The sequence below is a fragment of the Vibrio sinus genome (genome assembly GCF_023634645.1).
Taxonomy (GTDB): domain Bacteria; phylum Pseudomonadota; class Gammaproteobacteria; order Enterobacterales; family Vibrionaceae; genus Vibrio; species Vibrio sinus.
In genome coordinates, this window is sequence record NZ_JAMKMR010000003.1 from 230686 (window position 1) to 288356 (window position 57671).

At 43.1% G+C, this 57671-nt stretch carries 57 protein-coding genes (2 of these 57 only partly in view); 28 read left to right on the top strand and 29 right to left on the bottom strand.

Features of this window, described 5'->3' with window-relative positions:
* Together M9194_RS04940 and M9194_RS04945 are read right to left on the bottom strand one after the other, a co-directional pair.
* Positions 1-164 carry the beginning of a hypothetical protein gene (locus M9194_RS04940; protein ID WP_250611525.1) on the bottom strand. The gene continues 1165 nt to the left of window position 1, outside the view, so the window shows 164 of its 1329 coding nt (coding positions 1-164); the start codon lies at positions 162-164; its stop codon lies off the left edge, out of view.
* A gap of 418 nt (positions 165-582) precedes the next feature.
* Positions 583-1509 carry a ketopantoate reductase family protein gene (locus M9194_RS04945; RefSeq protein ID WP_250611526.1) on the bottom strand — a complete coding sequence of 309 codons (927 nt, stop codon included), beginning with the start codon at positions 1507-1509 and terminating at the stop codon, positions 583-585.
* An 837-nt stretch (positions 1510-2346) separates the two neighbouring features.
* Between M9194_RS04945 and M9194_RS04950 the strand changes: the two genes are divergently transcribed.
* From M9194_RS04950 to fabA, 16 genes are all read left to right on the top strand, one after another.
* A complete protein-coding gene (locus M9194_RS04950; protein ID WP_250611527.1) occupies positions 2347-2721 on the top strand; it encodes an NADH-quinone oxidoreductase subunit A in 375 nt (124 codons plus the stop codon).
* Positions 2718-3269 (top strand): NADH-quinone oxidoreductase subunit B, encoded by a 552-nt coding sequence (locus M9194_RS04955; RefSeq protein WP_250611528.1) that lies wholly within the window; start codon positions 2718-2720, stop codon positions 3267-3269. The genes M9194_RS04950 and M9194_RS04955 overlap by 4 nt, the downstream gene beginning before the upstream one ends.
* On the top strand, positions 3270-4967 hold the full coding sequence (nuoD, locus tag M9194_RS04960; RefSeq protein ID WP_250611529.1) for an NADH dehydrogenase (quinone) subunit D: 1698 nt from the start codon (positions 3270-3272) through the stop codon (positions 4965-4967).
* Positions 4968-5086: 119 nt separating this feature from the next.
* Positions 5087-5653 (top strand): NADH-quinone oxidoreductase subunit NuoE, encoded by a 567-nt coding sequence (gene nuoE / locus M9194_RS04965; protein ID WP_250611530.1) that lies wholly within the window; start codon positions 5087-5089, stop codon positions 5651-5653.
* Entirely contained in the window at positions 5653-6942 is a 1290-nt protein-coding gene (gene nuoF / locus M9194_RS04970; protein WP_250611531.1) for an NADH-quinone oxidoreductase subunit NuoF, read from the top strand. The genes nuoE and nuoF overlap by 1 nt, the downstream gene beginning before the upstream one ends.
* A gap of 2 nt (positions 6943-6944) precedes the next feature.
* Positions 6945-9305, top strand: coding sequence for an NADH-quinone oxidoreductase subunit NuoG (nuoG, locus tag M9194_RS04975; protein ID WP_250611532.1), 2361 nt, complete (start codon positions 6945-6947; stop codon positions 9303-9305).
* A complete protein-coding gene (nuoH, locus tag M9194_RS04980; RefSeq protein ID WP_250611533.1) occupies positions 9305-10282 on the top strand; it encodes an NADH-quinone oxidoreductase subunit NuoH in 978 nt (325 codons plus the stop codon). Before nuoG ends, nuoH begins: the two co-directional genes overlap by 1 nt.
* A gap of 27 nt (positions 10283-10309) precedes the next feature.
* A complete protein-coding gene (nuoI, locus tag M9194_RS04985; protein ID WP_250611534.1) occupies positions 10310-10843 on the top strand; it encodes an NADH-quinone oxidoreductase subunit NuoI in 534 nt (177 codons plus the stop codon).
* A gap of 16 nt (positions 10844-10859) precedes the next feature.
* On the top strand, positions 10860-11390 hold the full coding sequence (locus M9194_RS04990) for an NADH-quinone oxidoreductase subunit J family protein (protein WP_250611535.1): 531 nt from the start codon (positions 10860-10862) through the stop codon (positions 11388-11390).
* The gene (gene nuoK, locus M9194_RS04995) at positions 11387-11710 is read left to right on the top strand and encodes an NADH-quinone oxidoreductase subunit NuoK (protein WP_250611536.1); all 324 of its coding nucleotides are present in this window, start codon (positions 11387-11389) and stop codon (positions 11708-11710) included. The genes M9194_RS04990 and nuoK overlap by 4 nt, the downstream gene beginning before the upstream one ends.
* Positions 11710-13590: an NADH-quinone oxidoreductase subunit L gene (nuoL, locus tag M9194_RS05000; RefSeq protein ID WP_250611537.1), complete on the top strand. Its 1881-nt coding sequence runs from the start codon at positions 11710-11712 to the stop codon at positions 13588-13590. The genes nuoK and nuoL overlap by 1 nt, the downstream gene beginning before the upstream one ends.
* 17 nt (positions 13591-13607) lie before the next feature.
* On the top strand, positions 13608-15116 hold the full coding sequence (locus M9194_RS05005) for a complex I subunit 4 family protein (RefSeq protein WP_250611538.1): 1509 nt from the start codon (positions 13608-13610) through the stop codon (positions 15114-15116).
* Positions 15103-16569, top strand: coding sequence for an NADH-quinone oxidoreductase subunit N (locus M9194_RS05010; protein WP_250611539.1), 1467 nt, complete (start codon positions 15103-15105; stop codon positions 16567-16569). Before M9194_RS05005 ends, M9194_RS05010 begins: the two co-directional genes overlap by 14 nt.
* 238 nt (positions 16570-16807) lie before the next feature.
* Positions 16808-17116, top strand: coding sequence for a hypothetical protein (locus tag M9194_RS05015; protein ID WP_250611540.1), 309 nt, complete (start codon positions 16808-16810; stop codon positions 17114-17116).
* Positions 17117-17294: 178 nt separating this feature from the next.
* On the top strand, positions 17295-18113 hold the full coding sequence (locus M9194_RS05020) for a helix-turn-helix domain-containing protein (RefSeq protein ID WP_250611541.1): 819 nt from the start codon (positions 17295-17297) through the stop codon (positions 18111-18113).
* A gap of 26 nt (positions 18114-18139) precedes the next feature.
* Entirely contained in the window at positions 18140-18643 is a 504-nt protein-coding gene (gene fabA / locus M9194_RS05025) for a bifunctional 3-hydroxydecanoyl-ACP dehydratase/trans-2-decenoyl-ACP isomerase (RefSeq protein ID WP_348772032.1), read from the top strand.
* 131 nt (positions 18644-18774) lie between these two features.
* Here the strand turns inward: fabA and M9194_RS05030 are convergent, their stop codons facing one another.
* Positions 18775-19296: a hypothetical protein gene (locus tag M9194_RS05030; protein WP_250611542.1), complete on the bottom strand. Its 522-nt coding sequence runs from the start codon at positions 19294-19296 to the stop codon at positions 18775-18777.
* Positions 19297-19442: 146 nt separating this feature from the next.
* Here M9194_RS05030 and M9194_RS05035 point away from each other — a divergent pair, with 146 nt between their 5' ends.
* The gene (locus M9194_RS05035; RefSeq protein WP_250611543.1) at positions 19443-20195 is read left to right on the top strand and encodes an SDR family oxidoreductase; all 753 of its coding nucleotides are present in this window, start codon (positions 19443-19445) and stop codon (positions 20193-20195) included.
* Positions 20196-20648: 453 nt separating this feature from the next.
* On the opposite strand, the gene M9194_RS05040 is transcribed toward M9194_RS05035, so the two are convergent.
* The 15 genes from M9194_RS05040 to M9194_RS05110 all read right to left on the bottom strand — a co-directional run bounded on the left by M9194_RS05040 (position 20649) and on the right by M9194_RS05110 (position 33184).
* Positions 20649-21629, bottom strand: coding sequence for a phosphatase PAP2 family protein (locus M9194_RS05040; RefSeq protein ID WP_250611544.1), 981 nt, complete (start codon positions 21627-21629; stop codon positions 20649-20651).
* Positions 21630-21694: 65 nt separating this feature from the next.
* A complete protein-coding gene (locus M9194_RS05045; RefSeq protein WP_250611545.1) occupies positions 21695-22366 on the bottom strand; it encodes an OmpA family protein in 672 nt (223 codons plus the stop codon).
* 68 nt (positions 22367-22434) lie between these two features.
* The gene (locus M9194_RS05050) at positions 22435-23682 is read right to left on the bottom strand and encodes a pilus assembly protein TadG-related protein (protein ID WP_250611546.1); all 1248 of its coding nucleotides are present in this window, start codon (positions 23680-23682) and stop codon (positions 22435-22437) included.
* A gap of 3 nt (positions 23683-23685) precedes the next feature.
* Positions 23686-24237: a tight adherence pilus pseudopilin TadF gene (tadF, locus tag M9194_RS05055; RefSeq protein WP_250611547.1), complete on the bottom strand. Its 552-nt coding sequence runs from the start codon at positions 24235-24237 to the stop codon at positions 23686-23688.
* The gene (locus M9194_RS05060) at positions 24218-24718 is read right to left on the bottom strand and encodes a TadE/TadG family type IV pilus assembly protein (RefSeq protein WP_250611548.1); all 501 of its coding nucleotides are present in this window, start codon (positions 24716-24718) and stop codon (positions 24218-24220) included. The genes tadF and M9194_RS05060 overlap by 20 nt, the downstream gene beginning before the upstream one ends.
* Before the next feature lie 3 nt (positions 24719-24721).
* Entirely contained in the window at positions 24722-25516 is a 795-nt protein-coding gene (locus M9194_RS05065) for a tetratricopeptide repeat protein (RefSeq protein ID WP_250611549.1), read from the bottom strand.
* Positions 25517-25540: 24 nt separating this feature from the next.
* Positions 25541-26419: a type II secretion system F family protein gene (locus tag M9194_RS05070; protein ID WP_250611550.1), complete on the bottom strand. Its 879-nt coding sequence runs from the start codon at positions 26417-26419 to the stop codon at positions 25541-25543.
* Between the two features lie 3 nt (positions 26420-26422).
* Positions 26423-27340, bottom strand: a complete 918-nt coding sequence (locus tag M9194_RS05075) for a type II secretion system F family protein (protein WP_250611612.1) — start codon at positions 27338-27340, stop codon at positions 26423-26425.
* Positions 27340-28620 (bottom strand): TadA family conjugal transfer-associated ATPase, encoded by a 1281-nt coding sequence (locus M9194_RS05080; protein WP_250611551.1) that lies wholly within the window; start codon positions 28618-28620, stop codon positions 27340-27342. The genes M9194_RS05075 and M9194_RS05080 overlap by 1 nt, the downstream gene beginning before the upstream one ends.
* 2 nt (positions 28621-28622) lie before the next feature.
* Positions 28623-29855, bottom strand: a complete 1233-nt coding sequence (locus M9194_RS05085) for a CpaE/TadZ family protein (RefSeq protein WP_250611552.1) — start codon at positions 29853-29855, stop codon at positions 28623-28625.
* 5 nt (positions 29856-29860) lie between these two features.
* Complete coding sequence (locus M9194_RS05090; RefSeq protein WP_250611553.1) at positions 29861-30358, bottom strand: hypothetical protein; 498 nt, start codon at positions 30356-30358, stop codon at positions 29861-29863.
* A complete protein-coding gene (locus M9194_RS05095) occupies positions 30355-31698 on the bottom strand; it encodes a type II and III secretion system protein family protein (RefSeq protein WP_250611554.1) in 1344 nt (447 codons plus the stop codon). The genes M9194_RS05090 and M9194_RS05095 overlap by 4 nt, the downstream gene beginning before the upstream one ends.
* A 9-nt stretch (positions 31699-31707) precedes the next feature.
* Positions 31708-32499, bottom strand: a complete 792-nt coding sequence (cpaB, locus tag M9194_RS05100) for a Flp pilus assembly protein CpaB (RefSeq protein WP_250611555.1) — start codon at positions 32497-32499, stop codon at positions 31708-31710.
* A 14-nt stretch (positions 32500-32513) separates the two neighbouring features.
* Positions 32514-32957: an A24 family peptidase gene (locus tag M9194_RS05105; protein WP_250611556.1), complete on the bottom strand. Its 444-nt coding sequence runs from the start codon at positions 32955-32957 to the stop codon at positions 32514-32516.
* Positions 32957-33184 carry a Flp family type IVb pilin gene (locus M9194_RS05110; RefSeq protein WP_250611557.1) on the bottom strand — a complete coding sequence of 76 codons (228 nt, stop codon included), beginning with the start codon at positions 33182-33184 and terminating at the stop codon, positions 32957-32959. The genes M9194_RS05105 and M9194_RS05110 overlap by 1 nt, the downstream gene beginning before the upstream one ends.
* 1505 nt (positions 33185-34689) lie before the next feature.
* Between M9194_RS05110 and M9194_RS05115 the strand changes: the two genes are divergently transcribed.
* A complete protein-coding gene (locus tag M9194_RS05115; protein ID WP_250611558.1) occupies positions 34690-36405 on the top strand; it encodes an NAD-dependent malic enzyme in 1716 nt (571 codons plus the stop codon).
* A gap of 56 nt (positions 36406-36461) precedes the next feature.
* On the opposite strand, the gene M9194_RS05120 is transcribed toward M9194_RS05115, so the two are convergent.
* The 3 genes from M9194_RS05120 to M9194_RS05130 form a co-directional block, all read right to left on the bottom strand.
* Positions 36462-37340, bottom strand: coding sequence for a hypothetical protein (locus tag M9194_RS05120; protein ID WP_250611559.1), 879 nt, complete (start codon positions 37338-37340; stop codon positions 36462-36464).
* A 103-nt stretch (positions 37341-37443) separates the two neighbouring features.
* Positions 37444-37944 (bottom strand): hypothetical protein, encoded by a 501-nt coding sequence (locus M9194_RS05125; RefSeq protein ID WP_250611560.1) that lies wholly within the window; start codon positions 37942-37944, stop codon positions 37444-37446.
* 966 nt (positions 37945-38910) lie between these two features.
* Positions 38911-39462 (bottom strand): cytochrome b/b6 domain-containing protein, encoded by a 552-nt coding sequence (locus M9194_RS05130; RefSeq protein ID WP_250611561.1) that lies wholly within the window; start codon positions 39460-39462, stop codon positions 38911-38913.
* A gap of 227 nt (positions 39463-39689) precedes the next feature.
* Between M9194_RS05130 and M9194_RS05135 the strand changes: the two genes are divergently transcribed.
* Entirely contained in the window at positions 39690-40076 is a 387-nt protein-coding gene (locus M9194_RS05135) for a cytochrome b562 (RefSeq protein ID WP_250611562.1), read from the top strand.
* Positions 40077-40113: 37 nt separating this feature from the next.
* On the opposite strand, the gene M9194_RS05140 is transcribed toward M9194_RS05135, so the two are convergent.
* Complete coding sequence (locus M9194_RS05140; protein ID WP_250611563.1) at positions 40114-41031, bottom strand: LysR family transcriptional regulator; 918 nt, start codon at positions 41029-41031, stop codon at positions 40114-40116.
* A gap of 338 nt (positions 41032-41369) precedes the next feature.
* On the opposite strand from M9194_RS05140, the gene M9194_RS05145 reads away from it, so the two are divergent.
* Both M9194_RS05145 and tdh read left to right on the top strand, forming a co-directional pair.
* Positions 41370-42566: a glycine C-acetyltransferase gene (locus M9194_RS05145; RefSeq protein WP_250611564.1), complete on the top strand. Its 1197-nt coding sequence runs from the start codon at positions 41370-41372 to the stop codon at positions 42564-42566.
* Positions 42566-43597, top strand: a complete 1032-nt coding sequence (gene tdh, locus M9194_RS05150; RefSeq protein WP_250611565.1) for an L-threonine 3-dehydrogenase — start codon at positions 42566-42568, stop codon at positions 43595-43597. Before M9194_RS05145 ends, tdh begins: the two co-directional genes overlap by 1 nt.
* A 39-nt stretch (positions 43598-43636) precedes the next feature.
* On the opposite strand, the gene phrB is transcribed toward tdh, so the two are convergent.
* The 4 genes from phrB to M9194_RS05170 form a co-directional block, all read right to left on the bottom strand.
* Positions 43637-45034 carry a deoxyribodipyrimidine photo-lyase gene (gene phrB / locus M9194_RS05155; RefSeq protein WP_250611566.1) on the bottom strand — a complete coding sequence of 466 codons (1398 nt, stop codon included), beginning with the start codon at positions 45032-45034 and terminating at the stop codon, positions 43637-43639.
* Positions 45031-45975 (bottom strand): YbgA family protein, encoded by a 945-nt coding sequence (locus tag M9194_RS05160; RefSeq protein ID WP_250611567.1) that lies wholly within the window; start codon positions 45973-45975, stop codon positions 45031-45033. Before M9194_RS05160 ends, phrB begins: the two co-directional genes overlap by 4 nt.
* 200 nt (positions 45976-46175) lie before the next feature.
* Entirely contained in the window at positions 46176-47069 is an 894-nt protein-coding gene (locus tag M9194_RS05165; protein ID WP_250611568.1) for a cation diffusion facilitator family transporter, read from the bottom strand.
* A 219-nt stretch (positions 47070-47288) separates the two neighbouring features.
* Entirely contained in the window at positions 47289-48167 is an 879-nt protein-coding gene (locus M9194_RS05170) for a LysR family transcriptional regulator (RefSeq protein ID WP_250611569.1), read from the bottom strand.
* A 125-nt stretch (positions 48168-48292) separates the two neighbouring features.
* Between M9194_RS05170 and M9194_RS05175 the strand changes: the two genes are divergently transcribed.
* Positions 48293-48877, top strand: coding sequence for a class I SAM-dependent DNA methyltransferase (locus tag M9194_RS05175; RefSeq protein ID WP_250611570.1), 585 nt, complete (start codon positions 48293-48295; stop codon positions 48875-48877).
* A 76-nt stretch (positions 48878-48953) separates the two neighbouring features.
* Here M9194_RS05175 and M9194_RS05180 read toward each other — a convergent pair whose 3' ends face one another.
* The gene (locus tag M9194_RS05180; protein ID WP_250611571.1) at positions 48954-50936 is read right to left on the bottom strand and encodes an acetoacetate--CoA ligase; all 1983 of its coding nucleotides are present in this window, start codon (positions 50934-50936) and stop codon (positions 48954-48956) included.
* A gap of 220 nt (positions 50937-51156) precedes the next feature.
* On the opposite strand from M9194_RS05180, the gene phhA reads away from it, so the two are divergent.
* Complete coding sequence (gene phhA, locus M9194_RS05185) at positions 51157-51951, top strand: phenylalanine 4-monooxygenase (protein WP_250611572.1); 795 nt, start codon at positions 51157-51159, stop codon at positions 51949-51951.
* Complete coding sequence (locus M9194_RS05190) at positions 51941-52276, top strand: 4a-hydroxytetrahydrobiopterin dehydratase (RefSeq protein WP_250611573.1); 336 nt, start codon at positions 51941-51943, stop codon at positions 52274-52276. Before phhA ends, M9194_RS05190 begins: the two co-directional genes overlap by 11 nt.
* 168 nt (positions 52277-52444) lie before the next feature.
* On the opposite strand, the gene M9194_RS05195 is transcribed toward M9194_RS05190, so the two are convergent.
* Positions 52445-53005, bottom strand: coding sequence for a hypothetical protein (locus M9194_RS05195; RefSeq protein ID WP_250611574.1), 561 nt, complete (start codon positions 53003-53005; stop codon positions 52445-52447).
* Between the two features lie 91 nt (positions 53006-53096).
* Here M9194_RS05195 and M9194_RS05200 point away from each other — a divergent pair, with 91 nt between their 5' ends.
* The 4 genes from M9194_RS05200 to secF all read left to right on the top strand — a co-directional run bounded on the left by M9194_RS05200 (position 53097) and on the right by secF (position 57267).
* Positions 53097-53759 (top strand): hypothetical protein, encoded by a 663-nt coding sequence (locus tag M9194_RS05200; RefSeq protein ID WP_250611575.1) that lies wholly within the window; start codon positions 53097-53099, stop codon positions 53757-53759.
* A gap of 136 nt (positions 53760-53895) precedes the next feature.
* On the top strand, positions 53896-54354 hold the full coding sequence (locus M9194_RS05205; RefSeq protein WP_250611576.1) for a hypothetical protein: 459 nt from the start codon (positions 53896-53898) through the stop codon (positions 54352-54354).
* Between the two features lie 186 nt (positions 54355-54540).
* Positions 54541-56361, top strand: coding sequence for a protein translocase subunit SecD (gene secD / locus M9194_RS05210; protein WP_250611577.1), 1821 nt, complete (start codon positions 54541-54543; stop codon positions 56359-56361).
* Between the two features lie 3 nt (positions 56362-56364).
* Positions 56365-57267 carry a protein translocase subunit SecF gene (gene secF / locus M9194_RS05215; protein ID WP_250611578.1) on the top strand — a complete coding sequence of 301 codons (903 nt, stop codon included), beginning with the start codon at positions 56365-56367 and terminating at the stop codon, positions 57265-57267.
* Positions 57268-57403: 136 nt separating this feature from the next.
* Here the strand turns inward: secF and M9194_RS05220 are convergent, their stop codons facing one another.
* Positions 57404-57671, bottom strand: the end of a protein-coding gene (locus M9194_RS05220; protein WP_250611579.1) for a dienelactone hydrolase family protein. Its footprint extends 467 nt past the window's final position; only the last 268 of its 735 coding nucleotides appear in the window; its start codon lies off the right edge, out of view; it ends in the stop codon at positions 57404-57406.

The following is a 57671-nucleotide window of genomic DNA, read 5'->3' on the forward strand; positions in this document are numbered from 1 at the left end:
GTAGGCGCTTTATTACTACTAACGAGCTGTTGAAAATAATGTTCCAGGCCGAGAGGGGTAAAATGGCCGGAAAATAACTGCAACAAAAACGCTTGAAGTGTTGCGGCGCCTAATAACATCCCTATTATGTTTATCCAATTAATCCGATTGAAATAAGTGGTCATTGTTAATTCCAAGTATCCTACAAATGAACGTGACAGTTAACGGAGCAAACTCGATGAGAGCTCTGTACCTTGTTGGTGTTTGAGCGTAAGTGCCTAACATGTTATTGATGAAATTGTTACATCTATAAATGATAAAACTGTCATAAGGATAGTTGATCTATGAAATCAATGGATTCATTTTTATTTATCTAAATCTTTATTAATAAAAACAGATAGATAAAACTTATTATCTTGATTGAATTAAAGCAGGGTTCAAAAAAATGGGGATGAAAGGAGTGTGCTAAGAAGCGTTTTTAGAAGAAACGTTATTTTTGAGTCAAATTGTTAAAGTGTGTTTTGTCACTACCTTGATGATTTGAACAAACTCACTTCACTGAAACGAGCTTGTTCAGCCAGCAGGGGCCATAAGGTGAGCTGGTTACACTTTGGACAGTTGGCGTTCTTCAAGCTTTATGTAGAGCTGATTAAGCGCTGAGCGAGTAACTGGGGTGGCGATAGCTGCCTGATCAGCCAGGGTAATAAAGTTATCGAACACAGTTTCTGTTTCTAGTGGCCGACCTGCATCGAAATCTTCCTTCATGCTGAAATACACACCCTTAAATCCCGGCTCTGCAAGTTTATTTAGTAGCAGATCGATTCGGGAAGGAGCGATGTCTACCTGATAAGCCTGGGCCACTTGTATCACCTCTTTTCCGATTTGTTCAATAAGGTGTCGTGGCTCTTTGGAGGTGGACAAGGTCTGCATACAAGCGTCGTACAATATGGACGCGAGATTACACGATAAATTGACCAACAGTTTTGGAAAGCGAGCTTGGTAGATGTCTTCTGTATGGGTAACCGAAGTAAATATTTGGTTGAAGAGGGCGCCAAGTTCAGCAGTAACCGCTCCTTGCTGAAATAACGCATAGTTAAACTGACAGAGAGGGTTGTGCAACGTGACCTTGTTGTCAGTATGCTTCTTGGTGACTTTGATATTTGTCGTTGCACCTATAATGGTATTGCTTTGATGAAGATATTTGGCCAAATGCTGCTCGTTGCCGATGCCATTTTGTATCACGATGAAGGTTTTGTTTTTTAGACTCGATAAGCGTGGAAAAACGGTTGAGTTTTGAGTGGTTTTTGTGGTGATGAATATTATATCGCCATCGATTTGAGCGTAATCTGATGCGATTTGCTTAATAGGATAGGTAAGAGACTGATTATCTGAGCTAAGTTGGATGGATTGTTGCTTAAGTAGAGCGGATGTTGGGCTTGTTACGCATTGTATGTCATGTTCGCCCGCTTCGGACAACTTAGCGAAGACATATCCACCTATTGCACCCACACCAATGATAGTAATTTTCATCCTGCACCCACTATTATGGAAAAGAGTGAATATACACCTAAGTCATAGCGAAAAGCGAGCAATAGTGTAGAGAACAAGGCAGATATTGCTTCGATTAAGACGTAACCAGTTACCACCATGACGCACATCATGAAAACTTCGTAATTAGTCGAAAATTGGTTACAGATTTACCGAACATAATGCAATATTAAAGTTCATTTTTGATAATTTAGCTGAATTTTTTCGTTACTTTTCTACATTCGCATTTCAAAAAGTGGTGGTTTTCTTGCTTATTTAATCAAGATTTAGCAGCCAATTTACTCTAAATTTGCCTTAAATGAACACAAGCTTTACCACTAAAGTCGAATAAAAAATTGATCGCCCTTATTTAATAAACTCTTGATTTGTTATTAAGAGTTGTTAGAGTGACGCCCACTATCTGGTACATTGGTCTGACAATCTAATAAGACATTTAACGGTTAGATCGAAAATTGAGCAGTCGATAACAATTTTTATTCAAAGTGATTGATGAAAATGATTGGATCGCTCTCAAGCTTTCATGATATTTATGGTTGTGGAAGTCTAGCATGTCAGGGTAGTATAAAAATTGTACGATTATGGAAAGGAAGAAAGTGAACAGGCTAGTCATCGAAGACTGGCAGTTTGCTTTTGTGCAATTTGACTATACATGTGTGGCAGTTGTTCATAGTAACTAATTGAGCGAAATGCCAATTTTAAAGTAATGTTAGTAATTTAAAGGAACGCTAGGCATATCTTTCGTTAAGATATGCTGATAAATCAGCACATAAATCGGGCTGATCGCGCACTCAATGGACGAGGTTTTACGAGGAGTTCAAAATGAGTGGCTTTAGTCCAGCCTTAATGATCGGCATTTTTACGGTGCTTGTCATAGCGGTAATCGCTGCAATTCTGTTTGCAAGCAAACTAGTCGGCGGGTTTGGTCGTCGATATGAAGATGAACAACCTTTCGAATGTGGCCTTCTCCCTTCTGGCACGACAAAACACAACTTTTCTATTAGCTACTATCTCATCGCTGTCGCTTTCCTCATTTTTGAACTAGAAGCAGCCATCTTACTAGCGTGGGGCGTGGACTACTGGAAACTAGGTATTCCAGGCGTTATCGCCGCGGTGCTTTTCATTGTCATCCTCCTTTTGGGACTTGTATATATGCTGCGTAAAGGCGCTTTTAAGATCGGAGTATACGAATCATGAGCGATATCATTCCTATTGTTGACGCCGGAAAAGAGCAATCTGAAAAAGGCAATAATTTTATCTCCAATGTTGTAGGCAAAGTTGATGATCTCATCTCTTACAGCCGCAAACATTCACTTTGGCCGTATAACTTTGGTACGTCCTGCTGTTTCGTTGAAATGATGACAGCAGCGACACCACGTTACGATATGGCACGTTTTGGATCTGAGGTTCTACGCGGTTCACCTCGCCAAAGTGATGTGTTAATCACTGCGGGTACTTGCTTTGTCAAAATGGCCCCTCTAATGAAGCATATCTACGATCAGATGCTTGAGCCTAAATGGGTTATCTCCATGGGTTCATGTTCTAACTCTGGTGGTATGTATGACATTTACAGTGTGGTTCAAGGTGTAGACACAATTCTTCCGGTAGACGTTTATGTACCAGGTTGCCCTCCACGTCCAGATGCGTTGTTAGAAGGTTTGGTCATGCTACAAGATTACGTAAAAGCGAATCCTGTTTCTGTTCTTAAGAAAAATCGTAAACCTCTTGGCCTAAGGGTTGAATAAATGAACGCAGAATTGACGCAAGTATTAACTGAGCGTTTCGGTGCCAAAGCGTTACCAGGTTCAGTCATTGGTACAGTAAGCTACCAAGTTGATTGTGAGCAGTTGATTGACATGCTCACTTACTTGAAAAAAGAATCAACACCTAAATTTGAAATGCTGTTTGACCTATCCGCAATCGATGAAGCTGAGCGCGGTGGTGGTTTAACAGTTTTTTACCATTTATTAAGCATATCAACCAGTCAGTTTATCTCTGTTCGTACTCACATCGCGAACGACACGATTAAAGTACCGACCGCTACGGTTGTATGGCCTAACGCCGACTGGTACGAGCGTGAAGTGTACGACATGTTCGGCATCAAGTTTAAAGATCACCCAGACTTACGTCGTATCCTGACGTTTGATTTCTGGAAAGGTCACCCTCTTCGTAAAACTTACCCATGCCGTGCCACTTTGATGGATGAACCTTTTGATTTAGAAGGTCCTGATTTCCAACGAGTGATGGAATCTTACGAAATCAAAGGTAAGCAAGAAGACGGCTCTATGGTTCTTAACATCGGTCCAAACCACCCTGGTACGGACGGTGTTATTCGCCTGAAAGTAAAAATGAAGGGCGAGCGTATTGAAGAACTCGATCAAGAAATCGGTTTCCACCACCGTGGTGCTGAAAAGATCGCAGAGCGTCATACTTTCCATAACTACATTCCTTATACCGACCGTATCGATTATCTAGGTGGTGTTGCAGGTGAACTGCCTTACCTACTAGGTCTAGAAGCGATGACAGGTATTGAAGTGCCTGAGCGCGCTAAAACAATGCGTATCATGCTTTGTGAGTTTTTCCGACTTTCGAGCCACTTGGTATGGTTCGGTAGTATTACTCACAACTTGGGTGGTATGGCACCGGCTTTCTACGCGTTTACAGAGCGTGAAAAGATATTCGATGTGATCGAACTTATCTGCGGCGGTCGTATGCACCCTGCGTTTTTCCGTATCGGTGGTGTGTCACAAGACCTACCAGATGGTTGGAGAAAAGCGGTTGATGAAGCATGTGATGCGGTAGAAAAGCTCGTCCCAGACCTAGAAAAATTAATGACCAAGTCAATGATTTTCAAAGCTCGTACTCAAGGTGTCGCCGTGTACAGCCAAGAAATGGCGCTTGACTGGGGTCTAACAGGTCCAAACCTACGTGCTACGGGCATTAATTTTGATGCACGTAAGCAGATGCCATACATGGGCTATGAAGACTACGACTTTGACGTACCAGTGGGTACTGACGGTGATGCGTACACTCGTACCGTACTACGTGTTCAAGAGTTGACAGAAAGTCTGAAGATCATTCGCCAAGCGGCAGATCGTATGCCTGAAGGTCCATACCTAGCGGATAACGCACCAAAATTTGGTTTCCCTCGTAAGCAAAACGCACTGAAAGACATCGAAACCTTGATTCACAGTTTCGTGGATACTGGTCGAGGCTTTGACTTCCCAGTAGCAGAGACGTTCTTTGCCACAGAAACCTCGAAGGGCCTGACTGGTTATCACACCGTAAGTAATGGTACAGGGTGCCCATATCGTGTACGTATTCGTACACCATCTTTCACCCACTTCCAGTCTGTTAAAGCAGTTTCTAAAGGCGATTTGCTCGGGAACATCATCTGCTTGATAGGCTCAATAGATTATGTTTTGGCGGACATTGACCGTTAAATATCAAAAACAGCACCGTTTAAAAGATGCTGAAGTTTATTGCTTCGAAGCCTCTTAAGACGTTAGAAGCAATAAATTAGATACTGGTCGATGTTAAGTCGGGCCGATGTGAGGAAAAAATGTTAACTGAACAAGAAATCGCACATTTGGAAGAGCACATAGCTCATTATCCAGAAAAGCGGGCAGGGGCTATCTACTGCCTGTACTTCGTACAGGATAAATATGGATATATCACCAAAGAGGGCTTGGAAGCAGTCAGCGAGCTGACAGAGCTTTCAACGACTCAATTAGATGAAATTATTACTTTCTACACTTTGTTACGTCGTCGTCCTGTCGGCAGAAACATCATGCGTGTTTGCGACAGCATTTCATGTCATACGCGTGGTTCTAAAAAAGTGCTAGAAGCGGCAAAAAAAGCGACCGGCAAAGAGTTGGGTGAAATTGCCAATGATGGCAGTGTCACTGTACTTCCTAGCATCTGCTTAGGTCTTTGTGATCGTGCGCCTGCGGCATTAATCAATGATGATCGTGTTGAAGGTGAGCTCACTGAAGAGAAAGTACGTGACATCATCGCTCAAATGGCTGAAGAAGAAATGAAGCTGGCTGAGAAACCGGATTACCGTAGCATGATTGCCATGTTGTCTCCTCAAGATGAACCTAGTAAACCTAATGAGGAGAAAGCATAATGGAACTCGTACTTAGTCGTAACTTCCACAATGAAAAACCTCTAGATCTTGCTGGCTATCAAGCAGCAGGTGGTTATGAAAGCCTAGAGACGATCATCGGTAAAGATCGTGAGCCTCTACTAGAAGAAATCAAAGCTTCTGGCCTACGTGGCTGCGGTGGTGGTGGCTTCCCAACAGGCGTAAAGTGGGGCTTTTTAGCTAAAGATGCCTCTCACCCTGTTTACCTTGTTGTTAACCTAGATGAATCTGAACCAGGATCATTCAAAGATCGCCAAGTTCTATACCGTGACCCACACACAATTCTTGAAGGTGTTATTGCCAGTAGTTATCTTTTGGGCGCGGATAAAGCGTTTGTATTCATTCGTGGCGAATACCGTGAAGGGGCAAAACTGTTAGAAAAAGCAGTTGAAGAAGCGAAAGCAGCGGGCCTTGTAGGTAAAAACGTAAAAGGTTCTGGTTGGGATCTCGACGTTGACGTTCACTTGAGTGCTGGTCGTTATATCTGTGGTGAAGAAACCGCGCTATTGAACGCCCTTGAAGGTTACCGTGGTAACCCTCGTGCGAAACCGCCATTCCCAATTGTAAAAGGTCTATGGGGACAGCCAACGATCATCAACAACGTTGAAACTGTTTGTCACATCCCATGGATTGCACACAAAGGTGCCGAGTGGTTTAAATCTCAAGGTAAAGGTGATGCTGCAGGTAGCCACATTTACCAAGTCTCTGGCCCAGTTAAAAAACCAGGTTTCTTTGAGTTACCTATGGGTACAACCGCTCGTGAGCTTATTTTTGAACACGCTGGCGGCCTATTAGATGATCGTGAATTGGTCGGCTTCTTACCTGGTGGTGCGTCTACGCAATTTATGCTTCCTGAGCATTTAGATGTGCCATTGGATTGGGACGGCCCTGCAAGTGTAGGTTCTCGTTTAGGTACTGGTGGAATCATCGTAATGGACGACTCCATTTGTCCAATCGATTTCATGATCAACCTAACAGAGTTCTTCGCTCGTGAATCTTGTGGTTACTGTACGCCTTGTCGTGATGGTCTTCCTTATGTGGTTCATGTTCTACAGAAGTTTGAAAAAGGCGTAGCAACAGCTGCTGATCTCGACCTTCTTCATGAGCTTGTAGACACCATCTATCCAAACACATTCTGTGCACTAGCACCGGGTGCGTTGATGCCAATTATGACGGGTATAAAGCACTTCAGACATGTCTTTGAAGCACACATCGAAGCGAAAGCTTGCACTCATGAGCAGGCTGAGAGCTTAGAAGCGGAGGTGGCTTAATCATGGGTACTATTTATATTGATGATAAGGCAGTGGAATTCGAACCAGGCGAAAACGTCCTAGACGCTGCACGTCGTGCTGGTATCGAAGCGCCTTATTTCTGCTATCACCCTGCGCTTGGAGCAGCAGGTTCTTGTCGTATCTGTGCGATGGAAACTGTGCCGCAAAAAGAAGGCGAGCGCCCACGCACTGTGATGACTTGTACCATTCCTGCTCAAGATGGACAGCGTTACAAGTTCAAAAGTGATAAAGCGAAGCAAATTCAAAAAGGTGTGGTTGAGTTCTACATGACTAACCACCCGAACGATTGCCCAGTTTGTGATGAAGGTGGTGATTGTCACTTACAAGACACCACAATCAGTGTGGGTCACGCGTACCGCCGTTACGACGGTATGAAACGTACCATGCCAGACCAATACATAGGTCCGTTGGTTTATCAAACCATGAACCGTTGTGTCACTTGCTACCGTTGTGTTCGTTACTACCAAAATTACGCGCTAGGCGATGACTTTGGTGCAATGGGTTCAAGTAACCACGTGTTATTCCGTCGTACTGAAGACGGTGCATTTGACAGCCCATTTTCAGGCAACCTAGTGACAGTATGCCCAACAGGTGTATTTACCGATAAAGTTTATCGCCGTAAGTACAGCCGTACTTGGATGCTAGATAAAGCTGACTCTATCTGCTCAGGCTGTAGCGTTGGTTGTAACATTGAAGCGGGTGGCCGTGAAGGTACACTACGTCGTATTAATATAGGCGAAGAAGGCAAATCTGCGGTAAACCCTTATTTCATTTGTGACCGTGGTCGTTATGGCGCACATGGTACAGAAGCGAAAGATCGCCCTCTACAAGTATTGCTTGATGGCAAACCTCTTGCCGATGCGAACCCAGCTCAGCGTCTAGCTAAAGAGCTTGGTGAAGCGAAAGGTCGCGTGGCAATCTTAGGTTCTATCGAAGAAGATCTGTTAACTAACACAGCACTTCGTCAATTAGCCTCTCAGCTTAATGCACCATTTTCTCCGTTTACTTCAGAAACTGAAGAAGCCTTTAGCAAAGCGGCTGCAGCAGCTAACACTAATGCGCCAAGCGTAAAAGACATTGAGCAAGCGGATGCGGTTCTGGTTGTGGGCGAGCTAACTGAGCATGCACCAATGCTTGACTTGGCCGTTCGCCAAGTGATGAAAGAAAAACGTCCTGTGCACATTCTTCACGCTTCTGGCTCTCACTTAGTGACAGCGTCACGTAAGTTCCAGAAAGGGCTAAGCTACTCTGCTGCGCCTTCTCAATGGCTAGATCTATTAGCACAAGTTGAAAAAGCATGTGCTGGCGAAACTGTTGATAGCGAGTGGGCAACCAACGTTGCTAATTCTGTTAAAGACGCTAACAAAGTTGTTGTTCTTGGTGTCGCTGAGCTACTGAACGTGGCTGGTATCAAAGCACTACAAAAACTGACTGAGGTATTAGGCGAGAAAGCTCAACTAGCCGTAGCGCAAGCAGCAGCGGGTGCGACAGGTGCAGCTCTTCTAGCGGAAGCTGACTCTTGTGACAAGCTGAAGCAGCAACTGGCGAAAGGCAAAATTGATACGCTTCTTGTCGTGGGCTCTGACCCATTTGGTGAGAAGGTTCAAGGTTGGTCTGAACTACGTAGTAAAGTTAAGCGTCTCATCGTTGCTGATAAGATCAACACATCAACAGTGAAAGCCGCTGATGTTGTGATTCCTCTTGCTGCATGGCCAGAGCGCAACGGTATGACCATCAACTACGAAGGTCGTCTACAAAGCTTTGCTCAATCGTTCAAGCGTAAAGAAGCGATGTTTAGTGCTGAAGTATTGATCGAGCAAATGGCAGACGTTGATCAAGAAGCGATTAACAATTTCCTTGCTGGTTTAACTCAAACTCACCCAACAGCAGGCTCTCATGGTGTTCGTTTAGACGCTGAGAAGTTGGCGGTTAAGCTTTCTGCAAAAGAGCAGCAATCTTCGTTTAACTTTGCCAAAGCGGAGCAGCCACAAGTGGCCCTATCTCGTTGGTATGGTGAAGGCTACATTGCCGATCGTGCTGAAGAGTTGGCGTCATTAAAGCCTAATGCAGCCGTTTACGTGAGTGCAGAGTTTGCTCACTCTATGTCGCTGGCAAATGGCGATCGCCTGACGCTTAAAGCGCCAAGCAAACACCTTACTCGCACTATTGTGGTCGACAAGCATGTTGCGCAAAGCAGCGTCGTACTGTCTCGCGCTGATGTGAATGCGCTAGGTTTGGATATTGCGTCAGCCATTCAAGTTGAGAAAGCCGCTGACCTGTTTATCGATGCGACAAACGTTGAATCAAGTGATAAAGCTAAAGCAGCAGTAGGAGAAGCTTAATGGATCCTTTGCAGTATTGGATATATGTCCTAATTGGCATGGTTGTGACCATTATAGGTTTGATCCTTGTTGCTGGTTACACTGTGTTATTTGAACGTCGTGCTCTTGCACTACTACAAGACCGTTACGGCCCGAACCGTGCTGGTCCATTTGGTATCTTCCAAGCATTGTGCGATGCCGCGAAACTACTGACAAAAGAACACTTTTTGCCGGGTTTCGTAGACAAGAAACTTTATATCTTAGCGCCAATCTTGGTGGTAGTGGCTATCTTAGTAAGTTTTGCTCTACTCCCTGTTGGTCAAAATATTTCTTGGGCTGGTGATCTTAATATTGGATTGCTTTTCTTGATGGGCCTTAGCTCTATCCACGCTTACGGAGTATTCCTAGGTGGTTGGGCATCAAGCTCTAAGTACACCATGCTAGGTGCGATTCGTACAATCGCTCAGCTTATCAGCTATGAGTTAGCGATGGGCGTAGCAGTACTTGGCGTTGTGATGCTTGCGGGTAGCTTCAGTCTCAGCAAGATCGTTGATGCTCAAACTATTCCTTATATCGTGTTGCAACCAATCGGTTTCATCGTCTTCCTTATCGCTGGTATCGCGGAAACTCACCGTCTACCTTTCGATATGCCAGAAGCAGAAAACGAACTGAACGCTGGTTTTAACACTGAGTACGGCGGTATGCCTTTCGCCATGTTCTTCTTAGGTGAATACCTAGGCGTGATTCTTGTCGGTGCAATGACTACCACGTTGTACCTTGGCGGTTGGCATGGTCCATGGGCTGAAACTCACCCTCTAATGGGCGTATTTTGGTTCGTATTGAAGACGTTCTTACTCGTGTTCTTCTTCGTCTGGATGCGTGCAAGTTTGCCACGAACTCGTTATGACCAATTGATGGCATTTGGCTGGAAGTTCCTATTACCACTTGGCTTGGTGAACATTCTAGCAACGGCAATCATCGGTGCATTCTGGATGTAACACGGCGGAATTGATCGAGAGAAAATCATGAAAATATTAAAAATACTCAGTGAAGTCACAGGAGCTTTCGGAACCACGATCAAGCATGCTTGGGCACCGAGAGACACCGTCTGTTATCCAGACGTTAAGCCTGATCTGCCAGAGCGCTGGCGTGGTCGTATCGTATTAACAAAAGATCCTAGTGGCGACGAGCGTTGTGTGGCGTGCTACCTATGTTCTTCTGTTTGTCCTGCGAGTGCGATTACCATCCAAGGTGCAGAGCGTGAAGATGAGCGTCGTTACGCAAAGACTTTCCAATTGGATTTCAGTCGCTGCATTTTCTGCGGCATGTGTGAAGAAGCCTGTCCAACACTATCGATCCAATGTACGACCGATTTTGAAATGGGCAAATACAGCCACGAAAAATTGGTTTATCAAAAAGAAGACTTGTTGATCGATGGCCCTGGCAAGCACCCTGATTTTAATTACTACGAACATGCAGGCGTGGCAATTAAAGGGAAAGCTATAGGTGATGGTGCGGATGAAAAACCGCCTATCGATGTCTACACTTTGCTGCCGTAATCGGGCGAGGTAAATAATGTTAACCTGGAATATTATATTCTATGCCAGTAGCGTGATAATGCTGCTGTCAGCCGTGAGCTTGCTGTTCGTCAAAGAGCCAATGCATGGGGCAGTGTATTTAACTACCTCGCTATTGGCACTAGCAGTGATCTTTTATCTGCTTGGTGCGCCGTTTGTCGCTGCGTTACAAATCATTTTGTACGTCGGGGCAATCATGGTGCTGTTTGTCTTCTTCATCATGCTCAGCCCAGCAAGTGAAAGCTTCCCTATGACAGCCAACAAAGGTGTCATCATCCCAGTGATTCTACTGGTTGTGATGCTGGTAGAAGGCTTGCTAGTGATGACTCACTCTATCACTATCGATGCTGCACAAGCACATACTGTGCAAATGATTAGCGCGAAGAGCGTTGGTTACGATTTGTTTGAGCACTACAAGCTAGCGATTGAAGCGATTTCAACTTTACTTTTAGGTGCTTTGGTAGCCGTGATTTACCTAGCTGCTCACGTTAAACCTCAAGAAGAAGAGTCAACGGAGGAACAAGCATGAGTGTATTTACTGTTCTCGTTTTGTCACTGTTGATGTTTGTGATTGGACTTTTAATCGTGTTGGTACGTCGTCAGATGTTGTTCGTACTAATGGGTATTGAAGTCATGTTAAACGGTGTTGCGCTTGCACTTGTGGGTGCTGGGCAATATTGGAACGACCCAACAGGGCAAGTGGTTGCTCTATTTTTGATGATTGCAGCGGGTTGTGAGTTATCTGTGGTACTTATGCTAGCAATGCTATCTTACCGTCATCTGAATACCACTCGCGTTGACAAGCTTAACCAGCTTAGCGACCGTCTTGTGAAAGGGGGAGACCTATAATGAATAACTGGTTATGGTTAATCCCAACTTTGCCTCTGCTCAGTGCGGCGATTATTGTCCTGCTTGGCGGAAGAATCCCTCTACGTGCAAGCGGAATTATCGCGGCAACGTCGGTATTCATCTCTGCAATTTTAGTCGGTGTGCTATGGGTCGATAGTGATTTCAACCCTGCATACCACCAACAACTATGGACTTGGATGTCGGTCGGTGACTGGAAAGTCAATATAGGCTTCACGGTCGACAGACTGACGCTTGTAATGATCACAGTGACAACTTGGGTTGGTTTCCTGATCCACTTGTTCTCTGTGCCATTCATGCGTAAAGACTTCGGTGAGCGTCGTTACTTTTGCTACTTAAACCTCTTTGTAGCGGGTATGTTGTTCTTCGTGATGGCTGACAACTTGATCTTGTTGTACACAGGTTGGGAAATCATGGGCCTATGTTCTTATGGCTTGATCTCTCACTACTACAACAAAGAGAAGAACGTCTACTCTGGTCGTAAAGCATTCGTCGTAACACGTATCGGTGATACTCTGCTTGCCATTGGTATTTTGCTGACTTTCGTTGTCTTCAAAACCGTTAACCTACACGAGATTTTCCACTTAGCGGCGACTCAGCCTGTTAACCTGTGGGTTATTGGCGCGATCTGCTTACTTTTCCTTGCTGGTGGTATGGCTAAGTCTGCGCAGTTCCCGTTCCACGTTTGGCTACCAGAATCGATGGCAGGTCCGTCTACGGTTTCTGCATTGATTCACGCGGCAACCATGGTAACAGCGGGTGTTTATCTGATCGCTCGTACACACGTTCTTTACAACCTAGTTCCTGATGTGACTTGGTGGGTTTCGCTAGTGGGTGCATTTACTGCATTCTACGCAGCGACTTGTGCGGTAGCGCAAAATGACGTTAAACGTATTCTGGCTTACTCAACCATTTCGCAAATTGGTTACATGTTTGCAGCTCTAGGTGTGGGTGCATACGATCTTGCTATCTTCCACGTGATTGTTCACGCGTGCTTTAAAGCACTATTGTTCATCAGCTCTGGTGTCATCATTGATATGTATAACCACGATCATGATATCCGTAAGATGGGTGGTCTTGGCAAACGTCTACCATGGCTTAAGTGGACTTACTTAGCAGGTTGTGCAAGCTTAGCAGCGCTACCTATCATTACTGCAAGTTTCTACTCGAAAGACGCGATCATCGCGGCGACAGATACTGGATACCTAGGTTGGTTGCTAGCAGGTTTAGGCCTTGTTGGTGCACTATTTACAAGTATCTACAGCTTCCGTATGTACTTCATGGTCTTCAACGGTAAGAACCGTACACCATTTACTAAGCCAGCTTATATCAGCGAAAAAGGTCTGCCTTGGCAGATGAAAGTAGCAACTGGCATCCTAGCGGTTGGCTCTATTGCTATCGGTTGGATTCAGTTCCCAGCAGATTGGAGCTTTGGTCCACACCTATTCGTACCGTGGTTAAGCCAAGTGCTAGGTAATGTACCTGAGCTTGATCCTTCTACTGGTCTTGTGCTTGAGATTCTTGGCTCTGTGATTGCGATTGCAGGTGTGTGGATTGCTCACGTGATGGTCAAGAAAGAGATTGCTGCTGGTAAAGGTATCGGCGACAACAAGTTCCTCAATGCGGCTTGGTACATCGATGATCTTTCTAAGCTAATTTTTGTACGCGGTTTTAAAGCCTTTACTGGACTACTAGAAACAGTAATCGAGCGTTGGATTCTTAATAAAGGCCTAGTTGGTGGTGTCTCTGCTACATTGTCTAGCACGGGCGAGATTGTCAGCGAAGGTCAAGGTAATCAAGTTTCTCGATACGTCCTATGGATGATTCTTGGTGCCGTTATTTTGCTGTTTTACATGGTCTGATCAATATAGGTTAACTTATGCTTAGTTTATTGATTTTCTTCCCGCTGATTGCTGCAGTGCTGATCTGGCTAGGTTGTCGCAAACAACCTGAGCTAGCTCGTTCGCTGACGCTCTCTGCGGTCGTCATCGAAAGTTTGATGGTGGCGTGGATATTTACCTCTGGCCATGTACATGGCTTCTCCATGACCGAGCGTCTTAACTGGATCCCTGCCTTTGGGGTCCAATACCTGCTCAGCATGGACGGCATTAGTTTAAGCCTGATCGGCCTAAGTTGTGCGTTGTTCCTAGTTTCAATCATGACGGCTTGGAAACAGGTCGACCGTTGGAACGCATTTGGTCCACTGATGCTAGCTACGCTAGGTGGTATTATCGGCGCATTCCTAGCACTAGACCTATTGCTGTTCTACGTGTTCTGGGAACTGATGTTGATCCCAATCTACTTTATGCTTAGCTTCTGGGGCTCTAAAGGCACTAAGAAAGCAGCACTTAAGTTTATGATTGTGACCATCACAGGTTCACTATTGATGCTGGTTTCATTGATTGCGTTGTACATTGCTAATGCACATACAACGGGTCATATGACGTTCGATTACTTCTACCTAGCAAGTCACCCTATGGTTGGCAAGCTGGCAATGCCTGTTGTTCTTGGCTTCTTGATTGCCTTCATGATTAAAGTGCCTGGTTTCCCATTCCATTTCTGGGCACCAGATACGTACCGTGAAGGTAACCCAGCTGTTACTATGCTACTTTCAGGTGTGATGGCGAACGTCGGTGCTTACGGTATCCTACGTTTCTGCCTAGCGATCTTCCCTCATGCGATGCATCAGCTTGCTGACATCGGTATGGCACTTGGTGCAATTGGTACACTTTACGGTGCATTCCTAGCATTCAGACAAAGCGACCTTCGCAGTGTGATTGCGTACTCGAGTGTGAGCCACATGAACATTGTTGTTCTTGCTATCTTTGCTTGGCAACTACAAGCGCTTAACGGTGCAGTACTTGTTCTAGTTGCGCACGGCCTATCTGTTGCTGGTTTGTTCGCGGTTGTTGGTATGCTTCAATCTCGTGGCTACGAAGGTGACATGGCTGAAATGGGCGGTCTATACAAGGTGATTCCTGGTATCGGAGTCTTCCTAGTATTCCTAATTGCAGCAAGTGTTGGTATCCCTGGATTGGCTAACTTCTCAGGTGAGATCCTATTACTAGCAGGTAGCTTTAGTACTTCGCCTCTATGGGCAAGTGTTGCAGCATTCTCAATCTTGTTGGGTGTGGTTTACTTCTTGAAAGCCTATGGCCGTTCAATGCTTGGACCTATCTCTGAGCAGAACTTAGCTCGTGGTATCGTTGATTTATCAGCTCGCGAAAAAATGATTGCTGCTGTTATCGCAATTGGTTTGTTCTGGGTTGGTCTTGATCCTAACTATCTACTACAGCTTATGGCGCACTCTACGTCTGACCTTGTTGCAGCTAAGCCTGTATCAGTGATTCATGCAATTACGAAAGGGGTAATTTATGTCACTCCATGATTTAACCTATGTATTGCCTTATGCTTTCGTTGGTATAGGTGCGTTAATCGTTCTATTGCTCGGTGTACTGCCGGGCAAAAAGAACAATCAAGTGCCATACGTTGGTTCGATCGTTGTTCTTCTCGCCACCATGTTCCAAGTTGGAACCTTGTTTGGTAGCGAAGCAACCATTGAAAACTTTGTCACCATCAATCATTTTGTGCTAGTAGCGTTCGAGCTGTTCGCTGCAGGTGGTCTAGCAACAATTCTTCTTGCACAAAATTACCCAGCGCTGAACAAACACGTAGATGAAGAATTCTACGGTTTAGTATTGATTGCGGTATTAGGTACTTTCTTACTGGTTTCTGCAGCGAACTTGCTCGCGGCATTCATCGGTATGGAAACTGTAGCTATCCCAATGTTTGCGCTAGTTGCTTGGAACCCTCGTCGTAAAGGCGCAATTGAAGGTGCCGTTAAGTATGCGATTACCGCAACGGTTGCAGCGGCGTTCTTTATGTTCGGTATTGCGCTTATCTACTTCGGTACTGGCACACTTGTTATCGACCAGATCCCAGAGGCGATGGGCGGCGCTCATGCAATCCCACTTCTAGCGATTATGGGTATGATATTCTTGATTGTTGGTATTGCATTTGAATTAGCGTTGGCACCCTTCCATAGCTGGTTGGCAGACGTATTCCAGGCGTCACCTTCTCCAGTAATGGCGTTTATCGGTAGTATTGCGAAAATTGCTATGCTGACGTTCCTGATTCACTTCGCTATTCAGATTGCACCAATTTGGTATCACTTAGAAAGCGTACTTTGGGCACTAGTTTTCCTAAGCATCGTATTGGGTAACTTGCTAGCACTAAGACAAAGCAACGCTAAGCGCATTCTTGCTTATTCTTCAGTGGCTCAGTTTGGTTACGTGATGATGGCATTGGCAAGTGTGGTTCCAAATGACATTTCGTCAATGGCACACTCAGTACGTGCTGCGGCATACTATGGTTTCAGCTACGCCATCATGAATATGGTTGCGTTTGCGGTTATCACAATGCTTGGCAAGTACAACCCATCAGGTGATCTTGCCGGTTACCGTGGTCTTGGCCGCCGTTTCCCTCTTGCAGGTGTGGCGATGGCAATTGCGGTATTGTCTCTAGCTGGTATTCCACCAACAGCAGGCTTCTTTGCAAAGTTCTTCTTGTTCTCAAGCGTTTACGCGAATGGCCACTTAGGTTTTGTACTACTAGCTGTAGCGGGTTCAGCCGTTTCAGTATTCTACTATCTAAGAATTTTGCTTGCTCTATTTGCTAAGCAAGAGTCAGAAGAAACGTCTGTCGATGTGACTGTCAACAATGATGGTAGCCTAACTGCTCAGCCTGTCGCATTTGGCCCGGCAGCGGTTATCGCTGTTTGTGCAATCGGTACACTGGCGTTTGGTATCTTTGCTCAATACGCACTGAACTTTATGTTCTAAATTTATATAGATATCAATAAGTTCGAGTTTGAAAGCCTCACCAAAAACGGTGGGGCTTTTTTATTCCCAAATTTAGCGGCTTGGAGAGAAGAATACTGCAAAAAGTGACACATATAACATTTTGTGCCATAGTTTTTTATTAATAATAACTTCCGGGCGAAGGCCCGAATCGCTTTAATTTGAGTCTATATTCCGCGTCAAAGTGAGCTATTTCTTTTAGTTGTTTTAGGAAAATAGTATGAGAACCAAAGACCAATTAGCTATTGAGCTCGCCCTCGAGCACCTTTTAGAATTGACCTCTGCAAAAGGCGTCGCAATGACAGGTTCATTGTCTATCGCAGGTAAGCTAGTCCGTTTTGATAATCATGTAGAAAGCGACACAGCAACATTTAACCACATTCGACAGCTTGTCGCACACAGCGGCAATGTATCAAGTTTTGTGTCGGTGTTAGCGGAAAGTGACGTCCAACAGAGTACAAGTAAAGAAGTTGAGCGTATTACGGAGTCCGCGATTTCCGTGCCAATGGCGTTTAAAATCAAGCATTAAGTTACTAGATGCATCTAGGTGCTGTCGTAGTGAAAAAGTTTGTCAGTTGCATTAGACTCTAACGATATACCTGAACGTTTGCTCTCATTTTGCCCCCCCAAATCTTATCTATGAGTCCAAATATGTTTATTTATAGTACACAAAGGCTATCATCACGACGCTGCCCAGAGGTTAACAAGTGAATTCGGGTGTTGAATTGTATAAGCCGTTTCAGCCTACGCTAACGAGCTCGGGTTTAAAAAGCTTTGGGTTGTCGATACAACAGGTACAGCCATCAAGAGCACTTCGAGGTGTGGTACATTCGTACTTGCAGGTAAACACAACCAAGCCAACACCTTACCCAGTCATTCCAGATGGCACCCAGGCATTTTTTATATCACCAATCGGAGTTAAGGTTGGGATCATGAATAAACGCGCATTTGACCTACAGTTACTAGAAGGCGGGGTGTATTTCGGGGTTCAGTTTAAGCCTGGAGCGCTACGTTGTTTTTTTGATGTAGATCTGTCCGAGTTCTCGGAGCAAATAGTAAACAGCAAGCAATTTGTTTTCTCACACTTTGAAGACCTTTGTGCCGCCATTTATCGAACTAACCACTTTTATGAACGGGCATCTATTTGCGAAAATTGGTTGTTGAAAAAGTATACATCAAAGCTCTCGGTGAAATTTAATCATGCACTTTCTTTGATATATAAGTCGTGCGGAACAAATAAAATTAGCGCATTGGCTAATGATGTTGGTTGTACCAGCCGACATTTGAGTCGCCTATTTCAATTGTATACCGGGCTGAGCCCAAAATCCTTTATGCAAACGATTAGGCTACAACATGCTTGCAAACAATTACACCTTTTACGAACCAGCTCCTCAAGTATGGCATTAGAACTGGGCTATTATGACCAATCTCATCTGTTAAAAGATTTCAAAAAACATTTTTCATGCAGCCCAAATCGCTTTTTTAACCGTTTTGGGTCCGATTTTTACAATAGTATCCAAACGTAATCTGCAAAACTGTCCTCCTACAAGTAATGGAGGTAACGATGCAGTTTTCGAATCAAGAAATTTTGTCTATGTCCAACGGTGACTTTTTTGGCTTGGGTAACGCCCAGCTACCTAACTCTTCAATGCTAATGGTGGATAAGGTGAGCCATATTTCCAATAGTGGAGGGCTTTTTGGAAAAGGTTCAATCGATGCGGAGTTAAAAATAGACCCTCAACATTGGTTTTTTGATTGTCATTTTAAGGGAGATCCGGTGATGCCCGGTTGTTTGGGGATTGACGCTTTGTGGCAGTTATTAGGTGTCTTCTTAGGGTGGTCTGGATTGCCAGGAAAAGGCCGCGCCTTAGGAGTAGGCAAGGTGAAATTTTCCGGGCAAATATACCCTGACGCAGGCCAAATTCAATATCGGCTAGATATTAAACGTGTTTTTACAAAGCCAATGCCGTTAGGAATCGCCGATGGGCAGGTGATCCATAAAGGCAATGTTATTTATCAAGCAATAGACCTTAAAGTTGGGCTTATTAAGGGATAACCAACTCTAAAAAGTTAAGAGAAATCAAAAGGACATACACCATAAACACACTGAGGGAATGCTTAACACTCTCTGCTTTAAGGAAAAAGCGATCAATCACTAATGTTCGCCAACCGATAGGTGAGGGTGTTTTATGCGAATCTTTTCCAAGGGCCGCGGACAATGGCATACAGGGCGTAGGCATTGAGTAGGGTGAAAAAGAAACTAACGACGCTAAATCCGGTGTAATAGTTTGCCAGAACGCCAAGAAGCATACTGACATAAACGCCGTAAACCCCCCATTTTCGCCAGTACCACATACCAAGGCATCCGATAATATTGATTGCGGAGAGTAGGCTATAGATAACTAGCATGCTGGTAGGAATGACAAAAGGTGTGCTATCGAGCTGTTGTAGTTGGTGGATCACCTGATTGGGGTTTACGCCCATATTCAAGAATAACCCATAGAAACTCGCCATGGTCGATTCCATCATTTGTGAAGCAAGCAACACTTGGTTTTGGACCCAATGAAGGAGCGGGGTAGACTCGACAGCAAGCCCAATAACAACAACCGATGACAGAATAGATAGCCATACATAGCTAGCAATCCAAAAACCATGACTGGGAGCGGCAACGCTTTCCTTCGCTAGATTCGGTTGTTGAGTTGACTGCATAGAGACAAAGCCTTTAATTTTAAACGTAAAATGAGTTATCTTAAGCGTTTCAGACTAAGGTTGTACAGCTTAGACTGATGCTAAATAGTACACGTATCAATCACGTAGTTGCAATCGTAGAATACATAGATAACAAAGGTATGACAATGAAGCGAACACTCATTACTTGTGCCAACAGTGGAATTGGCTCGGAAATAGCGAAGAAGCTTGCGCATACAGATCAACTGCTATTGGCTGCGAGAAACCAAACTAAACTTTGCCAATTGAACGCTGATTTAGGGCAACGTGCCGAGCAGTATGCACTGGACTTTTTTGATTCAAGCAGCATTCAACTTTGCAGCGAGCGTATTAATGGTGCTGGCCAATTAGATAATCTTGTCCTTATTTTGCCCCGTATTGAGGCAACAAGTGAAGTATTCCCCGAACATGATGAATGGTGCTCTTTGTTACAAAACTATTTTGTTAAGCCATTGGGTTTACTTAAATGTTTCGTAGAGAACGGCACCTTCGCTCAAAAGGCGAAAATTGTGATTGTTTCTGGGCTCAGTTCAAAATCAGCGTTAAGTCACTATTCTGCTAATAACAGCCTTAGAAGTACATGGTTAGGGCAGGCAAAAACCATGTCATTAGCTTTAGGACCAAAAGGTATTTCAGTTAACACTTTGTCTTTAGGAGGAGTGATGACGGATGCGTATATCAGCAAACTGGAAGCAAAAGCCAGTAATCAAGGGTTGCCATTTGAGGCGTTGATGGAAAATGAAGTAGCAAACATTCCATTAAAGAAGTACGCCACTGTGGGTGAAGTCGCTGATGCTGCTATCGCGCTGTTAGGTCCTATTGCTGACCATATGACGGGGCAAAATATTCTAGTTGATGGTGGTTTTTTCCGAGGGTATTGAACAGACGAGTTGTGCTATTGTTGTAGAGCAGTCCTTTGCTTTTAGGGTGTTAAACTTGGCTATTTTGTTCAGATTTCGCTCCTTTCCAGTGGGACTGCCGAAGACTTCTCAGGCTGCGCCTGATGAATCTGATTGAGAATATAACGACTGTTCCTACACAGAATACTCCTGCCCCTAACCCTGCAACGGATAAGATAAACACTACCCATTCAGAAAACTGCATATCAAACATATGATCTACCTACTTCAAAGTAAAGCGTGAGATCCTTACGCATGTCTTAAGCATCCTATGCAAAACTTAAGCCTCATGAGTTCACTTGAGCTTTCCCGCGTATTATCACATCCATTTCTTAACCGAAAATGAACAGCAGCCGTGCAGCAACGCGAAGATATTTTGCAAAATTGAGGTGATTTGGTTTTGGGTCAAATTGTCACGCTTCCTGCTGTACTTCTTCATTTTCTGAAGGAGTATTGTTTATCAACAAACCAGATTGCAAAAGCAACCACAGCCCAGCCGCCCAGAATGTCGACAAAATAATGCCAGCCTAACAAAAAAGTAGATGCCGTCAGTAGGGTATTGATGACCAGTAGTGGATAGAAAACCCGTTTGGTTTTTCTAAATGTATAGGTCAACAGTGTTGCCCATATAATGTGGAAAGATGGGAAGCTTATCAGTCCCGCACCCACCACAGTTGGGGTTATGCCCTGGTGAATTTGTTTAAACTCAAGGGCTAAGTTTATTTGACCGTCAACGAGATACTTGTGGTCTAGAATACTGGCTGGAGATGCTGTCGGGAAAAAATAGTAAATCACAAGGCCTATGAAGTTCACCAACGCAAAGTAGGCGATGAAACGCTCGCAATGTTCTTGTTTAAAGAAGATAAATAAGGATACGGGCAAGATAATTAACTGAATCGTTAGTGAAGCGTAGGCAAGGCCGAAGAATATTACGAGGTACTTGTGCTGGAAAAACGCGTTAATAATTTGGTTCTGGTCAAGGCCAATGAGTTGGTCGAAGTGGAACAAATAATTGTCTATTGGTGGAAGGGGTGTCAACCTAAGTATGGCGGCTAACGACATGACAACAAATACGCATAAAAACACGCAAGTCAAAAGAATCGGCTTGCGAGAAGTGGGAAATAGAGTTTTATAGTAACCAACAAACACAGCGATAGCTGCGAAAAAGGCCAGCGCGGCTATTGAATGTAGATAACTCTTGGGCTCAGTAAAATAATGTGTGGAAACACTATTATATAAATAACTGAATCCCATCAGGAGTAAGCTCAATAGGACACAAAACAGCGTAATTTTTTGCGCGGGATTTGCATCTATATACGTCTCGGCCAAATAAGTGAATAATGATTTGTGCACATTGTTGTCAGCACAGCCAATATTGTTGTTGGCTGTGCTAATGTCTTGTTTTAAAGCCGTCATAATAGTCGTGATTACCTGAGAGAATATGGCCACATTCCATATTCTCTTATTTCATGCGTATCAAATTAGTTGAGTTTTACGTCTGTACGGCGGTTTTTCTCTCGACCCTTTGCCGTTTTATTGCTGGCAATCGGGTGAGTTTTACCATCGCTACTTGCGGTAAGTAAGCTTGGGTCTATACCGTGATCTGCCAGATATTTCACTACACTGTCGGAGCGTTTTTGGCCTAACTTAGCGTTGTAAGCGATGCTGCCGATAGAGTCTGTATTCCCGACCACGTTGAGTGGGTGTTTGTTCGTTTTAATGGACTTAATTAACTGATCTAATACGTATTTAGAGCGGCTATTAAGCGTTGAATTGTTGAAAGAGAAGTATACTCTCGCCAGTACTTTGCCTTTCTGAGAAACACTAACACTTTGGTGCTCAGAGATAATACTTTTTAGTAAATACTCTTCACACTGCTTGTTGATAGTTTGCTGGCTGAATGAATCTTCACTTAGCACACTTTGAATTAAATATTTATCTGGTGATACTTTATTCAGCATCTGAACTTGATTATATGGCCCTTGATTGAGCTTAAGCTCAGTGCCATCACCTACGATAATTTGTTCTTTAAACTCACCGTGCTTAGAGCCACAGTATAGGCTAAAAGCTTTATTTAAATCAGGTGCGTCTTTTGCTTGAGTTGTAAATGGCAGAGTTGCCGCCATCAGCAATATTAAATAAATGTTTTTCATAATTACCACTTAAATATAGTTATGTATCTACTAGAAAAATAGAGACATATTCATTTGTGTTGAACGGACTATAACTTTCTTAGGTGTCCAGTTTCTTCGTTTATAATGCCTAATATTTCGTTGACCATTGTTTGGCCATCATCCGCTTCGTAAATATTATTGGCACCAACACACTGACCAAGTGCTTTGGTCGTGTCTGCTGTTGTACTAAATCCGATGTAAGCCATGGTCGTCTCGTATCCGTTACTATCAAAAGTGTTACGGATGGTTTGGCACATGTTGCCCTGGTTCGTATCCATTAGTTCCTCGCCCCAGGTTTTATACACGTTGCCGCTTCTACCAGGAGGGTTACCATTGTCGTCACCATCAGAAATGATGATCATAATTTTTCGTTTGTTTCTATTGATGTCGTTTAGAAGTTGAGCGCCTCGTATAACACCTTGGAACGACGCGGTAGAGCCTCCAGCTCTGAAGCTGTCTACGATTGCAGGAACATCTCGGGGTTGTGTCGATGGGATATCGTAGTAATAGCCGTAATAGCCATCAAGCTCATACTTATCCTCAGTAAAGATATCGTTTATCGTGCCATTAACATCTAATTCTGTTCTTGCATTGTTTCGATACACGAGATTATCAACCGCTTTAGTGCCATAACTAGTTTTGGTTCTTGTGTAATTGTCAAAGGCGGTAAATCCTAACGTGTTTCTTGGATCTGTATTGGTCAGCTCTTTTGCGACTTCAGCGATTACCTGTTTCAAAATTTGTAACTTTGATTCGCCATAGCTTCCATTAGGTGGATAATTCATTGAGCCAGAAAAGTCTGCCACAATAACCACATCCGCTGGTGACTGGTCTTTCTGCGAAATAGCACCGCTTGACGTTGTAAAGTACTGATCCATCTTCGGCTTATCAGTCGTGCCTTTAAACCAAGACTGTTGCGTTGTGGATATGTTGATTTGATATTGAAATCCATCGACCAAACCACCTAAGCAATTTGAGTTAACATTCTCACAGTCTAAGCGTATGATTTTCAGAGAAGGAAATGAGTCGATATACGGCACGTAAGCCTTTGCATAATCTTTAACCAGATCACGGTTTACTTTACTACCAGACTCTGGTCCTTCCGAGTCTATGTTGGCGTCATTGAGGGCGGCAACGGCAATGGAAGCCACTTCAGATGCGTTATCCAACCTTGCTCTGGTCTGCAATGCACGAGCACCATCTGTTGCTAATGCAAGAAAACCTATCATGCCCAATAAAAGTAGGGTAAATAAGATACCCGCAACGCCTTGCTGTTTATGTTTACTACGATGCATATTTTATCTACCTATCGAAAAAGAAGATGAATCGATAGCGCTGTAGTCACCACCGTAGTTATAACCATAAAAGTTGACGCCTTTGTAGCACAGAGTGACTCGGTACAAAGGGGCTTTTCTCGACCAACTCGTCACAACAGAAAGATCTTGATATCCACTGATTGTTTTGTTGGGACGGCAAGAATACTGACCACGTGTAAAGTGAGTAACATGTGGCGCATTGTTATTGTTTTCATCGAACGTCATTCCTTCGATATATACGCCGAGATTCTTATCTTGGTACGTGTCAAACGTTCGTTTTAGTGAGTGTTTAGCGATGGTGTAAATAGCATCCGCGTCACTTGAACTAACAGTTTCATTGCTGTCATATAATTGCGCTCTTTCTCTTAGCAGGCTCACTAAGGAAAACGACAGTCGATCGAGCTGACCTTTGAGGGATATCTGCACAACGAGTTGTTCGCTGAATACCAATAGCATTGCAACAAAAAACATCATCAAGGAAAACTCAATGGCATACACACCTTGTTGTGCTTTTTTAGTATTGAGCTTTATCACGTTGGTATTCCTGTACAGCTATCATCTCGCGGCTAAATAAGCCCGAGGTAAAAGTAAAAAACTTAGTAATGGGTTGAAACTTGTAGTCCACATGGTAAATGGCAATAGGACTATCTGTTGGGTCACCGCATGTCACCGACCTTTGGTTCGTAGGTATGGAACATAGGTTAGTGACACTTTCAAGCGAACTCATACTGCTAAGGTACTGTATGGTTATTCGGAAGTTACTTGGCTCAATAACATTTGCCCAATAGGAGCTACTTTTATCAATGACTTCGTTGACCACTTTCATATAGTCAGTGTTACCGTCTGTTACTTTGGCTTCACGAACGGCTTGGGTCACAATCAGATCGCTTACCGAAGACACATACGACATATAGCTCACTTCGACCCATAGCATCATGATGAGCCACAGGCAAAGAAAGCCCAACGTGAACTCTATGGACACAGAACCGCGAGTTTTACGCTTGAATGGCCTCATTACTTAACCTTTTCCCTTTTTGTTCTTGGCCGCTTTAGTTGGAGCTTTGTTGGTCTGGCTAGTATTGGTTTGCTTAACCAAAGACACTTCTTTTGTTGACTGCAGTGTTAGGTAAAGTTGAGCGATTTCTCTGTCGCTGTATTTGGGCTCAAGCAGACTCTGCATCAGCTGCAGATTTTTTGATTTTGCAACCGCTAGAATCAGGTTCGCCGTCATTTGTTTATCAGCTTGATCGTTTCTGTACAGCGGCATGATGCGGTTGATGGCTTGTTGATATTTACCCTGCAAAATATCCAACACGACCAGGTTGTTGGTCACTTTGATTTCATTGTAGAAATGCGATCTTGCCAAGTTAAGCTCTTGTCTGGCTTTAGGATACATACCCTTGGTCGCATAGATAACACCCAACAGGTTTTCTGTCTCGCCATTGGTCTTATCAAGTTTGTTTGCAGCGATAGCAGAGCTTAATGCCGCATTCGCCTCGCCCAACTCAAGCTGAGCTTTGGCTTGAATGATGAGTGAAGATACAGAAGGCTTTTTCTTGTTAACTGGTGCGATAACAAAAACTGCAGAGCCAGGATCCCCGTAATTAAGGTAAGCTTGCGCCAACTTGATACGGGTTGAGTCTGAATCTTTCTTTTGCAACTCTTGTCTATAAAGATTGATTAATCCTTTATAGTTTTTCGTTACTGTATAAGCAGATTCCTTTGCTAAATCCGCGTTTTGTACCGGATTTGAAGCACATCCTGATGCTAATAGTATGGCTAGGCATACCAAAAGTTTTTTGTATGTCATCATAGTTAAATACTTATAGAATTTGGTCTAAGAAAAGAATCTCATTATCGGTGGGCCTACCACTAAAGGGACAATCGGAAACATATGAAACAAAATCATAGGAATCGAGATTTTAGAGGCCAATTTACCCATCTTTTCTTCAGTTTCGAGTAAGGTCACTTCACGAATATCGGCTGACAGTGTAGTTAGCACTTCGTATATCGAACTACCATAGTGCAAGCTTTGTTTTAACGTCATGGTAAAACTTCGCATTGAATTGGTGGGTATACGTTGATACAACTCATCCAAAGCGACATCTAAGCCTACGATACGAGAGCGAGTATTCATTTTGCTCAATGTATGCGACAAATGCTTGTCAAAACCTTGCATTTCCTCAGCCAGATATTTGAGTGAAGACTCTATCGTCATCCCTGTTTTGACACACATTGCCAACAAATCGATCATGTAAGGTAGTTGGGCTGAAACTCTTTTCTTCAGCTTATTACCTTTGTCAGAGATGATCATATCTGGTACGGAAATACACAGAACAAGCCAAATACCACAAGTAATATACAAGGCGGCATTTGACCAGCTGTCGGGGCCAAGCATTAAAATTAGGCCAGCGCCAAGTGCACCGGAGATGTATTTTGCTGGCATGTATAACGAGGCAAATTTGAAGTCATAGTATCCCGCTGACTTAAACATATCTTCGATATCTGCTTTGTTCGCTGACAGGACTTTGGGCATATACTGCTCAAACTTTTCAAACCCATCTCGCTCTCCATCGCTATCGCCTAGACCTTTACCCGCGAATTTATTGAGTGCTTTTTTTCTCCGGATGCTTTTTAAAAGCATAGCGCCAATAATCCAACCGCCGAAGACGAGTAGGGATAGTGCGAAGAATAAGGCGATCTGATTATTCATCATGCGTTAGTCCCTCATGATCCAGGAAGAAATGGCAAAACCAACCGCATTACTTGCAATGAGGTAATACAGCAGATAATGACCTTTTGGGTTGTGCATAACGAATTCATAGCTCTCGGGGCTAATGAATTGATAAGCAAACAAAAAGACGAAAGGAACGGCTGCAACAATTTTCACAGAGGCTCGCGCTTCGGCGGTAAGAGACATTTTCTTTTTCTCTGCTGCACGTTCGTTGAATATCATGCGGTTGAGCCTGGTAATAATGAGCTTAAGCTGTCCACCTCGTTGGATGTTGGCATTAAGTACAATGACAAAAAACAAGAAAGAGGAATAAGGAAAACGAGTACAAGCTTTACGAAATACGCTTTCTGGTTTCTCTCCAATAAGTAGTCGTTCACCCATTACTTTGAATTCGTTGCCGACATCGCCATCAAGGTGTTTACCAACATAGACAATGGCATGGACAATACTTTCACCAGTGCCGATTGCACTGGCGAGAATATTCAGTGCTTCTGGAAAGGCTTCGTTAAATTGTTTGTACGCGCGTTTTTTAAGCCATCGATAACCGGTAAATAGGCTGATTATCTCAATGGTAAGAAACACCACAATAAGCTCACCGAATCCACCACGAACAAAGTTGTGATTGACATAAGTGGCCAATAGAAAACAAAGTATGGTAATGACAGCGATTTTCAGCGCTGCCATTTTGCCAAGTTGCAAGTAGGCGCTTTGAGCCCCTTTGATTATGCGATCTTTCAGGCTTTTTTCGTACAGTGCTTGTAAGTCAACGGCCTGAGACTCTTCACCAATTGATGAGTTAGATCCGCTAAGGGCGTTAGTCTTCAGGTAATTGTGCTTAGGAGTATTACCTCGTAATAGAAGGATGGCCGCCAAGCCACCAACTAGTAGCAAAAACCAATACATCACACCGTCTCCGCAACACCAAATATGGAACTTAGCTGGGATTGAAGACCATAAAAGTGCGCCTTCTCTGACAGTATGGAGCGTCTTGGAAGCCCTGATGTAACGAATGTTCCGTTTACTTTGCCATTAACAGCTTGGCCACTGTGTTGAAATTTGAATAATTCCTCCAGCACGATGGCATTGCCTTCCAAACCAACTACTTCAGAGATGCTCATGATTTTTCTTGAGCCATCGTGTAAGCGACTTATTTGGACGATAATATCGACAGCACTGACCACCGAACGACGAATCGCTTCCAGTGGTAGGTTAGCGGTCGCCATCATGACCATGGACTCAACACGAGCAAGTGCATCACGAGGTGTGTTGGCGTGTAATGTTGACATCGAGCCATCGTGGCCAGTATTCATCGCTTGGAGCATTTCAAATGCTTCTGCGCCACGACACTCACCCACAATGATACGATCTGGCCTCATACGCAGTGCGTTGATCACCAGATCACGCTGTGTTACCGCGCCGTTTCCTTCAATCCCGTCAGTACGAGTCTCTAAACGAGCAACATGGGGTTGAAGTAATTTCAGTTCGGCCGCGTCTTCAATGGTAATGATTCGCTCTTTTTCGGAGATATATTGAGACAAGGCGTTCAGCAACGTCGTTTTACCCGAGCCAGTACCACCAGAGATCAGTACGTTTAGACGGCAACGTGAGGCAATTTTAAGCACCTGCGCGACTTGGCTGCTCATTGAGCCATATTCTGCCAATTTATCCAGCCCAATGGAGTGCTTTTTGAATTTACGAATTGAGATACAAGTGCCATCAATCGCGATAGGTGGAATTACGACATTGACACGGCTTCCATCTGCCATACGAGCATCACAGGTTGGCGAAGACTCATCAATGCGACGACCTACACGAGTAACGATGCGTTTCGCGATGTGCTGCAATTGGTTCTCATCAATAAAGGTCACGGGAGACTCTTCAACGAGGCCGTCACGCTCGACAAATACCCGATCGTGACCATTGATCATAATATCGTTAATGGATTCATCATCGAGCAGGGCTTGCAATGGACCCAAACCGTGTAACTCGTCGACCAAGCTTTTTACAAACTCGGCACGAATCACTGAAGCCACAGAATAATCTTCACGCTCGATTAGCAGGTCTATCGCTTTGGAAAGTTGGCTTTGTAGCTGATCTTTCGTCAGGGTATTAATAGACTCAGGATCGAGGGCCTCAAATATCTGCTCTCGCAGTTTTATGTATATGGTTTTGTTGTTATACATACTTATGACACCTTCCTAAGCCATTGTTTCAACTTAGCCGATGTAGGTTGTTTGAAAGGCTTACCGAGTACCAAAGACGTTAACTTGTCTAAGGTGGTGTTGATCATAAGTTTTTGGTCGTGCAACGCTTTGTCTTTAAGTATTGCATGGCTCAGACTTGCCTCATAAGCACACATAATGTCGGGCGTTTCGTCTAAGAACGACTTGATTTCTTGCTCAGATACCGTCGCTGCCTTTTCTGGGCGAGTACTATTCAAAATGGTGACTCGTCTAGCCGTTGAGTTGTGGTGTTGTAGGGCATCCACAATACGTTTCGCTTCTCTCAAGCTTGAAATACTTTTGTCCATGACAAGCAAAATGATATCGGCATTATTAGCGATATACTCTAGTTGCTCTCGACTGGTTGCGGTATTGGAGTAATCCTCTAATACAAAGTTATATTGAGAGGAGAGTGCGTCAATTACGATTCTTAAGATGTCTTTCGTTTCTGCATCTGTTAACACTTCAGACTCGATACTCAATAGTGAAAGTAATTGATTCACGTTGTGAGTCATACTCATCGCATAAGTATCATCTAGTGTGGCGGTAATTTCGGTTGAGTTGACCGCTCGCTTAGCAAAGTTGTCAATACCTAACAAAATATCTAAGTTACCACCGGTGAAGTTGTAATCGGCTATAACACAAGAGCTGTTGTGTTTTTCGGATAAGCTACGCGCTAACTGGGTGGTAAAAAATGATGCGCCCACACCACCTTTGGCACCTAAAATAGCGACTTTCTTCGCTTTTCTAGAAGGGCTTAGTGTGGTGTTATTAACAGTGTTTGTATTCACTGATTTAAATAGTTCTACAAACTCTTCTTGGCACGCTGGCCAAAACAAGTAATGAAAGCCCATCGACTTTAGGCTTCTAATCGTATTGATCGTGCCTTCTGTACCGACAACAATCACAGAAGCATTGTTAGGTAGCAAATGGGAGATACGCTCCATTTCAGCAGTGACATTGTCACTGCTGCTTAGCTCAATAATCAGTGTGCTAGACTTGTTTTCTCGCGCGTACTGCTGAATGTTCTTGTCTACATTAGCTAGGGCTTTCGGTAGTGCTAACCCTTCAAATCGACACGCTTCTTCGATAAAGCTTTTGCAGTCCTCAGACTGATGAAACAACACCATACCATGTTGGTTTTCACTTTCTGATTTATCAGCGTGATTTTTAATAACATCGACTAAATCAAACATAATATTTACTCTTTAGTACTTTCTGGTGACGTTTTTATCAGCATTTTTTGAGGGTTAACCATTGAAATCCAACGGCTATTTTCAACAAAACAACCTGACGCAGTATCCTCGACATCGCCAATACCGTAGTAGCCACACTGCTGAACCTGAGTGGTGTAGTTAGTGGTAGAGATCGACAGGTCGAATCGGTCATCGTCTTTGCTAATGCCAGGTAGTATCTTGATAGATTTAGGCTCAACACCTCTTTTAACCAAGTCTTTACGGACACTCATCGCCCAGCGCTTACCGACAGAAGAAAATGTCTCAATCGTCACACCATGCTCTAAAATGACATTGAAATGTGAGTCAATGAACTGCTGCAAAAATGGAGACGGTTTAGTCAGCGCGAGGGAATAGGTGACAGGGAAAACGTCAACATTACTTCCTGAGCGCTCATTTACGTGCTCTGCACATCCTGTTACCGCGATAACAGGAATCAGTGCCAGTAGTTTCCAATTGATCATTTCTTAAACCCTCCGGTTGCAAGCAGCTCTTTTGCCAACTTTTCACTGGCTTTCGGGTAGGCCGTTTTATTATCATTTAGGCCAAAGAAGCGGCTCAACGTGGTTGTTTTTTGCATTTCTGGCAGTTGGATTTGAGACGGTTTAACGGGTTTTACTAAGTTAACCGTGGCAACAATCACCAGCTCAGTTTTCTTTTTATGAGTAGCAGCATCACGGAATAGAGTGCCCAAGATTGGAATGTCTCCAAGTAGAGGAACCTTACTCAGGCTTTCGATTTCCTCAGTACTTAACAAACCACCAAGTACAAAGCTCTGACCATCACCGAGTTCAACCGTTGTTTTTTCACGACGTGTCTTAAGGGCCGGAAGACTGTAAGTCTGGTTCTCGTAAGTGGTATCTAATGAGCTGACTTCTGGCGCTAAAGTTAAACGGATGTTGTCATCGCTTTTGACTTTAGCCATTAGGTGCAGCTGAATACCATAGTCTTTGTATTCAACACTGGTTGAGTTGTTGACTGTGTATACCACAGGCAATTGGCCACCAACCAAGAAGTTGGCCGTTTCACCTGAAATAACAGATAGGTTTGGCTCAGCAAGGACTTTACCTACGGTGTCATCATGGCTAGCGTTGATCACGGCAAGTAAGTTTGATGCGTTAAAACCGTTAATCGGGCTTATAAATTGCCCAGGAGAGCTTGAATTGCTACCGTATTTAAATCCGATATCTTCCATAAACGACTGTGAGACTTCCGCAATCGATAACTTTACGTTTACCTGCTTGGTTGCAGCGACCTCAATGTTGTTGACAATGCCTTCGTAGCTTGTACGAGTCATGTAGTCCATTTGCTCTTTGGTATTAGATTTAGTGTTTTTGTATTCAAACACATGCTCTTTGGCTTTTCTGGCCAATAGATTTCCAACTACCTTCTCAATTTGGCTTTTCTCGGTCTCGGTTGCGACTGTACCACTTAATACCACTTGGTCACCGACGTTAAAAACATTGATGTTGGCATTAGGGAACTTGATGGCAATATACTGCTGTATCTTGGTTAAGCTCTTGTTGACGATAACCGTTCTATTTGCCAATGTCGTTCCGGATTTACCAAATACCATGATGGACGTGCGGCCAATGGACTTACCATAGACCACCACTTTTTTCTTATCGATGACCTGATAGTCAGCGATTTTCGGGCTAGCGATAAAAACAGATGATACGTCCTGATTCACATTAATTGTGGTCGCGTTTCCTTTCGCTAAATTGATAACACCACTAGCTGCTGCAAAAAATGAAACAGTGGTTAGAACTAGTGCTGCGAGTAATTGTTTTGCTAATTTAAACATGACAAAAACCTAGTTAATTTGCATTTTGTCTGCGCGGTATTCAGCAACATCTTGGAAATGCGGCAGAATATCACCAGAGTCAGCTTGTAGATCCGATTCGGTATATTGACCTACAGATCGATCTATCTTGATGTGAGAAACTTGCTGTGCGACGGTCAGGGTGACCGCTTGTTTTCTCGTAAGCTCTAGTACAACGACGGTTTGACTTTTTGACTTATCATCACCTTCTATTTTTACTTTAGAGGTGAGTTTTTTAACTTGTAATACTTTAATACCAATAAATAACGGCTTAACGGTAATCGATTTATTGGTTGAATTCTTAGGTGCGAATCCACCTGATGATTTGCTTATGCCAATGATGGCAAGTACATCTACCTTGCTGCCATTAGTAATGACCCCTCCAACGACACTGTTTGGATCAATGGCGATAGGGAATGCAACTCTGTTTTTACCAATAACAAAGTCGATGTATCCAGGTGCATCTGGTTGGACTAAGTCAGCTTCCGATAAGTAGCTGCCTTTGTTTAAGTTTTGACGAAATACCGCGCCTTGTTTCCAAGCAAGGTTCACGCTTTGAGTAAATCCAAGCTCATTGGCTTTTTTCTGAGAAACTTGTTCGACGCTTAACATACGACGACTAATAATCTCTCCAGAATGGACATTTTGCTTTAATCGCCAAACTTGAATATTGGGGTTTTTTTGTGGTGCAGGTTTTGGTTTGTGCACTAACGAACCAGCTACACCATAAAGGCCGACTAGTATGGCAACCACTGCAATAACTAATAATATTTTTGATTTCACGACGAAGCCTTAAACTAAATTATTGACGCAGCAATACCGAGTAAACAACCAATACAAATAGGTATTCCATAAGGAACGCCTGAGCTTTCCTTTAAGTTCTTTTTATTAGCTTTCAACCATATAAGTTGAATGCAACCCATAATTCCACCAAGGAAAGTGATAACAAAAAGTACCATCGGTGAATAAGTTGGGCTGATAGCTACAAAAAAAGAGCAAAGCAGTTTTATGTCACCTGCTGCAATAATATTAAATAGAAACAATACAAACCCGACGAGAAATATCATGGCGACATACATAATATTTCCACCATTTTTTATATGCAGTGAAATGACGACACTAATTAAAAAAACGATAAGTGATAGGGTGTTAGGTATTTTTCTATAACGTAGATCTAGATATCCTATATAACAAGAGATGGTGGCTAGAGATAGCCACCAAGCTATTATCCAAGCCGTCATTAGCCAGTGTAAACACTGATGTAGCCAGCAACGGTTTTTAGCGCTTCTTTAATGTTTGTAGCTAGGCCAGATTGTGTTAGACCAACGTAGATAACACCACCCATGATAGCTGCGATGATTGAGTATTCGATTGCAGTTACGCCGTTTTCGTCTTGAGTGAATTTAGCAATAGCTTGTTTGCAGTTATCGATAGACATTTGAGCTTTTACGACTAATTTAGTTAGCATGTTTTAACCTTAAAGTTTATATGTGTTTAATAAAATAATATTAGAATTCAAATATGAAATAAGATTTTATGTAAGCAGTTTTATAGCTAAGGCACAGGCCTTAACCTCACTCAAAGTTATTTTATTTATCTAGTACCGTTTTACTAAAAGGCTCTAGATTTTTGAACTCGACTATTTCTAGAGTTATGCAATACATAACTCTACTATCTGCCAGCAAATAAATGACCATATATCAGATAGATAATAGAGCTAAGAACTTTAAGAACTACAATTTCTTACACTGGTTTTATCATATTATTTAGGGGGTACTAAATATGTAGTATCCCTTTCCTAAAAACTAATCATTAATATTCTAAATAGTTATGCGGTTAACGATGGGTTAATAAAAAAACCAAAAGTTACCTGTTTGTTTAGAGCGATTGAATTCTATTTAAGGAGGGGGAGATGTTCAATGTTTAAGCTGGAATATATAAAAGTATGTTAAGAATAAATAGATTCCTTCCTAAATCATAAGTCTGGTGATTGGTTTGGTTGTGAAATATATCCAATGCTATTAAAAACAATCTATTAACAGCAGTTTTTCCAACTATCGGATGCAAATATTTCTGCCGGAAAGAGGTGAAAAGGTATTGATACTATACGTATCTTTTATTAATTATTGTCGAAAATTAAGTCTGGGTTTAAGACTACAATAGTAGTGTGTTTCTATCAATACTTAATTGGAAAACTTGTAGCAATATTATAAAAAATACTAATATTCATGGAGATAGTGAAGTCGGTGTTTTTTGGTTTTAAGGGATCAAGTGCATATTTAATTTTTTAAAAAAATTAATACTTGCCTTTTTCTACGTAATAACGCTTATCGAATTTTTAATTTATTGTTACCGAGTGAGATTAATACACTTAGCTTAAATAAGGTTTTATTTGAGAAAATCAAGATATTGTTAATAGGGTGTCAGTGAAAATTTTTCTAGGCTGCAAGAATTACTCTCCGGGGGACCTGTGTTAAGACGAAAGTCTTATATTTTGCCTATACCCAATTCACTTCAAGATGCGAGTTTCAGCGAGATAGATAAGGCTTCAATGCTAGGCAGGGAGGTGAGGCATAGTCATTCTACGTTGAACATCCCTAACAACGCAGTGATGCCTTATCTACTCGCCCTTCGGGAGCGATGTGAGTGGCCCACTTTCGCGTCAAAGGCCTTTGAAATGGAGGGCCATTCCTGCAGACCTTTTCCTTAAATTGGGCCACTCACCTCGCTCTGAATTCTGCATCTTGAAGTGATTTGGGTATAAACTATTACCTCTTTCAATGCCTTTACTGTTTTGATTAGTGTAACTTATTGTAAATATGGTAAAAAACACCATTTCAATGCGTTGGATCACAACATTTCTTCGCAATCCTTTTTAGACTACTTGCGATTTTAACTAGGCCGATATACTCAGAATGCACCTCAAGGTCGTTAAGGAATAGAAGCCATATCAAGTTGGTTAGTGGAGATGTTATGACTGTCGGAAAATATTTACGTTGGAAAGATGCTCAGGGCAATGAATTTCGTCCTGTTTCGCTTTCAGGTACAGATTTGCTTAATGACCGTAATCTTAATAAGAGTACAGCGTTCAGCTACGAAGAACGCGATATGTTTAATCTAAATGGCTTATTACCGCCAAGAGTTCAGACGTTTGAAGATCAGATTAAACGAGTCTACAGCGGGTTTAAAAATGCCTCTACAGATATCGAGAAGTATTTGTTTTTGAGATCGCTACAAGACAGAAACGAAACACTGTTTTACGCATTGTTGAATCGATATGTCGAAGAGATGACCCCGATTATCTACACCCCTACGGTGGGTAAGGCTTGTCAAGAATTTAGTCATCGCTACCAAAAAGCTCGGGGCCTGTACATTACAGAGGATAATGTCGATAGTATGGGAGAAATGGCCCGAGAGTTTGCTAGCCAAGATATTAAAATTATCGTTGTGACTGATAGTCAGGGCATACTTGGCTTAGGTGACCAAGGCGTAGGTGGTATGGGTATTCCGATAGGTAAGTTGTCACTTTACACATTGGGCGCTGGCATTCATCCAACACAATGTTTGCCAATTGCTTTAGACATCGGTACTGATAACCCAGATCTGTTGTCCGACCCAATGTATTTAGGTGTGACTAAAAAGCGTATCCGCGGAGACGAATACAGAACTTTCATCGCCAAGTTTGTCGAGCAGGTGACACATCATTTCCCGAAAGCGGTACTGCAATGGGAAGATTTCAGTAAATCGAATGCGTTCGATAACCTGACCGAATATGAAGATGTTGTACCTTCATTTAATGATGATATCCAAGGGACAGGCTCCGTCGTATTGGCGGGCATCATCAACGCGGCTAAAATTAAACATGAAAGTCTGTCTGACCAAGTTTATGCCGTTTATGGTGCAGGCGCTGGTGGGGTAGGGGTTGCAGACCAAATCTTTGCAGGGCTATTAAAAGAAGGCCTTTCGCATGAAGAAGCCCGCGCTCGGATTTATACGTTAGACTCTCGTGGTGTGGTTTTCGACAACCGTGATAATTTAGACGAATACAAGAAACGTTATTCTAAATCTTGGGAGCTCACGCGCGACTGGCAACTTGAACAAGAGGGCAAGGTGAGCTTGCAAGATCTGCTCAATAATGTTCCGGTCACCGTATTACTTGGTTGCAGTGGCGTTGGTGGGGCCTTTACCCAATCACATATCGAGAGAATGCAGTGCTACACCGATAGGCCGATCGTATTCCCGCTTTCAAACCCTACAGATAATTGTGAGGCACTGCCGGAGGACTTATATCGTTGGACAAATGGTAGAGCCATCGTCGCAACAGGCAGTCCATTTGATGATGTGGTCTTTGAAGGTAGCACTCATCGAATCGGCCAAGGGAATAATGTCTTTATATTCCCCGGTGTCGGATTGGCCGCTATCGCAGGCGAAGTAGAAAAAATCACCATGGATATGTTTACCACCGCTTCGTATGCCCTAGCAGAACATGTGTCGGAAGAGGATCTGGCGATGGGATGTGTATACCCTAGAATCAGTGAACTCAAGGAAGTGACTATTCATGTCGCCACGACCATTTTGCAAAGACTAAAAGAAACCGATCCTGTCAGTAAATTGCGCGACAAAGATATTCGCCATGAGCTAGCCTCCCATATGTGGGAGCCCGTGTACCTACCTTATCGTAGAGTATAATGTAAAGCGAACTGGCCGCTGTGTTACTGGCGGCCATTTTCATTCGTCCACACGCCCTAACTGGCTGGTATAATTTCCCAGTCTGTACACTGAAGGTGGTCACTGGTTGCATGACATAGTGCCGACCAGATAGTCACAAAATGCGCTTTCTGAATTTCACTTCCACTGTGCATGATACTATTTGAAATCGCTGTTAATGTTGGTGGTGCACTAATATAAGGGTGGCTATCTTTATATTTTTTGTAAATCCAACTGTCTTGACCAAAGGTATCTTTTAGTTGGGTTTTACGCTGAGAGTTTTTATCATTTTGCTCTCGAACTTTTTGCGCCGCATGCAGGGCTTCGGGTCTTTTTGCCGTAGTTGTATTAAATATTAAGTTTGGTAGGGGAACATTGGCTTGCGTGGTCATTTGGGTATACCCATCTTGCATTAAGCGTAAACGGTCGTTCCCAGATTGTAGGGAAGTGGATGTCAGTGTCGTTGGCCACACTTTGTCGAGTTGGATTTTAGACATTGTCGATGCACTATGGACCCCCATGTATTCATCGGGTAAACCGAGCATATGGCCAAACTCATGTGTCATGACGACATATTTGTGAGGGACCGTACGGTCCACGTCGTCAGGAGTGCGAATGACAATGAGTGCGCCCCCATCTTGGCCTGATACTGTATGGTTTCTTGCCCGTGTCTTTAAAAATTTTATCGCATCTTTAGCCCACTGTTGAGAGTCGTCAGACACGATAGCAAAATTATCTCCAACAATGCGCTGGTTGATATAATTAGCAATAGAAGTCGCTCGTCTAGATTCTAAATTTCTTGTTAATAAGCTGTCGTTTTTTCCCTTAAGGCCGATGACATAGGCTTTAATGCCAACAACGTCGGGGGTTCTTCTTGTTCTGACGATGGATAAGAATTGGTCTAAATAGACTTTCATGCTTGACGTTAAAGCGTGTCTATCAGAAGAAAACGTTAAGAAGTCTCCATCTCCCGCAGGTAGTAGGCCACGTAACCCCGCCCGGATAAGCCCTTCTTTATAGTTAAATATTCGATCCTGCTTTATAGTTAAATATTCGATCCTGCTTTTTGGTTATATCGACTTCGTTAGCGAAGTTATTCACGCCACATACGTGGGGTACGACACCGTGATTGATACCTCCACTCGATTTATATCGTGCGATTTTTTTTACTTCAACAACATAGCGGCAGTAGGCTGGATTGGTCACTTCTGCAATGACAAAATTAATGTTCATTACAAACTCTTCCCAATTTTGTTTAATGCAGCGGATTTGGTACAGATTCGCCCATTTATCTAAAATGACGCGACGAGCATTTCTTTTGAAGTCGTTCTTCTCACTCATGGTCCAAGTCAGCTGGTCCTGGCTATTATCGAGGAAACGATAAAATACCTTTACCACGACGGTAATCTTTTTTTTGTGTGGCTCGGCTTTAAGGTCAAACTTTCCGATGTTGGTGGCAGGCACAAAGTCTTTGACGACTAACTTACCTCTGATGCCTTCTCTGATAAAATTCTCTTTCATCTTGAACTCCTGTCATCATGCCTATAACCAATGTTTGACTGTAGCTCATTGATTTTGCAACTAGAGTTTTGCTAATTCCCGTTGTTTTGTGAATCAGTACGCTTGATATTTAGTCTTGTTGCACGTTAATTCAACTTATAGGTATCATGCCCCTGATTTTCTAATAGAGGGTATTGAAGACGAATCGTTTTTAATATCACATGTAGTCTAGATAACTTCGATAATATTAGTTCATAATGTTCAGTTCGTTCATAATAGTCAATCACACATTCTAATCTTTTTATGTTTACGTATATTCTGGTTATGCTTTTATTTATAGACTCTAAATCTGTTTCTTTCATAGTAAATATAACTCTATAATGATTCTATCAAAGCGCTATGCTAAAGGTTGTAATTTTTGTTTAAGTGACGCGAAATAACATGCACCCTATCAAGATTAACTCTCATTTCTTCTAGCTTAAACTTTATTTCTTTAGTTTTTATTGAATCAGGATCCAAGTTGTAAGTCTTTGATTCTATGTGATCTATATCATAGATAATATTGCTGATAATATCTTCAATAAATTGATGTTCCATCTGAAATCCACCAAATAGCTCAATTTTGCTAACACTAGCACATAAAAGTATGTTGTTTGATAATTTTAAATATAATAAAAATAAATCAGACTGTTAACAAGTTAAATTATTTATAATAACATTTCCGTTTAATTTTATGAGTGGCAATCGGTAGGGTAGTAGTAGAGTTAGTAAGTAAAAAAGTAATTTTCTAATGAAAGAGAATTTTTAAGTTGGAAATAATATGAAAGGAGAATGAGTTGAAATTTTAATTTTTAAAATGCTACTCAAGTAACCTCTACACTGCTGTCAGGAAATAAAGCTTTGCTTATCCGAACGTATTTGTTCTGTCGAGGTTACTTGGCTATATATCTTACCCACCTTTGTTTAACTAAGTGCTAATCTAATTTGCTATGACGAGTGTTTAGTTGCACTTTTCAAAGGTTTGTTAGGTTTTCTTTGCCACAAAGTCATGCCCGATAGATATGACTTTTTGGTTATCTTAGTCATAAGAATTATGGCACTTACGTGGATGCCTACTGCGATCATAGTCAAGTTAGCGAACACCTCATGAATGCTTTCGAAGATATCCTTGTCCCCGAACAAGTTTTGTTCTATTGACCAGCCTGTAAATGCGGTGAGCAATAAAAGCGTCCACATGGTCCAAATCATAATGGCCCCCGCGGGGTTATGCCCAACATGGTCGTCTTTCTTGGTTGAAAACACTTCTTTGATATGAGTTATTGCCGAGGGGATCGACGGTTTGAAACTACTCAACCTTGATGGTGAACGTGCAACCAACCCCCACATAAGCCGAATTACTACCGCGCCAGCGACTCCATACCCCACCCATTGATGAATTAGGCTGCCTTCTTCGGTCAAAAAGTAATTGCTTAAAAATAAGATAGCGACAGTCCAGTGTGTGAGTTTGACTAAAATATCCCATTTATGTACTTGTGCCATGGTTTCCTCTCCCGATTTTGGTCTACATAAAACACGATAACGTGGGAAACTTAAGGAAAGCTTAAGAGGGAGATATTACTGAATTTAACCGATTATAATTAGTAACAGTTTTGCCTCTCTTGCTGTATTGGAGAAGTTTATACTGGCCAGAGCGCAGGTAATGTAGGTAGGCCCCTTCAGTAAATATCGAGTTCCTGTGCAAATACAAAATGCAATGGAGCGCGATAATGGCAAAAGTTATTCTTCTAACAATTGGTTTGTTTCTTTCCATGATGGTTCAGGCACAGGAGAACAATTTATCTGCAAACATGAAACAAATGAAATTAGAATTTAATCTAGCTGTACAGGCAGTAAATCTCGATGAAATGCGTGTCCCTATATCAAACCTTCAACGCTTGGTCTCACAGAGCAAAGCGTTAAATCTCCCTATTGAAAAGCGTTCAGTTTATCAAGAAGGGTTTAAACGGCTCAGTGCAGAGTTAGATAGGATTCAAGTAAAAATAGACACGCTAGATTTGGCGGGAGCGAAAGACGCGTTACAGGAAATCGATTCGCTTCGCGTCGAGTATCACAACAAACGAAACCCAAGTATATGGGAAAGGTTATTTTGTTGATAACTTTATGGTAGGGTGCCTAATTGATTCTCAAGTTTTAGCACTTGCCATGTAAATGCTGGTGCATGTAATCGATAAACACGCGTAACCTTGCCGGCATATATTTAGTCTGGCGGTATTGCATAGCAATGCCGCCATGATAGTTACTTTTTATCGTCCAATCTGGCAACACTTGAATGACGGTTTGCTCTTGTAGTGCTTCTCTCACAACGAAATCATGAAAAATACCAATGCCTAAATGCTCTTTCACGCCTTGTAGCCTCAGTTGGGATTGGTTAACCGCAAATCGTCCTTTTACTGTTACAGTATAAAACTCATCACCTTTTAGAAAATCCCATACATTGTCATGAGAGACCTCACCGAGAAACAAACAATCGTGATCAATCAGTTCAGTCGGGTGTGTTGGGGTACCACATTGATCAAGGTAGGCTGGGCTAGCACACAACACTAAGTTTGTGTCGTTGATTTCCTTTAACACTAAGCTCTCATCTGGTTTGTCTGTGAGTTTAAACGCGATATCAATGTCTTGTTTGAGCAAATGTATATCACCATCTATGGCTTTGACCTTAAGTGAAATTGCTGGGTACTGAGACAAGAAGGGCGCAATAAGAGGTTGTAGCACAGAGTGCAAAAAAGCTTCTGGCGCCGCAACGGTAATTGAGCCAGATGGTTCAGTATGATCTTGCTTGGATACTTCAACTGCTTGCTGGGCAGCGTTTAACATGATGTTGGCTTGGTCGTAAACCCGTTGACCCGCTTGCGTAATGTTGAGCTTTCGAGTTGTCCGCTCTAACAACTTAACCGACAGCGCATTTTCTAATCGAGTAATTAGCTTACTCAAAGCGGATGGAGTCACATCCAACTTTTTAGCTGCGGCGGTAAAACTGCCTTCATTGACAACGAGTATGAAACTGGCCAAATCGGGTAGAAGTGACACGAGTTTTGTGTTTTGCATGTAAAGACCAATTGGGGCGTAAGTGTTTGCTAGATTATCTACTAAATTATGACGGGAATCACTATTTTGATATTAACTAGTAGGGTTTGATTGCTGAGAAATTGACGAGCTTATTGAGTTGAAAATCATAACTAATTGTTAAAAATGAAAATAAATAACTCTTCCCTCAAGTATCTAAATTTGTGCCTGAAATTCATTAAAGTTTTTCCACCTCTAGGGATAATGCGTTTCGCTAGATTCCATTACACTGATGCCAAACTATCCTACTTGTAGGCGTTAAGTGTTGGCTAGTCGCCTGCAATACCTGAACTCTAGATAAAAAAAGCAAGGAATTGAGTATGTCATCTTCACTTTATGAGCAACTTCGTAATCAAATTGAAGAAGTAAAGTCAGAAGGCTTGTACAAAGCAGAGCGTGTTATCACTTCACAGCAACAAGCCTCTATTTCTATTTCAACTGGTCAAGAAGTATTGAACTTCTGTGCTAACAACTATCTAGGTTTGGCTAACCACCCAGAATTGATTAAAGCGGGTCAAGAGGGAATGGATGGCCACGGTTTCGGTATGGCTTCTGTTCGCTTTATTTGCGGTACTCAAGATATCCACAAAGAGCTTGAGCAAAAGCTGTCCACGTTCTTAGGTAAAGAAGATACGATTCTTTATACCAGCTGTTTCGATGCAAATACTGGCCTATTTGAGACTATTTTAGGCAAAGAAGATGCGATCATTTCTGACGCACTAAATCACGCATCTATCATCGATGGCGTGCGTTTGTGTAAAGCCATGCGTTTCCGTTATTCAAATAACAATATGGAAGAGTTAGAGCAACAATTGATTGCCGCTAAAGAAGCGGGTGCACGTAACACTTTAATCGTTACTGATGGTGTGTTCTCTATGGATGGTGTTGTTGCTAACCTTCCTGCCATTTGTGACCTAGCGGATAAGTACGACGCGTTGGTCATGGTTGATGATTCTCACGCAGTGGGCTTTATGGGTGAAAACGGCGCGGGTACGCATGAATACCATGATGTCATCGATCGTATCGACATCATCACAGGTACATTGGGTAAAGCAATGGGCGGCGGTTCAGGCGGTTACACTTCTGGTAAAAAAGAGGTGATTGAATGGCTGCGTCAACGCTCTCGTCCATACCTATTTTCAAATGCAGTAGCTCCTGCCATTGTAAGCGCGTCTATTCGCGTTATTGATTTACTTCAAGAAAGTGGTGACCTGCGTAAACGCTTGTGGGAAAACTCAACGCATTTCCGTACTCGTATGGAAGAAGCTGGTTTCACCTTAGCTGGCGCTGATCACGCTATTATTCCTATTATGTTAGGAGATGCAAAAGTTGCCGCTGAGTTTGCTGAGCGTGCGCTTGAGAAAGGTATTTATGTCATCGGGTTCTCTTTCCCGGTTGTACCAAAAGGCCAAGCGCGTATTCGTACTCAAATGTCAGCAGCGCATAGCCGTGAACAACTGGATAAAGCCATTGATGCGTTTATCCAAGTTGGTCGTGATATGGGGATCATTGACTAATGAAAATCAAGGCGTTAGCAAAATTAAAGCCTGAAGAAGGTATTTGGATGACGGAAGTGGACAAGCCTGAGCTTGGCCACAACGATTTGCTCATCAAGATTAAGAAAACCGCCATTTGCGGCACCGACATGCACATTTACAACTGGGATGAATGGTCTCAGAACACCATTCCAGTTCCTATGGTTGTGGGCCATGAGTATGTTGGTGAAGTGGTTGGTATTGGCCAAGAAGTTCGTGGTTTCGACATTGGTGATCGCGTTTCTGGAGAAGGTCACATCACCTGTGGGCATTGCCGTAATTGTCGTGGCGGTCGTACACACTTATGCCGAAATACGATTGGTGTAGGTGTCAATCGTACTGGTGCTTTCTCTGAGTACTTAGTGATTCCAGCGTTTAATGCGTTTAAAATCCCGGAAGAGATTTCAGACGATTTAGCATCGATCTTCGACCCATTTGGCAACGCGGTACATACTGCGTTATCGTTTGATTTGGTTGGTGAAGATGTTTTGATTACTGGTGCTGGTCCAATCGGTATTATGGCTGCGGCTGTGGCAAAACATGTCGGGGCTCGTCATGTTGTGATCACTGATGTGAATGATTACCGCCTCAACCTAGCAAAAGAAATGGGCGTGACACGTGCGGTTAACGTGGCCAACGAAAGCATCGAAGATGTCATGTCTGAGCTGGGCATGACAGAAGGCTTTGATGTTGGATTAGAAATGTCCGGTAATCAGTCCGCGTTTGCCTCTATGCTAAAAACCATGAATCACGGTGGCCGAATTGCGCTATTAGGTATTCCTCCATCAGACATGGGTATTGACTGGAACCAAGTGATTTTTAAAGGTTTGGTTATCAAAGGCATTTATGGCCGCGAAATGTTTGAAACCTGGTACAAGATGGCATCTTTGATCCAATCCGGTCTTGATCTAACGCCAATGATTACTCACCACTATAAAATTGACGATTTCCAGAAAGGCTTCGATGCTATGAAAAGCGGACAATCTGGTAAAGTTATTTTGGATTGGGAATAGTAATCTCATAAGTGAATAAGGCGCGTCATCAGCGCCTTATTATTTTTGATAAAACTCAATTGCTCTGGCTCTTGCAAACTTATGCTCTACAATGGGTGGAGGATATGAGTTTCCTAAATCGTTTTCCTGCAAATATTGGTGTGGAAAGTGAATATACTTATCAGGTACTGACCTCAGTTCTGGTATGAACTTACGAATAAAGTCTCCTTGTGGGTCGAATTTTTCACTTTGTGTAATGGGATTAAAAATTCTAAAGTAAGGTTGAGCGTCGCAGCCAGTGCTCGCTGCCCACTGCCAGCCTCCATTGTTCGCGCTAAAATCTCCATCAATTAGGTGTTGCATAAAAAACGCCTCTCCCCACCTCCAATCAACCAACAAATGCTTCGTCAGAAAGCTGGCTACAACCATCCTTAAACGATTATGCATCCAGCCAGTTTTAAGTAGCTGACTCATGGCGGCATCGACCAAAGGGTATCCAGTTGTTCCCTCACACCATGCTTGAAAGTCTTGTTTGTCGTTTAACCAATTGAGCTGGTCATATTTGGGGTTAAAACCACGTCCCTTTATTAGAGTAGGGTGGTGGAAAAGGAGGTGTTTATAGAAATCACGCCAAATCAGCTCATTGAGCCAACTGAAATCTGGCCGGTTGGTATCGTAGAGGACTTCAGGACTACGCTGTATCAATAGATGAACAAGCCAGCGTGGGCTAAGTGCACCGATTGCCAGATAGGGTGAAAGCCCTGATGTACCTTTTATGGCTGGGAAGTCTCGATGAGTTTTGTAGTCAGCAAGTTTATTGGTAAAAAATTGAGGTATCACTTGGTCAATAACAGTATCTATCAGTGGCCAGTTTGTGGAGTCGGCTTTTTGATATTTGAACTGACAATAGTTAGAACTCTCTAAGTTTGAATGCCGAGCGTTTGAGTCTTGCTGTGGTGACGGCGAAACTTGAATACCGTTGGCCTGAACATAGGTAAGCCACGCTTTTTTAAAGGGAGTAAAGACTTTAAACATACTGCCTTGTTTGTTTAACACCGAACCGAGTGGCGCTACCGTATCGCATTGATGAGAGATAGTGCGAAAACCATTTTCTCCTACACATTTGTCTCTAAGGCATTCATTGAGTTCAAGTTCTTGATTCAGATAGATAACCTCAATGCCTTGTGAGTGGCAGTAATGGCATATTTGCCTCGTTTGGTCAGAGTAGTCTGTTGCTTCTAGACAAGCCAGCTTTATGCCTAGTGAGTGTAATTCGTGGTTTAAATGGTTCACGTGACGTTCGATAAAGTCTGCTTGCAGAGGTGACAGCTTGTGCTGCTCCCATTGTTTTGGAGTGGCGATGTAAATCGCTTCTCGTACGCCTTTTGAGTAGGCTTCGTGTAGCGCTGGGTTATCAATCGTGCGAAGGTCACGCCTAAACCAAATTATACCTTTCAATACCCGTACCTTAGTTTTAGCTCTTGTGGATGCGGACTCAAATAACTTTGCTCAGACAAGTATTGAATTGGATACTCACTCAAATAGTGCTTAATCAATGAAATGGGCACCAACAAAGGTGTGAGCCCCTCTCTAAACGAGCTGATCTCTTTAGCCAGTGCTTGCCGTTGTGTGCTGCTAAGGTGTTTTTTAAAGTAGCCCTGCAGGTGTTGAAGAGTATTAGCGTGAGATTTTCTCGAAGCTTGGTATGTAAGAGCGGCCATTAGGCCTGATATATATTGCTGAGCTTGATCTTGAATGGATAAATCCGCACGAGCTAGCAATTGACCAAGCGATTTATAGCTTTCATAGTGGTGGCTCATCACAAGATACTTTTGCTTGGTGTGAAACTCAATAAGTGCGTGTTTGTTTAATGTACGCTGCTTTAACGCCAACCATTTATCGTATGTGAAAACACGAGTGATAAAATTCTCTCGCAAAATGGGGTCGTTGAGTCTGCCATTCTCTTCGACAGGCAGAAGCGGGAGAGCTTGCATAATTTGACGAGTAAACACGCCTATCCCGTTAGATTCTGAGCCTTGGCCATTTTGATGATAGACTTTCACTCTTTCCATACCACAAGTTGGGCTTTTTGCACACACGATAAAGCCCGATAAGTCATCACATTTGTTAGAGTGGGCTTTCGCAAAATCGATGAGATCTTGCGTGACATCCCCAGTTCCATCAGGGCGGGATACCTTGATTTCTTCACCACACTGAATTTGTCGAATCGTTGGCCGCGGAATGGGTAATCCAATCCCGACTTCTGGACATACAGGCATAAACTCGGCGAATTGTGCTAGCTCTTCGCTACAAAATTTGAGATTTTTATGTCCGCTGTCAAAGCGAACCTTTTGACCGATTACACAGGCACTAATGCCTATTTTTAGCTTCCTTGCCATTTTATTTATCCGATGTAGAGAAATAAACGAAAGTAGCGCTTTACCTTAAGCATATTCTGCACGTCTTAGGGAGCAAAGTTAATTAAAGCAGACATATAACGTTGAACGCAATCTTCATAGAGGAAAGCTTTGCGGCAGGTGCAACTATTTCGGTAAATCTTATCAACGAGCTTTAATGAGGTTGCTAGCCAAAACTACCACTAGCTAGCAACGTTCATGGTCAGCTGCAAGTCCAGTTTGATTTTAGACAGTTTTCTTGTAATAGCCGTTCGTGTTTTTTCAACGTCTGCGACTGCTAGGCTATTACTGGTTGAGTGGATATCGACGTTAACGCGTAGCTCTCGGCCGATTTTTGTCACGCCAGCCAGCTTAATATCTTGTTTGGTTTGTGTATTGACATCAGCAACGCCCTGATCAACCGTTTGGTAGATTTCTTTATTGGGAGACATCATTAATAGCTCTCTAAAGGCTTCTTTCAACATATCGAAAGGTACTTTTACAAAATAGCCAGCCATGGCAAGCATCATCGCTGGGTCGGCGTAGACAGAGAGGTGAGCCCATGGAGATTTTGAGATTAACCATGCAGAAACAAACCCTACCATAACGACAAAGCTCAGGAGTGTATCCATCTTCCACTGTTTGGCTTCTGCCTCGATGAGCCCGGAAGAATAGCGTTTGCTTTTTTGTCTGATGGCCCACCATACGTAGCCGCAGGCTAGTGTACTCACAAAACCAAATAATGTGGCAAGTGAAGTATCGACTGGGCGTCCACCATTGAGCAACGCTAAAACAGCCGAATAAATGGAGTAGCTAACCACGATAAGGATAACTGCGCCTTTGATAGCAATGACGGCAGGCTCTAGCATGGCTTTGCCGAAAGGGAAATGTGTTTTGGCTGGTGACTCAATGTACCGAGCTGCAGCGAGTGACAATAAAGTTAACAGTAGACTGACTAAAGAATATACACCGTCAAACGTGATGACAATTGAGCTAGCAAGTAAACCTAAAACCAGTCCAGCAAGCGCAAAGCCTGCGGCAGCAAACGCTGAGAAAGTGAGTAACCGTTTTTCGTTTAAACTTGTTTTAGCACACATAAAGCCAACCATGTTATGAACACATTGTTATTGTTTGCTTAACTGGGCCAATATACAAATGCCATCTTTCCCGTATACCGAATATATTTAGCTGAACTTTAGGAAAGCAAATAAAAACAATAGGATATATGATTATTAAGGTGTCAAAAATATTGGCAGCGACTGTTTTTTAATCAATTGTGGGTTGAGTAGATGGTAGGAAATGTGACTAAAATCTGGCTAAAAATCAAATAAATATTCGTTTAGCTTGTCGGCAAGCCAAGTCATTCCGGGGTGCTCTAACATGCCAGATGCGGTGAACATGCAATAATCTTCTTGAGTTAAACCATAAGTATGTTTAATCACAGCCAGCCTTTGTTCTCTTAAATGATGGCGAATAAGAGGCTCGGGCAATACTCCCCAAGCTTCCTCTGATAGTATGGTATTCAACATGTAGTCGAAGCTCGAGAATCCGATGTATCGGGTGGAAAATGGTTGTAATTCTGGATTGTCTTTCTCATTGAGATAAACCATCACAGCTTGCATTTCATCTCTAAGTACTTCATCCGACACACGCCTTAGCTTGCAAAGAGGGTGACTGTTTTGACAAACTGACATCATGCGAATCTTGCCAAGCGGATTATAGGTGATCTTTGGATCGTCCACACGTTCATAATCTACACCAAACGCGAAATCAACTTGTTGCGTTGCGACTAAATTCGCTAGATCTCCAGTAGATGCTAATACAAGATTAAATGAAGTGGCAGGGAACTTGTTGTTTAGTCGATGTGCTAAATCTTGCCAAAGTTCATCGGGTAACGAGTCGTCACGAGCTATCCAAACCTCGGCGTTAAATTCTCCTGACACCTGTAAACAGGTTTGTTTGATTCTTGCCGACGTTGCCAACAGGGTTTCACAGTCTTTGTAAATCGCCTTACCCGCCTCAGACAATGTGAGCTTATTGCCACTGCGAGTGAACAATGAGGTTTCGAGCTCTTTCTCTAACGCCTTTATAGCCATACTCAGCTTGGTTCGGTTACAATCGAGCTGGCGCGCAGCTTCAGACACCGACCCAGTGTCGGCGATGGTACAGAAAGCTTCGACTTGATTCAGATTCATAGCATGCTCTTAAATAGTGAGTACCTGAATAATAAACAAAATTTTCCATATTGTCTTTTAAGGTGATATAACAATGGTAGTCGTTTGGCATAGAGGCCAACGGGAAAGTAAATTGGGAGAGAAGTATGGCGAGTGAATGGGATGAGTGTGCGGAAACTTGGGAGCAAGATGAAGCGACAACTATCTTTGCGGACCAAGCATTTCAACACCTTACCAACGTCGTCGAGTTAGACGATTTAGAAGTGCTCGATTTTGGTTGTGGCACAGGGTTGCTAAGCGAAAGGTTATCACCTCAAGTAAAAAGTATCGTTGCACTTGATAGCTCAGAGTCCATGATCGAGCAGCTGGATAAAAAAATGCTTTCTAATGTGGAACCTGTTGTCGATATGCTAACTCGTGGACTTGTTGCCCAGCACCCGGCGTTTCGTAAGCAATTTGATCTGGTAGTTGCATCTTCGGTTTGCGGCTTTCTACACAGTTTTTCTGAAGCCGCCGACATTATCTATGCCATCCTAGATAATGGTGCATCATTTGTGCATTTTGACTGGCTATTAGAGGAAGGCGAAGAAGGGATGGGCTTAACCAAGAGTAAAGCCAACCAAGTATTGACAAGCGTGGGTTTTGACAACGTTGAAGTCAGCGTGCCCTTTGAGATGCAAACAAAAATGGGTACAAAAAAAGTCTTAATGGGTGTGGCGAAAAAGTCTTAAAGTCCTTCGAATGAATGAGTTAAAAAGGGGAGTGTTTGTTGATGAACACTCCCTTTTTCCTTTTGGTCGGTACAAGCTAGCTTTCTGCGGTGATGATTTGCTCTATTTCTTGTAATACATCAGGGTTGTCTATTGCGCCGATATTGCTGACGCTTTTACCATTTACTACTTGTTTTACCGCTAGCTCGACGATCTTGCCTGACTTGGTTCTCGGAATATCGCTGATGGCATAAATTAACGAAGGGATATGCCTTGGAGAGCAGTTTTGCCTTAAGCGGGTCTTGATTTCGTCAATGAGCTCACTCGTTAATGTTTGTTCGGGTATCAGCTTGACGAACAAGACAATCCTTTCATCGCCTTGATGGGCTTGCCCAACCGCGACTGAGTCTAAAATGAGCTCTATTTTGTTGACCTGACGATAAATTTCACCCGTTCCAATTCTCACGCCACCTGGATTCAATGTGGTGTCACTTCTTCCATAAAACATGATGCCCTGGTTGGTGGTAACTTTAATATCGTCGCCGTGGTGCCACGTATTGGGGTACTTGCTCCAATAGGCGTTATGGTATTTTTCACCGTCATCTTGCCAGAATCCGAGCGGCTGATTAGGAAAGCTGTTTAAACAAACCAGCTCTCCACGCTGATCATAGAGGCGGTCGCCTTGCTCACCAAATGCGGCTACGTCTAACCCCAACCCTGGGGCCTGGCATTCACCTTTAAATACTGGCGAAATTGGATTGCCTAATACAAAGCAGCCGCATATATCTGTGCCGCCGGAAATTGACGCCAAATGTAGGTCGGCTTTAATGTTGGAATATACGTAGTCAAATTGCTCTGGATACAGCACCGAGCCAGTTGAACACAGCGTCCTTAATTTTGGTAGGTCGTAATGTTGGCTAGGACACAGGTTTTGTTTTTCAATGGCCTCGAGGTATTTCGCTGAAGTGCCGAATAAAGTGACTTCGGCCTCTTGAGCAAGCTCCCAAAGTACACTTGGCATGGGGTACATCGGGCTACCATCATAAATAACCAAAGTTGCACCACTCGCTAACGTGGATACATGCCAATTCCACATCATCCAACCACATGTTGTGTAGTAAAACACCTTATCTTGAGGTTGGATGTCACTGTGTAATTGATGCTCTTTTAGGTGGTTTAATACCGTTCCGCCAACACCGTGTACAATACATTTGGGTTTACCCGTGGTGCCAGAAGAATAAAGGACAAATAATGGGTCGTTAAACGATACGCGCTGATAGCGGATTCCTCTGGGGATATAGCTTGCTACGATGGCTTCCCAATCGGAGAATTCACTATTGCTGTGATCGTGACGATTACTATCAAGCAAGTACTCTATTTGGCAGGTATTTTGGATACTTGGGATCGCTGCAACAATATCCGCGTTTTTGCCGTGCATTTCATAGGGCTTGCCATTGAATGTGTATCCGTTACAGCAGAAAAGTATTTTTGGTTTTACTTGGCCAAAGCGCTCTACCACGCTCTCGACGCCAAAATCTGGCGAAGTCGATGTCCAAACTGCCCCTAAACTTGTGGTAGCAAGCATGGCGATGACCGCTTCGGGTACATAAGGTAAGTATCCCGCGACAACGTCACCTTTCTCAACCCCGTTTTGCTTCAACCATTGCTGCATGATCGAGACTTGATCACTGAGTTGTTGCCAGGTGAGTTTACGATTTTGACCACACTCATTCTTGAATTGGATGGCAATTTCATTGGGCTGTTGGAAGGCGTAGGAGAGGAGGTTTTCGGCGTAATTAAGCTGAGCTTGTGGGAACCAAATGGTGTCTCTATTTGGGTAAAACTCACCCCATTTGGCGATGCCCTCACCGTGGATGCAATCGCCCATAAATCCGATTACATCACAAAACTGCCACACTTCTAACCAAAAGCGTTTCTTATCTTTTACAGACCAATCCAGTAGTGACGAGTAGTCTGAAATGGATTCGCCCTGCATATTAATATGCTTGATAAATTGAGAGAGGTTAGCGCCCTCAATGCGTTCTTTGCTTGGTGTCCATATGGGTTCAGAGTGAGGCATGGTGGGAATCGTTCCTATTGATACGTCTGTTATAAGTGTTGGTAAATTTTAATCGAAAGTCAACCTAATTATCCATGAGCATCCTAATGATATATATAGGAAAATAGTAGCATGTAAACTATATGTTACATGGAGGTTAATGAGCAAATGAGCCAAGATATTGGCGTCGAAATTTCAAAAGGATAGGCTTAAAGTATCAAACGGGAAAAGGAGAGGTTTGATGACTCAATACCATTCCAAACCAGTGAATAAACAAGGCTTTGTTGATTGGAGTGACGACGAAAACAGTATTTGGCATGATCTGGTGGTTCGCCAGCAAAAGGTTATTAATAATCGAGCCTGTAAAGCGTATTTAGATGGCTTAGATTTACTTAATCTACCTATTGATGAAGCGCCTCAATTACCTGATATTAATCGCATTCTTGTTAAAGAAACCGGCTGGAAAGTGGAACCAGTACCTGCACTAATCAGTTTTGATAAATTTTTTGCTCTACTCGCCGATCGTAAATTTCCAGTTGCAACCTTCTTGCGCTCTCGTGAAGAGTTCGATTACTTGCAGGAGCCAGATTTCTTCCATGAGATATTTGGCCACTGCGCTATGTTAACGAATCCGGATTTTGCGTCATTTACTCACACTTATGGCAAACTTGGACGGAGTGCGGACTCCAAAAGGAGAGTGTATTTGGCGCGGCTCTACTGGTTCACAGTAGAATTTGGCCTCCTGAAGGAAAACGGTGAAACCAAAATTTACGGTGGTGGCATATTGTCTTCACCTGGGGAAACCGTGTATTCACTGGACAGTGAGAAACCATTGCGCGAGTCGTTTGACCTACAAACGGTGTTAAGAACACCGTACCGAATTGATATTATGCAGCCCATCTACTATTTATTAGATAATCTGAAAGAGCTTTACCGTCTAAGTCAGGTTGATCTGATTGAACAAGTGGATGTGGCTATGAAGGCACAATTGCTGCCCCCACTATTTAAAGCAAAGGAAGTAACAAATGCTGAATGAACTGCGATGTGAAGCATGTAGTAAAGATTCGATAGCGCTTTCAGAGACGGAAAGACAATCATTGATTTTAGAGTTGGATAATTGGGTGATTGTCGAGAGAGATGGAATACCTCAGCTGGAAAAGGTGTTTAAATTCAAAAACTACAAACAGGCTTGGCATTTTTCAAACCAAGTCTCAGAATTAGCTGAGCAAGAATTCCATCATCCATCTATATTATTGGAGTGGGGTAAGGTAACCGTTACTTGGTGGAGCCATTCAATCAAGGGGTTGCATAAAAACGATTTTATCTGCGCCGCTAAATGTGATGAGTTTGCCGGTCAATAGAAACGGCTTAGTCGTCACCAGAGACTCAGTGAATAGATTTAAACGGTTTAAACAGTCTGACACAGAATCCCCTTTCAACCCGGGTGTCAGGCTGTTTTTTCTTTTCGGGTGGTATCCAAATTATTTAGACTTCGCTCTAAATCCATCAGTTACTTTCCACAAAGACCTTTATTGATTGTCTAACAGTTCTTGGAGTAGCTTTGCTTCTTGTTGGTAGAGCGACTTTAAGTAGCTAACCTTGTTTATCAAAAGATTAAGCTGTTTCTCCAGCTTGTAATTACTTAACGCATAATGCGTGCTGGTAATGGCATTTCGAACCAGTTTGGCCTGATTACAATGTTCGGATATTTCTTCCCATTGCTGTTGCATGTTTTGAACCTCGGGCAGGTTGGCAACTAAACGCGCTTCTTCTTCGGCCAGCTGTGAGACAACCATGTTGGCATTATATATTTGTTGATTGACCTTAAGCTGCAGGCTTCCACTATGAGGGAGCCAAAACTGTTCCAGTTCTGCAGGGGAAAAGTCTTGAAAGAGGAATTGCTTTTGTCGGTGCAAGTACAGCATATGATTGAAAGACGAGGCATGTTTGTTGTACCAGTCGTCAAGTTGTTGTTGCTCTTCTAGTGCTAGATTCCATGATTTTTCTTGGCAATGCTCACCCTTTGCCCCTATGGGTAAAGCGAGTGCGATAATGGTCGCTATAGTAAGAGTGATATGTTGCCAAGTCATAAGGTGATGTATAGCACGTTTTAAAATGTGATAACTGTAAGTATAGGGAAAAATATCAGCCTTACCTCTCGAATTTTTGGAGATTCTTTGTATGAAAAAACTTGTGATGGTTTTGCTGCTTGTGCTGGGGCTTGCGTGCGCAGGGGGAGGCTATTATATATTCGTTTTAAAACCCGAGTTGGACGCGGCAAAACAGAAAAAGCCCAAAAAAGTGGAAGAACCGAAAGGCGAAGAGCCTAAGGTAGAAAAAAAAGCCCCACCTCCACCACCTATCACAGATTTCTTTGTAAGCCCCGCACAACTTGGGATACGAAATGCGCCAAGTTACGATGCATTCATCAATGATCACATGTATCGAGGTGATAAAGTTAAGATTTTAGAAAGGAAAGGGGATTGGGGCAGGATATCTCGCTACTATGTGTATGCCGAAGGTGGTAAAGAAGAAGCAGATTGGTTACCTATGGCAGGGCTGAGCCCCACAGCACTAGTGGTCAGCGAAAAAGAGCGAATGGCAACCTTAACTGCATTTATTGGTGAATCGGACAATTTCAAAGAGCATGACAAAGCGTTTCTTAAAGCTACAGACATGCTGCTTAAGCAAGATAAATGTCGTCCAAGCGACTTTCAGGAAACCGAGGGTTGGGTGAAATCAGTCAAGTATAAGGATAGGGAAGTGTATTTTGTGTATTGTGGCGGGTTGAATTTGTCCAATAAGATCTACTTAGATGTCCAAACGGGAGAAACGTTTCATTGAGGGGAAGTTGTTCAATAACCAGCTGTTTTCTGAGCAGTTGAGCGTCTCATTGTGAGTTTTAGAAAATTTTAGTTGCAGTTTGACAATGGTTTGCCCTAGTATTCACGCTAGATTTTATGCAGCTATTGTTTTGTAAATGCCGATTCGCTTTCTAAGATATATTGTTATCTCACTTCTTGCGACTATTTTGCCGTCGCAAGCGATGGCTAATTTGTTACAGAACGATGCGAACAGTTCTTCATCTCGTTTAACACTACAAACCACGTCTCAAGTCAACCTTAATGAAGCGTTCGGCGAGTGTGGGAAAAACGAGACGACTCAGTGCTCTCCTACCTCCTCTAGTGCCCAGAATAAGTCCTCAACGTTTGAAAACCTTGGCGTGAGTCGCTGGAGCTCTTCAAGAACTGAGTCTGACAATACGCAACCTATTCACCCCAATTCTAGTAAATTAACACCTCCGACTAACCAGCCCGTCCAAAACGCTACTCAGGTAGCAACGAAGACGACCAGTACTGAGTTTAACTCAAGTCATCGTATTTCTGGCTGGAAAGAAACCAACGCGCATTACGTTGCGCTGAACAGTCAAAACGCCTAATTTCCACCTTTCATCATGTGTTAGCGGATAAGCCTGCTGGCTTATACGGTATTTGCATATGCTGATTTCATTTATTTGGTCAGGATTTAGGTGCGCAGTTGGCTACCTATCTTGCTCAAACTTTCTTATCTAAATTAGAACTTACTATGAATACTCAGACTCGTCGTTTGAGCAAATAGGACGTATATGAAGAACAATAAGCGCATACTCAATCACTATTCCAAATGGAAATATGTGTTTTTAATTGTAGTAGTGGTCATTCTGGCGCTCAGTGCGATACCAACTTGGTACGGTGAGCAGCCATCTATTCAATTAACCATGGCTCATCCAAATAAAACGATTGATTCGGTTCCAAAGTTGGCGAGCTTTTTGAAAGACAAGAACATCGTTGTCGACAAAATCACCCAGAAAGGTGAGAAGACGACACTGATATTCAGCAATGAAAACGATCAAACACTTGCACGTCAAGCTTTAAACCCATTTGTGGGTAAGAAAGACACCATCACCTATTCTTTCGTTTCTGTTGCACCACAATGGCTTAGTGACCTAGGCTTTGCGCCAATTAAGCTTGGTCTTGATTTACGTGGCGGCGTGCAATTCTTGCTTAACGTTGATGTAGATAAAGCGTTCTCGGAACAGCGCAACACTATGGTTGACGACATCCGCGATATGCTCAGCAAAGCTAGCTTGTATGGTGTTAGGTTCAAGAATGATACAACAGTTGGATTTGATGCGGTTAGCAACAACTCAGCGGCACTAGATAAAGTTCAAAATTACGTGCAAAGCAACTACTCTGGCTGGTCAGTGAAGCATTATTCTGACAAGTTAGTGGTTCAGCCTACCAAGTCGAATCGTGAAGAATTCCAAAACGCGACAGTTCAGCAAAACTTGAAGATCATGCGTGATCGTATCGAGCAGCTAGGTATTACTGAAGCGCTAGTGCAACGCCAAGGTGCCAACAAAATACTGATTGATCTTCCAGGGGTACAAGACCCAACGAAAGCGAAGAAGATTATCGGTGCAACGGCAAGTTTGGCTTTTCATGAAGTGATCCCACCTACGCAACCAATGACAGCAGACGACATCGTTCTGAAAGACAATAAAGGCGAAAACGTTGTATTAAACCGTCGACCTGTTCTAACCGGCGAACACATCATCAATGCTCGTGCAAGCGTTGACAAGATGGGTATGGCGGAAGTTGATATCTCGCTTGATCACGCTGGTGGTAAGCTGATGAGTGCATTCTCTGGTACTCACATTGGTAAACCAATGGCAACCGTTTACCGCGAGTATCAAACGAATGCCAAAGGCCAAACTGAGCGTAAAGAACGTGTCATCAGTGTCGCGACCATTCAGTCGAAGCTTGGTAGCCAGTTCCGTATTACAGGGGCGGGTAGCTTGCAACAAGCCCAACAATTGGCACTGCTTCTTCGTGCTGGCTCACTAACAGCGCCAGTCACCATTGTTGCAGAGCAAACCATTGGTGCATCGCTGGGTGCAGAAAACATTCATAATGGTTTTGCTGCGCTTGCACTAGGTATGGCATTGACACTGACGTTTATGGCGCTGTGGTATCGCCGTCTGGGTTGGGTTGCTGACGTGGCGCTACTGGTCAACATGGTTTGTTTGATTGGTCTTATTGCGCTTCTGCCGGGTGCGGTGCTAACGCTTCCGGGTATTGCAGGCCTAGTACTAACCGTCGGTATGGCTGTCGATACCAACGTGCTTATTTTTGAGCGTATACGCGACAAAATACGAGAAGGGCGTTCGTTAGCTCAAGCCATCGATCAAGGCTTTAGCTCAGCATTTAGCACTATTTTTGATGCGAACGTGACCACTATGATCACTGCCGTTATTTTATATTCAATTGGTAATGGTCCAATTGCTGGCTTTGCAATGACCTTAGGCTTAGGTCTTCTAACCAGTATGTTTACCGGTGTATTCGCTTCTCGCGCAATTATCAACTTAGTTTGGGGTCGTGACGGACGTCGAGGTCTGAAGGTTTAAGTTATGTCTGAATTCTTTAAGAAAAATATTCGTAAAACCCGCTATATCACTGGCATTGTATCGGTTACTTTGATTGTCATCTCTCTAGCCGCATTTGCTATTCGAGGGTTAAACTGGGGGCTAGACTTTACTGGCGGTATGTTGACTGAAGTGTCCGTGGATGCCAGCCTAACTAACGTAGATTTGTTAAAAGCGATTAAACCCGTTTACGGCGAGTCGGCCAGTGTGACTCATGCAGGGCAAGAAGGTCGTTGGCTTATTCGTTATGCCATTCCTAAGAAAGGTGATAAAGAACCTTCTATGGCGCAAACCTTATCTAAGGTGTCCAAATCAGTAAAAGTCGTCAGTACTAGCATGGTGGGTTCACAGGTCGGTAAGAGCATGGTAAACCAAGGTGGACTTGCGTTAATTACCTCTTTGCTGTGTATCCTTGGCTATCTTTGTTTCCGTTTTGAATGGCGTTTGGCAACAGGTTCATTGCTTGCGTTATTACACGACGTTATCTTGGTACTAGGCTTTTTCGCTGCAACGCAAATGCAGTTTGATCTTACGACATTTGCTGCAGTGCTAGCGATATTGGGTTATTCACTCAACGACTCTATCATTGTTTCGGACCGTATTCGCGAGCTACTGGTGGCAAGACAGCGCGATCCTATTGAGAAAATCAACGATGATGCCGTTGTCGCGACATTCTCTCGTACCATGGTGACTTCTGGTACGACGTTGCTGACGGTAGCGGCACTATGGTTAATGGGCGGCCAAGCGCTACAAGGTTTCTCTACCGCGATGTTCATCGGCATCCTGTCTGGGACTTGGTCTTCGATTTCTATAGGTACTGTGTTACCTGAGTGGTTTAAGCTTGAGCCTAAGCACTACTTGCCAGTCGAAGTTGATGCGGCGCCGTAGCGCGAGTCAATTTATTCTTTACCCTTAGCTCAGGTACTTTAGCTAGGAAAATAGAGTGAATATGTAGCCTCTTCACAATCGTGTGAAGAGGCTTTTTTATGTACAAAAGTTGGCCTTGTAGATTGTAAAGCCTCACTTATTGCTGGGTATTTTCAGCTAAGAATGCTTGGAACTCATACCAAGACTTCCTATCAGCGTCTTCTCGATACCTATCGGAGTCGAAAACGGTGAAGGCGTGTGGAGCACCACTGTATGTGATCATTTGGTGAGGCACTTTTGCGCTTTCCAACTCGTTAGCTAGCGTAGCGAACTGATCCATTGGGATAGCGGTATCGGCCGTGCCGTGTAAAACCAGTATCGGCGCAGTTGTGTTGTCATACGACTGACCCGGTGGCGTTTTCAAA

Bases quoted from the DNA above. Each gene is read 5' to 3' on its own strand.
- M9194_RS04945 (WP_250611526.1), bottom strand. From the start codon at position 1,509: ATGAAAATTACTATCATTGGTGTGGGTGCAATAGGTGGATATGTCTTC.
- M9194_RS04950 (WP_250611527.1), top strand. From the start codon at position 2,347: ATGAGTGGCTTTAGTCCAGCCTTAATGATCGGCATTTTTACGGTGCTT.
- M9194_RS04955 (WP_250611528.1), top strand. From the start codon at position 2,718: ATGAGCGATATCATTCCTATTGTTGACGCCGGAAAAGAGCAATCTGAA.
- nuoD (WP_250611529.1), top strand. From the start codon at position 3,270: ATGAACGCAGAATTGACGCAAGTATTAACTGAGCGTTTCGGTGCCAAA.
- nuoE (WP_250611530.1), top strand. From the start codon at position 5,087: ATGTTAACTGAACAAGAAATCGCACATTTGGAAGAGCACATAGCTCAT.
- nuoF (WP_250611531.1), top strand. From the start codon at position 5,653: ATGGAACTCGTACTTAGTCGTAACTTCCACAATGAAAAACCTCTAGAT.
- nuoG (WP_250611532.1), top strand. From the start codon at position 6,945: ATGGGTACTATTTATATTGATGATAAGGCAGTGGAATTCGAACCAGGC.
- nuoH (WP_250611533.1), top strand. From the start codon at position 9,305: ATGGATCCTTTGCAGTATTGGATATATGTCCTAATTGGCATGGTTGTG.
- nuoI (WP_250611534.1), top strand. From the start codon at position 10,310: ATGAAAATATTAAAAATACTCAGTGAAGTCACAGGAGCTTTCGGAACC.
- M9194_RS04990 (WP_250611535.1), top strand. From the start codon at position 10,860: ATGTTAACCTGGAATATTATATTCTATGCCAGTAGCGTGATAATGCTG.
- nuoK (WP_250611536.1), top strand. From the start codon at position 11,387: ATGAGTGTATTTACTGTTCTCGTTTTGTCACTGTTGATGTTTGTGATT.
- nuoL (WP_250611537.1), top strand. From the start codon at position 11,710: ATGAATAACTGGTTATGGTTAATCCCAACTTTGCCTCTGCTCAGTGCG.
- M9194_RS05005 (WP_250611538.1), top strand. From the start codon at position 13,608: ATGCTTAGTTTATTGATTTTCTTCCCGCTGATTGCTGCAGTGCTGATC.
- M9194_RS05010 (WP_250611539.1), top strand. From the start codon at position 15,103: ATGTCACTCCATGATTTAACCTATGTATTGCCTTATGCTTTCGTTGGT.
- M9194_RS05015 (WP_250611540.1), top strand. From the start codon at position 16,808: ATGAGAACCAAAGACCAATTAGCTATTGAGCTCGCCCTCGAGCACCTT.
- fabA (WP_348772032.1), top strand. From the start codon at position 18,140: ATGGAGGTAACGATGCAGTTTTCGAATCAAGAAATTTTGTCTATGTCC.
- M9194_RS05030 (WP_250611542.1), bottom strand. From the start codon at position 19,296: ATGCAGTCAACTCAACAACCGAATCTAGCGAAGGAAAGCGTTGCCGCT.
- M9194_RS05035 (WP_250611543.1), top strand. From the start codon at position 19,443: ATGAAGCGAACACTCATTACTTGTGCCAACAGTGGAATTGGCTCGGAA.
- M9194_RS05040 (WP_250611544.1), bottom strand. From the start codon at position 21,629: ATGACGGCTTTAAAACAAGACATTAGCACAGCCAACAACAATATTGGC.
- M9194_RS05045 (WP_250611545.1), bottom strand. From the start codon at position 22,366: ATGAAAAACATTTATTTAATATTGCTGATGGCGGCAACTCTGCCATTT.
- M9194_RS05050 (WP_250611546.1), bottom strand. From the start codon at position 23,682: ATGCATCGTAGTAAACATAAACAGCAAGGCGTTGCGGGTATCTTATTT.
- M9194_RS05060 (WP_250611548.1), bottom strand. From the start codon at position 24,718: ATGAGGCCATTCAAGCGTAAAACTCGCGGTTCTGTGTCCATAGAGTTC.
- M9194_RS05065 (WP_250611549.1), bottom strand. From the start codon at position 25,516: ATGATGACATACAAAAAACTTTTGGTATGCCTAGCCATACTATTAGCA.
- M9194_RS05070 (WP_250611550.1), bottom strand. From the start codon at position 26,419: ATGATGAATAATCAGATCGCCTTATTCTTCGCACTATCCCTACTCGTC.
- M9194_RS05075 (WP_250611612.1), bottom strand. From the start codon at position 27,340: ATGTATTGGTTTTTGCTACTAGTTGGTGGCTTGGCGGCCATCCTTCTA.
- M9194_RS05080 (WP_250611551.1), bottom strand. From the start codon at position 28,620: ATGTATAACAACAAAACCATATACATAAAACTGCGAGAGCAGATATTT.
- M9194_RS05085 (WP_250611552.1), bottom strand. From the start codon at position 29,855: ATGTTTGATTTAGTCGATGTTATTAAAAATCACGCTGATAAATCAGAA.
- M9194_RS05090 (WP_250611553.1), bottom strand. From the start codon at position 30,358: ATGATCAATTGGAAACTACTGGCACTGATTCCTGTTATCGCGGTAACA.
- M9194_RS05095 (WP_250611554.1), bottom strand. From the start codon at position 31,698: ATGTTTAAATTAGCAAAACAATTACTCGCAGCACTAGTTCTAACCACT.
- M9194_RS05105 (WP_250611556.1), bottom strand. From the start codon at position 32,957: ATGACGGCTTGGATAATAGCTTGGTGGCTATCTCTAGCCACCATCTCT.
- M9194_RS05110 (WP_250611557.1), bottom strand. From the start codon at position 33,184: ATGCTAACTAAATTAGTCGTAAAAGCTCAAATGTCTATCGATAACTGC.
- M9194_RS05115 (WP_250611558.1), top strand. From the start codon at position 34,690: ATGACTGTCGGAAAATATTTACGTTGGAAAGATGCTCAGGGCAATGAA.
- M9194_RS05120 (WP_250611559.1), bottom strand. From the start codon at position 37,340: ATGAAAGTCTATTTAGACCAATTCTTATCCATCGTCAGAACAAGAAGA.
- M9194_RS05125 (WP_250611560.1), bottom strand. From the start codon at position 37,944: ATGAAAGAGAATTTTATCAGAGAAGGCATCAGAGGTAAGTTAGTCGTC.
- M9194_RS05130 (WP_250611561.1), bottom strand. From the start codon at position 39,462: ATGGCACAAGTACATAAATGGGATATTTTAGTCAAACTCACACACTGG.
- M9194_RS05135 (WP_250611562.1), top strand. From the start codon at position 39,690: ATGGCAAAAGTTATTCTTCTAACAATTGGTTTGTTTCTTTCCATGATG.
- M9194_RS05140 (WP_250611563.1), bottom strand. From the start codon at position 41,031: ATGCAAAACACAAAACTCGTGTCACTTCTACCCGATTTGGCCAGTTTC.
- M9194_RS05145 (WP_250611564.1), top strand. From the start codon at position 41,370: ATGTCATCTTCACTTTATGAGCAACTTCGTAATCAAATTGAAGAAGTA.
- tdh (WP_250611565.1), top strand. From the start codon at position 42,566: ATGAAAATCAAGGCGTTAGCAAAATTAAAGCCTGAAGAAGGTATTTGG.
- M9194_RS05160 (WP_250611567.1), bottom strand. From the start codon at position 45,975: ATGGCAAGGAAGCTAAAAATAGGCATTAGTGCCTGTGTAATCGGTCAA.
- M9194_RS05165 (WP_250611568.1), bottom strand. From the start codon at position 47,069: ATGTGTGCTAAAACAAGTTTAAACGAAAAACGGTTACTCACTTTCTCA.
- M9194_RS05170 (WP_250611569.1), bottom strand. From the start codon at position 48,167: ATGAATCTGAATCAAGTCGAAGCTTTCTGTACCATCGCCGACACTGGG.
- M9194_RS05175 (WP_250611570.1), top strand. From the start codon at position 48,293: ATGGCGAGTGAATGGGATGAGTGTGCGGAAACTTGGGAGCAAGATGAA.
- M9194_RS05180 (WP_250611571.1), bottom strand. From the start codon at position 50,936: ATGCCTCACTCTGAACCCATATGGACACCAAGCAAAGAACGCATTGAG.
- phhA (WP_250611572.1), top strand. From the start codon at position 51,157: ATGACTCAATACCATTCCAAACCAGTGAATAAACAAGGCTTTGTTGAT.
- M9194_RS05190 (WP_250611573.1), top strand. From the start codon at position 51,941: ATGCTGAATGAACTGCGATGTGAAGCATGTAGTAAAGATTCGATAGCG.
- M9194_RS05195 (WP_250611574.1), bottom strand. From the start codon at position 53,005: ATGACTTGGCAACATATCACTCTTACTATAGCGACCATTATCGCACTC.
- M9194_RS05200 (WP_250611575.1), top strand. From the start codon at position 53,097: ATGAAAAAACTTGTGATGGTTTTGCTGCTTGTGCTGGGGCTTGCGTGC.
- M9194_RS05205 (WP_250611576.1), top strand. From the start codon at position 53,896: ATGCCGATTCGCTTTCTAAGATATATTGTTATCTCACTTCTTGCGACT.
- secD (WP_250611577.1), top strand. From the start codon at position 54,541: ATGAAGAACAATAAGCGCATACTCAATCACTATTCCAAATGGAAATAT.
- secF (WP_250611578.1), top strand. From the start codon at position 56,365: ATGTCTGAATTCTTTAAGAAAAATATTCGTAAAACCCGCTATATCACT.